General features: G+C 64.4%; 54 protein-coding genes and 1 tRNA gene (2 of these 55 cut by a window edge). 27 read left to right on the top strand and 28 right to left on the bottom strand.

Going from position 1 to position 57671, the window contains the following annotated elements:
• The 3 genes in view from J1M86_RS16055 to J1M86_RS16065 are tightly spaced (at most 23 nt apart) and all read left to right on the top strand, a layout consistent with a single transcriptional unit that may run on beyond the window.
• Positions 1–168, top strand: the final stretch of a protein-coding gene (locus J1M86_RS16055; RefSeq protein ID WP_241260230.1) for a hemin ABC transporter substrate-binding protein. The gene continues 795 nt to the left of window position 1, outside the view; only the last 168 of its 963 coding nucleotides appear in the window; its start codon lies off the left edge, out of view; it ends in the stop codon at positions 166–168.
• 23 nt (positions 169–191) lie between these two features.
• Positions 192–1208: an iron ABC transporter permease gene (locus tag J1M86_RS16060; protein WP_241260231.1), complete on the top strand. Its 1017-nt coding sequence runs from the start codon at positions 192–194 to the stop codon at positions 1206–1208.
• On the top strand, positions 1199–2044 hold the full coding sequence (locus J1M86_RS16065) for a heme ABC transporter ATP-binding protein (protein ID WP_206510635.1): 846 nt from the start codon (positions 1199–1201) through the stop codon (positions 2042–2044). Before J1M86_RS16060 ends, J1M86_RS16065 begins: the two co-directional genes overlap by 10 nt.
• Here the strand turns inward: J1M86_RS16065 and J1M86_RS16070 are convergent.
• The gene (locus J1M86_RS16070) at positions 2037–2438 is read right to left on the bottom strand and encodes a hypothetical protein (protein WP_230556318.1); all 402 of its coding nucleotides are present in this window, start codon (positions 2436–2438) and stop codon (positions 2037–2039) included. The two genes, J1M86_RS16065 and J1M86_RS16070, sit on opposite strands and share 8 nt — an antisense overlap.
• A gap of 149 nt (positions 2439–2587) precedes the next feature.
• On the opposite strand from J1M86_RS16070, the gene J1M86_RS16075 reads away from it, so the two are divergent.
• From J1M86_RS16075 to J1M86_RS16085, 3 genes are all read left to right on the top strand, one after another.
• Complete coding sequence (locus J1M86_RS16075; RefSeq protein ID WP_241260171.1) at positions 2588–3637, top strand: hypothetical protein; 1050 nt, start codon at positions 2588–2590, stop codon at positions 3635–3637.
• A 76-nt stretch (positions 3638–3713) separates the two neighbouring features.
• Positions 3714–3932, top strand: a complete 219-nt coding sequence (locus J1M86_RS16080) for a DUF5703 family protein (RefSeq protein ID WP_075839766.1) — start codon at positions 3714–3716, stop codon at positions 3930–3932.
• Positions 3933–3960: 28 nt separating this feature from the next.
• A complete protein-coding gene (locus J1M86_RS16085; protein WP_075839765.1) occupies positions 3961–5028 on the top strand; it encodes a quinone-dependent dihydroorotate dehydrogenase in 1068 nt (355 codons plus the stop codon).
• Positions 5029–5083: 55 nt separating this feature from the next.
• Here J1M86_RS16085 and J1M86_RS16090 read toward each other — a convergent pair whose 3' ends face one another.
• Entirely contained in the window at positions 5084–5611 is a 528-nt protein-coding gene (locus J1M86_RS16090; RefSeq protein ID WP_206510636.1) for a YbhB/YbcL family Raf kinase inhibitor-like protein, read from the bottom strand.
• A 52-nt stretch (positions 5612–5663) separates the two neighbouring features.
• Positions 5664–7034: a M20/M25/M40 family metallo-hydrolase gene (locus J1M86_RS16095; RefSeq protein ID WP_075839730.1), complete on the bottom strand. Its 1371-nt coding sequence runs from the start codon at positions 7032–7034 to the stop codon at positions 5664–5666.
• Between the two features lie 122 nt (positions 7035–7156).
• Between J1M86_RS16095 and J1M86_RS16100 the strand changes: the two genes are divergently transcribed.
• The 6 genes from J1M86_RS16100 to J1M86_RS16125 all read left to right on the top strand — a co-directional run bounded on the left by J1M86_RS16100 (position 7157) and on the right by J1M86_RS16125 (position 14298).
• Positions 7157–7245, top strand: a tRNA-Leu gene (locus J1M86_RS16100).
• Between the two features lie 130 nt (positions 7246–7375).
• Positions 7376–8860: an SDR family oxidoreductase gene (locus tag J1M86_RS16105; RefSeq protein ID WP_206510637.1), complete on the top strand. Its 1485-nt coding sequence runs from the start codon at positions 7376–7378 to the stop codon at positions 8858–8860.
• Positions 8861–8961: 101 nt separating this feature from the next.
• Complete coding sequence (locus J1M86_RS16110) at positions 8962–10458, top strand: glutamate-cysteine ligase family protein (protein ID WP_206510638.1); 1497 nt, start codon at positions 8962–8964, stop codon at positions 10456–10458.
• Between the two features lie 48 nt (positions 10459–10506).
• The gene (locus J1M86_RS16115) at positions 10507–11790 is read left to right on the top strand and encodes a trans-acting enoyl reductase family protein (RefSeq protein WP_206510639.1); all 1284 of its coding nucleotides are present in this window, start codon (positions 10507–10509) and stop codon (positions 11788–11790) included.
• Positions 11772–13193: a CoA transferase gene (locus tag J1M86_RS16120; RefSeq protein ID WP_206510640.1), complete on the top strand. Its 1422-nt coding sequence runs from the start codon at positions 11772–11774 to the stop codon at positions 13191–13193. Before J1M86_RS16115 ends, J1M86_RS16120 begins: the two co-directional genes overlap by 19 nt.
• An 88-nt stretch (positions 13194–13281) precedes the next feature.
• Positions 13282–14298 (top strand): nucleoside hydrolase, encoded by a 1017-nt coding sequence (locus J1M86_RS16125; RefSeq protein WP_206511079.1) that lies wholly within the window; start codon positions 13282–13284, stop codon positions 14296–14298.
• Here the strand turns inward: J1M86_RS16125 and meaB are convergent.
• From meaB to mutA, 3 genes are read right to left on the bottom strand one after another with little or no spacing between them, the layout of a single operon-like run.
• Positions 14292–15308, bottom strand: coding sequence for a methylmalonyl Co-A mutase-associated GTPase MeaB (gene meaB, locus J1M86_RS16130; protein WP_075839728.1), 1017 nt, complete (start codon positions 15306–15308; stop codon positions 14292–14294). The two genes, J1M86_RS16125 and meaB, sit on opposite strands and share 7 nt — an antisense overlap.
• 2 nt (positions 15309–15310) lie before the next feature.
• A complete protein-coding gene (gene scpA / locus J1M86_RS16135; protein ID WP_206510641.1) occupies positions 15311–17623 on the bottom strand; it encodes a methylmalonyl-CoA mutase in 2313 nt (770 codons plus the stop codon).
• A gap of 2 nt (positions 17624–17625) precedes the next feature.
• Positions 17626–19494 carry a methylmalonyl-CoA mutase small subunit gene (mutA, locus tag J1M86_RS16140; RefSeq protein WP_075839727.1) on the bottom strand — a complete coding sequence of 623 codons (1869 nt, stop codon included), beginning with the start codon at positions 19492–19494 and terminating at the stop codon, positions 17626–17628.
• A gap of 170 nt (positions 19495–19664) precedes the next feature.
• Between mutA and J1M86_RS16145 the strand changes: the two genes are divergently transcribed.
• The 3 genes from J1M86_RS16145 to J1M86_RS16155 are packed head-to-tail and all read left to right on the top strand — an operon-like array spanning position 19665 to position 21596.
• Complete coding sequence (locus J1M86_RS16145; protein ID WP_307786659.1) at positions 19665–20378, top strand: TVP38/TMEM64 family protein; 714 nt, start codon at positions 19665–19667, stop codon at positions 20376–20378.
• A 31-nt stretch (positions 20379–20409) separates the two neighbouring features.
• Complete coding sequence (locus J1M86_RS16150) at positions 20410–21039, top strand: hypothetical protein (RefSeq protein WP_075839726.1); 630 nt, start codon at positions 20410–20412, stop codon at positions 21037–21039.
• Positions 21036–21596 (top strand): hypothetical protein, encoded by a 561-nt coding sequence (locus J1M86_RS16155; RefSeq protein WP_075839725.1) that lies wholly within the window; start codon positions 21036–21038, stop codon positions 21594–21596. The genes J1M86_RS16150 and J1M86_RS16155 overlap by 4 nt, the downstream gene beginning before the upstream one ends.
• Positions 21597–21603: 7 nt before the next feature.
• On the opposite strand, the gene J1M86_RS16160 is transcribed toward J1M86_RS16155, so the two are convergent.
• Genes J1M86_RS16160 through J1M86_RS16170 form a run of 3 tightly spaced genes read right to left on the bottom strand, consistent with a single transcriptional unit; the run spans position 21604 to position 24110 of the window.
• A complete protein-coding gene (locus J1M86_RS16160; protein WP_206510642.1) occupies positions 21604–22803 on the bottom strand; it encodes an SPFH domain-containing protein in 1200 nt (399 codons plus the stop codon).
• A 4-nt stretch (positions 22804–22807) separates the two neighbouring features.
• Positions 22808–23239, bottom strand: coding sequence for an NfeD family protein (locus J1M86_RS16165; protein WP_075839762.1), 432 nt, complete (start codon positions 23237–23239; stop codon positions 22808–22810).
• A 58-nt stretch (positions 23240–23297) separates the two neighbouring features.
• Complete coding sequence (locus J1M86_RS16170; protein WP_075839761.1) at positions 23298–24110, bottom strand: DUF3097 domain-containing protein; 813 nt, start codon at positions 24108–24110, stop codon at positions 23298–23300.
• A 74-nt stretch (positions 24111–24184) separates the two neighbouring features.
• On the opposite strand from J1M86_RS16170, the gene J1M86_RS16175 reads away from it, so the two are divergent.
• On the top strand, positions 24185–25006 hold the full coding sequence (locus J1M86_RS16175) for a hypothetical protein (protein ID WP_187346771.1): 822 nt from the start codon (positions 24185–24187) through the stop codon (positions 25004–25006).
• Between the two features lie 15 nt (positions 25007–25021).
• Here the strand turns inward: J1M86_RS16175 and J1M86_RS16180 are convergent, their stop codons facing one another.
• From J1M86_RS16180 to J1M86_RS16215, 8 genes are all read right to left on the bottom strand, one after another.
• A complete protein-coding gene (locus J1M86_RS16180) occupies positions 25022–26092 on the bottom strand; it encodes a ferrochelatase (protein WP_206510643.1) in 1071 nt (356 codons plus the stop codon).
• Positions 26093–26193: 101 nt separating this feature from the next.
• On the bottom strand, positions 26194–27018 hold the full coding sequence (gene inhA, locus J1M86_RS16185; protein ID WP_075837181.1) for an NADH-dependent enoyl-ACP reductase InhA: 825 nt from the start codon (positions 27016–27018) through the stop codon (positions 26194–26196).
• A 39-nt stretch (positions 27019–27057) separates the two neighbouring features.
• A complete protein-coding gene (gene fabG1 / locus J1M86_RS16190) occupies positions 27058–27780 on the bottom strand; it encodes a 3-oxoacyl-ACP reductase FabG1 (protein ID WP_075837182.1) in 723 nt (240 codons plus the stop codon).
• A gap of 86 nt (positions 27781–27866) precedes the next feature.
• Positions 27867–28859: a VWA domain-containing protein gene (locus J1M86_RS16195; protein WP_206510644.1), complete on the bottom strand. Its 993-nt coding sequence runs from the start codon at positions 28857–28859 to the stop codon at positions 27867–27869.
• Positions 28856–29848: a DUF58 domain-containing protein gene (locus J1M86_RS16200; protein ID WP_206511080.1), complete on the bottom strand. Its 993-nt coding sequence runs from the start codon at positions 29846–29848 to the stop codon at positions 28856–28858. The genes J1M86_RS16195 and J1M86_RS16200 overlap by 4 nt, the downstream gene beginning before the upstream one ends.
• Positions 29849–29880: 32 nt before the next feature.
• Entirely contained in the window at positions 29881–31083 is a 1203-nt protein-coding gene (locus J1M86_RS16205) for a MoxR family ATPase (RefSeq protein ID WP_075837183.1), read from the bottom strand.
• Positions 31084–31353: 270 nt separating this feature from the next.
• Positions 31354–32835: an NlpC/P60 family protein gene (locus tag J1M86_RS16210; RefSeq protein WP_206511081.1), complete on the bottom strand. Its 1482-nt coding sequence runs from the start codon at positions 32833–32835 to the stop codon at positions 31354–31356.
• A 542-nt stretch (positions 32836–33377) separates the two neighbouring features.
• Entirely contained in the window at positions 33378–33929 is a 552-nt protein-coding gene (locus J1M86_RS16215; RefSeq protein WP_075838686.1) for a DUF6676 family protein, read from the bottom strand.
• Between the two features lie 356 nt (positions 33930–34285).
• Here J1M86_RS16215 and acnA point away from each other — a divergent pair, with 356 nt between their 5' ends.
• Both acnA and J1M86_RS16225 read left to right on the top strand, forming a co-directional pair.
• Positions 34286–37090, top strand: a complete 2805-nt coding sequence (gene acnA, locus J1M86_RS16220) for an aconitate hydratase AcnA (RefSeq protein WP_206510645.1) — start codon at positions 34286–34288, stop codon at positions 37088–37090.
• A 130-nt stretch (positions 37091–37220) separates the two neighbouring features.
• Positions 37221–37799, top strand: coding sequence for a TetR/AcrR family transcriptional regulator (locus J1M86_RS16225; protein WP_075838702.1), 579 nt, complete (start codon positions 37221–37223; stop codon positions 37797–37799).
• A gap of 13 nt (positions 37800–37812) precedes the next feature.
• Here J1M86_RS16225 and J1M86_RS26440 read toward each other — a convergent pair whose 3' ends face one another.
• Positions 37813–38073, bottom strand: a complete 261-nt coding sequence (locus J1M86_RS26440) for a helix-turn-helix domain-containing protein (RefSeq protein WP_274611713.1) — start codon at positions 38071–38073, stop codon at positions 37813–37815.
• 103 nt (positions 38074–38176) lie between these two features.
• On the bottom strand, positions 38177–39808 hold the full coding sequence (locus J1M86_RS16230) for an ABC-F family ATP-binding cassette domain-containing protein (RefSeq protein ID WP_206510646.1): 1632 nt from the start codon (positions 39806–39808) through the stop codon (positions 38177–38179).
• 166 nt (positions 39809–39974) lie between these two features.
• Between J1M86_RS16230 and J1M86_RS16235 the strand changes: the two genes are divergently transcribed.
• Genes J1M86_RS16235 through J1M86_RS16245 form a run of 3 tightly spaced genes read left to right on the top strand, consistent with a single transcriptional unit; the run spans position 39975 to position 42939 of the window.
• Positions 39975–40763: an SDR family oxidoreductase gene (locus tag J1M86_RS16235; protein ID WP_206510647.1), complete on the top strand. Its 789-nt coding sequence runs from the start codon at positions 39975–39977 to the stop codon at positions 40761–40763.
• Complete coding sequence (locus tag J1M86_RS16240; RefSeq protein WP_307786660.1) at positions 40760–41938, top strand: lycopene cyclase family protein; 1179 nt, start codon at positions 40760–40762, stop codon at positions 41936–41938. The genes J1M86_RS16235 and J1M86_RS16240 overlap by 4 nt, the downstream gene beginning before the upstream one ends.
• 5 nt (positions 41939–41943) lie before the next feature.
• The gene (locus J1M86_RS16245) at positions 41944–42939 is read left to right on the top strand and encodes a Ku protein (RefSeq protein WP_206510648.1); all 996 of its coding nucleotides are present in this window, start codon (positions 41944–41946) and stop codon (positions 42937–42939) included.
• A 27-nt stretch (positions 42940–42966) separates the two neighbouring features.
• Here the strand turns inward: J1M86_RS16245 and J1M86_RS16250 are convergent, their stop codons facing one another.
• The 7 genes from J1M86_RS16250 to J1M86_RS16280 are packed head-to-tail and all read right to left on the bottom strand — an operon-like array spanning position 42967 to position 49419.
• A complete protein-coding gene (locus tag J1M86_RS16250; protein WP_241260173.1) occupies positions 42967–43404 on the bottom strand; it encodes a metal-sulfur cluster assembly factor in 438 nt (145 codons plus the stop codon).
• A gap of 2 nt (positions 43405–43406) precedes the next feature.
• The gene (gene sufU, locus J1M86_RS16255; protein ID WP_075838684.1) at positions 43407–43904 is read right to left on the bottom strand and encodes a Fe-S cluster assembly sulfur transfer protein SufU; all 498 of its coding nucleotides are present in this window, start codon (positions 43902–43904) and stop codon (positions 43407–43409) included.
• Entirely contained in the window at positions 43904–45196 is a 1293-nt protein-coding gene (locus J1M86_RS16260) for a cysteine desulfurase (protein ID WP_206510649.1), read from the bottom strand. Before J1M86_RS16260 ends, sufU begins: the two co-directional genes overlap by 1 nt.
• A 2-nt stretch (positions 45197–45198) precedes the next feature.
• The gene (gene sufC, locus J1M86_RS16265; RefSeq protein WP_075838683.1) at positions 45199–45975 is read right to left on the bottom strand and encodes a Fe-S cluster assembly ATPase SufC; all 777 of its coding nucleotides are present in this window, start codon (positions 45973–45975) and stop codon (positions 45199–45201) included.
• Positions 45976–46004: 29 nt separating this feature from the next.
• Positions 46005–47228, bottom strand: a complete 1224-nt coding sequence (sufD, locus tag J1M86_RS16270; protein ID WP_206510650.1) for a Fe-S cluster assembly protein SufD — start codon at positions 47226–47228, stop codon at positions 46005–46007.
• Positions 47225–48670: a Fe-S cluster assembly protein SufB gene (gene sufB / locus J1M86_RS16275; RefSeq protein ID WP_206510651.1), complete on the bottom strand. Its 1446-nt coding sequence runs from the start codon at positions 48668–48670 to the stop codon at positions 47225–47227. Before sufB ends, sufD begins: the two co-directional genes overlap by 4 nt.
• Entirely contained in the window at positions 48667–49419 is a 753-nt protein-coding gene (locus J1M86_RS16280; protein WP_075838699.1) for a metalloregulator ArsR/SmtB family transcription factor, read from the bottom strand. Before J1M86_RS16280 ends, sufB begins: the two co-directional genes overlap by 4 nt.
• A 303-nt stretch (positions 49420–49722) precedes the next feature.
• On the opposite strand from J1M86_RS16280, the gene mptB reads away from it, so the two are divergent.
• The 4 genes from mptB to J1M86_RS16300 are packed head-to-tail and all read left to right on the top strand — an operon-like array spanning position 49723 to position 54164.
• Positions 49723–51351 (top strand): polyprenol phosphomannose-dependent alpha 1,6 mannosyltransferase MptB, encoded by a 1629-nt coding sequence (gene mptB / locus J1M86_RS16285; protein ID WP_307786688.1) that lies wholly within the window; start codon positions 49723–49725, stop codon positions 51349–51351.
• Positions 51348–52292, top strand: coding sequence for an ABC transporter ATP-binding protein (locus tag J1M86_RS16290; protein WP_206510652.1), 945 nt, complete (start codon positions 51348–51350; stop codon positions 52290–52292). Before mptB ends, J1M86_RS16290 begins: the two co-directional genes overlap by 4 nt.
• Entirely contained in the window at positions 52289–53089 is an 801-nt protein-coding gene (locus J1M86_RS16295) for an ABC transporter permease (RefSeq protein ID WP_206510653.1), read from the top strand. The genes J1M86_RS16290 and J1M86_RS16295 overlap by 4 nt, the downstream gene beginning before the upstream one ends.
• 55 nt (positions 53090–53144) lie before the next feature.
• Positions 53145–54164, top strand: a complete 1020-nt coding sequence (locus J1M86_RS16300; protein WP_206510654.1) for a heme A synthase — start codon at positions 53145–53147, stop codon at positions 54162–54164.
• 114 nt (positions 54165–54278) lie between these two features.
• Here J1M86_RS16300 and J1M86_RS16305 read toward each other — a convergent pair whose 3' ends face one another.
• A complete protein-coding gene (locus tag J1M86_RS16305; protein WP_206510655.1) occupies positions 54279–54656 on the bottom strand; it encodes a hypothetical protein in 378 nt (125 codons plus the stop codon).
• Positions 54657–54727: 71 nt separating this feature from the next.
• Here J1M86_RS16305 and J1M86_RS16310 point away from each other — a divergent pair, with 71 nt between their 5' ends.
• Positions 54728–55693: a quinone oxidoreductase gene (locus tag J1M86_RS16310; RefSeq protein ID WP_206510656.1), complete on the top strand. Its 966-nt coding sequence runs from the start codon at positions 54728–54730 to the stop codon at positions 55691–55693.
• Positions 55694–55758: 65 nt separating this feature from the next.
• On the opposite strand, the gene J1M86_RS16315 is transcribed toward J1M86_RS16310, so the two are convergent.
• Entirely contained in the window at positions 55759–56793 is a 1035-nt protein-coding gene (locus tag J1M86_RS16315) for a heme o synthase (protein WP_206510657.1), read from the bottom strand.
• A gap of 317 nt (positions 56794–57110) precedes the next feature.
• Here J1M86_RS16315 and tkt point away from each other — a divergent pair, with 317 nt between their 5' ends.
• A protein-coding gene (gene tkt / locus J1M86_RS16320) for a transketolase (protein ID WP_206510658.1) crosses the window boundary here: on the top strand, positions 57111–57671 show its beginning. It continues 1539 nt past the right edge of the window; only the first 561 of its 2100 coding nucleotides appear in the window; the start codon lies at positions 57111–57113; the stop codon falls past the right edge of the window.

A 57671-nucleotide genomic window follows, 5' to 3' on the forward strand; every position in this document is an offset into this window, starting at 1 on the left:
ATCGGCGGTGTCGAAGGGCTCGAGCAGATCCCCGGCATTGCCCAGACACCAGCAGGTCGGTCTCAGCGGATCGTCGACATGGCCGACGGAGTGATACTGAGCTTCGGACCCAACACGGGCAAAGTGTTGGATGCCCTGGCCAGAGCCGTTTACGAACCGGCGACGTGAGTCGACACCGCGCACGGACGACGCTGGTATTCGGTGCTCTCGTCCTACTGTGTGTCGCGCTGGCCGTGTTCTCTGCATGCATCGGACAGGTTCCGACGACGCCTGCCGAGGTGCTGGGCAGTGTTTTTCACCGACTCGGACTGGACATCGGTCCGATGCCTGCCCATCCCAGCGGGGACGTGACGCTGTGGCAGGTCCGTTTCCCGAGAGTCGTGCTCGGCGCGGTCGTCGGAGCAAGTCTCGGCTGCGCTGGAGCGCTCTTGCAGGGCGTGTTCGCGAACCCGTTGGCCGAGCCCGGAGTCATCGGAGTCTCCTCCGGTGCGGCAGTGGGGGCCTCGTCGGTGTTCGTGCTGGGAAGCGCGTTCTCCGGCGTGTGGACGGTAGCGGCAGCAGCATTCGCAGGCGGGCTCGTGACGACTATTCTCGTGTACTCCCTCGCACGCGGTGGGGGCCGCACCGAGGTGGTCACACTGATCCTCACCGGCGTCGCGATCAACGCATTCGCTGGAGGACTCATCGCGTTCTTCACCTTCGTCGCCTCGCCCGCCGCACGCGAACAGATCGTGTTCTGGCAACTCGGCTCGCTGGCCGGTGCCACCTGGCAAGCAGTGTCCGTGGTCGCCCCGCTCGCCGCCGTGGGCATCGGCGCGTCGATCGCCATCTCTCACCGACTCGATCTGCTCGCACTCGGCGAGAGCGTGGCCCGCCATCTCGGAGTGAACGTGGAACGACTTCGACAGTTCGCCATCGTCGTCGTTGCCGTGCTCGTGGCATCGGGTGTCGCGTTCACCGGCATCATCTTGTTCGTCGGTCTGGTAGTCCCTCATCTGATGCGCATGATCCTCGGACCGGCTCATCGCATTCTGGTGCCCGCCAGTGCGCTCTGTGGGGCCGCCGTCCTGCTCGCCTCCGACCTGCTCGCCCGTACCCTCGTCGACAACGTCGACATGCCACTCGGCATGATCACGTCACTGATCGGCGCGCCGTTCTTCTTCTGGATGTTGCGGCGCACCCGCGCACAGCAAGGTGGATGGGCATGAACCTGTTCACCCGCTGCCCCGACGAGATCGCGTCGGTCACCCCCGGTTTCGTGACGATGCAGGCGCGCAGTGTCGGCGCGGAACGATCCGGACGTGCTGTTCTCGATTCCGTCGACCTGACCGTCGTCGCCGGTGAAGTGCTCGCGCTCGTGGGCCCCAACGGCGCAGGAAAGTCGACTCTGCTCGCGGTACTGGCCGGTGAACTCGCACCCAGCTCGGGCAGCGTCGAGATTCACGGTTGCCAAGTGCGCACGTGGTCGGATCTTCGACTCGCGAGGCGTCGCGCCGTCCTGCCGCAGCAACACACCGTCGGATTCTCGTTCACGGCCGAGCAAGTCGTCCGAATGGGCCGGTCACCGTGGCAACGGACGCCGCAAGCGGTGGACGACGACGCTGCAGTCGTGCGCGCGATGGCCGACTGCGATGTGGAACGGTTCGCGGACCGACCCTTCGCTGCACTCTCCGGCGGTGAACGTGCCCGGGTGTCACTGGCGCGGGTACTGGCCCAGCGAACATCGACCATCCTTCTCGACGAACCGACCGCGGCGCTCGATCTCGGACATCAGGAAACAGTGATGGCTGTGGCACGCGCGCGGGCGGCGAACGCCGATGCCGTCGTCGTGGTCTTGCACGATCTGGCACTCGCGGCGGCGTACGCGGACCGGATTGCGGTTCTGCACAACGGGCGGATCGACGCGGTCGGAACGCCGCGAGAAGTCTTCGATGCACGGCGCCTGACACGTGTCTACGGCTATCCCGTAGAGGTGTTCGACCACCCGGTCACTGGTGAGCTTCTCGTGCTTCCTGTGCGCACCCGGCCTGCGAGAACTAGATGATCTTGATGAGCGAATCCACGCGATCGAGCAGGGTTCGCACGGCCGAAGAGTCTCGCGAGCCGGTGCCGAGTTCCTCGGCGGTGCCGACGGCGTCGCGAACCGCCGCGACGATGCTGCGTTCGTCGGTCAGATCGATCTCGGTCACCGACTGCTCCGACACAGCGGTGACATCGGAACTGTCGGGCATCGCAGTGTTCAGATCAGCGCGATACAGCTCCAGGTACAGAGTGCTCTTGCGGACGCGAAACGAGAAGGGGCGACAATCGTCGGTGGACCCGAACCCGCTCGCGTGCGGGCCGGTGGTGATCTGCTCGACGGTGAATCGTGCATCCTTGGACGGTCGTCCAGGTCTGAACCCGGCCTCGACGCCGCTAGTAATCTCCTCGGTATCCAACTGGACTCCTCGTGTTTCCCCGTATGACACGGTACGCCGCCGGTGCACCCCGACCGTTTCGGTGGTCCGGGAGTGTCGCCCGGGACCCGATCAGGCAGTCTGAACCGACGACCCATTCTCGTACCGAGCGCACCATTGGAGCTGGATTGATGGAAGACAGACCCACGTCACGGCGAATGCTCGTCGTGGTCGCATCCGTATCGGCGTGTCTGTTGGCTGTCGGATGTTCCGGCGACAACGGTGCGGACGGATTCGATCCTGCCAGCCTGCAACCGCTCGACGGCATCGATTCGCCCGAGATTTCCGCTCCCCCGAGCGGTTCGATCACTTCGTCCCCCTCCGGTCTGCATTCCACCACATTCGACGCCTCGACGCGCAGTGTCGTTGCGCTGACGGACGATTCGAGGTCGATGCAAGTGTTCGACGCCGACCGGGCCGACGCGGCGCCGAGAGTGATCACGCTGCCCGCGGCGGCATCCGACATCGTGACCGTCGGCGACGGCTCTGTTCTGTTGCCGATGCAGGACCAACTCGCGCGGGTGGATCTCCGCAGCTCGAGCGCCGATATCGGCGACGGCTCCATCGACATTCTGAGTGTCGACGGAAATCTGCTCAGCGCCGCGATGCTGAACGACGGGCGCATCGCTGCCGGGGACGATCGTGGTTCGATTCACATGATCGACCCGGCCACGAACGAGTCACAGGTTGTCGACGGCTTGACGTCCGTGGACGCCTTGGCCGTGACCGAATTCGGAATGGCGGCACTGGACCGACGACAGACTTCGCTGACCCAGATCGACATCGAAGCCGAGTCACTCTCGATCGCCCTGCGCGCCGGTACCGGCGCGGCGAAACTCGACACCGACAACTTCGGGCGCATTCTGGTCACCGACGCCGCAGGGAGCGAGCTTCTCGTATTCTCGTCCGACGACCTTCTGCTCCGACAGCGTTTCCCAGTCGGCGCACAGCCGTGGGCGGTCACCTACGATGACGTCACGAACGTGGTCTGGGTGAGCACCCCGGGAGACAACCAGGTGGTCGGATACACGTTGGACACGGGAATTCCCGTCGAAGTGGGCAGGTTCGCCACGGTGAGGCAGCCGGATTCCATCGCCGTGGACAGTGAAACGGGCACATTGTTCGTCGGGTCGGCATCGGGAAGCGGACTGCAACGCATTTCGGTCGAGGGCGTGGTCTGAGCCTTCTCGTCCCCGACCACGCGAGCGAAAAGAGGCAGCAGCCACGGTGTCGAAGAACAAGAGCGTGCGCAGCCGGATGCCGGCGGAATGGGAGTCGGCTTCGGACGACTGGGAGTACGTCCCGCTGAAGTTGCCACCCGACGTGACCCGGGTGACCGCATCGATGCGGCTCGCCATCCAGGCCGAGTTCGGCGGCTGGGAGCTCTCCCGTGTGCGCCTGTACACCGATGGCAGCCGCAAGGTCCTCCTCAAACGCAAAAAGACCGCGCATCATGTCCCGGATCCGGGCCTCTGAAGAAGAAAGTAGGACTGTGGGTCAAACCGTGTATCGCGCTGTTCTCCGATTGATGTTTCTGCTCCCGCCCGAACGCGTTCACCATCTCGCGTTCTCGGCAATGCGGGCAGCCACCTCACTCGGCCCGTTGCGCTCACTCGTTGCGCGAATCCTGGCGGTGAAAGACCCGGTACTGAGAAACACCGTGTTCGGAGTCGATTTTCCCGCGCCCCTCGGGCTCGCCGCTGGCTTCGACAAGAACGCCGACGGTGTCGATGTCTGGGGACCCATGGGTTTCGGATTCGCCGAGATCGGCACTGTGACGGCTCAGGCGCAACCGGGGAATCCCGCTCCCAGACTGTTTCGGTTGCCCGCCGACCGGGCTCTGGTGAACCGCATGGGCTTCAACAATCACGGCGCAGGGAGTGCAGCGAACACTCTGCGCACTCGGCGCGGCGGAATCCCGATCGGCGCCAACATCGGCAAGACCAAGGTGACGCCTGCGGCGCAGGCCGCGGACGACTACACCGTCAGCGCTACTCTGCTGGGTCCTCTCGCGGACTTCCTCGTCGTCAACGTCAGCTCACCCAACACCCCTGGTCTACGTGACCTACAAGCGGTCGAATCGCTGCGGCCGATTCTCATCGCCGTACAGCAGGTAGCGACCGTGCCCGTTCTGGTCAAGATCGCACCCGATCTTTCCGAGGACGACATCGACGCGGTCGCAGATCTCGCCGTCGAACTCGGGCTCGACGGCATCGTCGCCACCAACACCACGATCGGTCGAACCGGCCTCCACACCGACGCCGACACCATCGAAAGCATCGGAGCGGGTGGACTGTCGGGCGCACCGCTCGCCGACCGGTCGCTGGCGGTTCTGCGCAGACTCTACGGCCGGGTCGGTTCGCAGATCGCAATCGTCTCGGTCGGCGGAATCGAGACTGCGGATCAGGCCTGGGAACGCATTCTGAGTGGCGCATCGCTGGTCCAGGGGTACACAGGATTCATCTACGGCGGGCCGTTCTGGATGCGGTCCATCAATCGAGGCATCGCAGCACGGGTTCGGGCCGCGGGCTTCGCATCGGTCGGCGAGGCAGTGGGCGCGGGAGTGCGCTGACCGGCGAACCCGCACCGGCAGCGACATCCAGGCCATCGCCGCCGGTCGAAGCCTGTCAGGCCTCGTACACACCGGTCAGCAGGGCACGGCCGATGGCGTGCGAGAACAGGTTGAACCCGAGATACGCAGGCGTCGCCGTCTCGTCGACCTCCAAGCGGTCCACATCGACAGCGTGCACCGCGAAGATGTATCGATGCGGTCCGTGCCCGGCCGGCGGGGCCGCACCGATGTACCGGAACAGACCCGCGTCGTTCTTCAACGTAACCGCAGTGGCAGGGACCCCGGTTCCGGTGTCGTCCCCGGCACCCGAGACGAGTGATGTTGTGGTGACCGGGATGTTCGCAACGGCCCAGTGCCAGAAGCCGGACCCCGTCGGCGCGTCCGGATCGAAGACGGTAACCGCGAAGCTCTTGGTCCCGTCCGGGAACCCGGACCAAGAAAGCTGCGGCGACGCGTCGTGTCCTCCGGCGCCCATGATTCCGCTGACCTGCTGACCGGCGAGCGTCGCGCCTTCCGTGAGGTCCTCCGAAGTGAGTTCGAACGAGGGTAGGACAGGTAGCGCTTCGTAGGGGTCGTAAGTCATCGACATTCCTTTCGGTACTTTCTTCATGGTCGTTCCGCAGCGTGAGTCATTCTCAGCTGTGGAGCAGGAAGTGTTCCAACACCTGTGTACCGAACTCGAGTGACTCCACCGGCACACGCTCGTCGACACCGTGGAACAGGGCAGCGAAATCTAGCTCGGGAGGCAGCTTGAGCGGTGCGAACCCGAAGCACCGAATACCCAGCTTCGCGAAAGCCTTTGCATCGGTCCCGCCCGACAGCATGTACGGAACAGTCCGACCGTTCTCGTCGTGTGCGAGCACTGCAGCGTTCATGGCGTCGACGAGATGGCCGTCGAAGGTGGTCTCGTACGAGTCGAGGGCGGTGATCCACTCCCGCTCGACGTTGGGACCGATCAGTTCGTCGACCTCGCGCTCGAACTCCGCCTGCCTACCGGGAACGACGCGGCAGTCGATCACTGCCTCGGCCGTCTGCGGAATCACGTTTGCCTTGTAGCCGGCCTTCAACATCGTCGGATTGGCGGTATCGCGCAGCGTCGCACCCACGATGCGTGCGATGCTTCCGAGCTTGCGCAGCGTTCCGTCCAGATCCGGGGACGCCGGGTCGAAGTCCAGACCGGTTTCCTCGGCCACCGCGGACAGGAATTCCGCCACCGAATCGGAGATCACCAACGGAAAAGTGTGATTGCCGAGTTTCGCGACGGCTTCGGCGAGATAGGTGACCGCGTTCTCATCGTGCAGGAACGAGCCGTGCCCGGCCCGCGCCTTCGCGGTCAGCTTCATCCAACCGAGGCCCTTCTCGGCTGTCTCGACCATGTAGAGGCGTTTCTCGGTACCGTCGGGCCGAGCGACGGTCAGCGAGAAACCACCGACCTCCCCCACTGCCTCGGTGACACCCTCGAAGAGATCCGGACGGTTCTCCACCAACCAATGGGATCCCCACCGCCCACCGTTCTCTTCGTCGGCGAGGAAGGCGAACATGATGGGACGCGGCGGCACCGTCCCGTTCGACTTGAACTGGCGCGCCAACGCGAGGGCCATCCCGACCATGTCCTTCATGTCCACCGCACCCCGGCCCCAGACGTAGCCGTCCTCGACCGCGCCGGAGAACGGATGCACGCTCCAGTCAGCCGGTTCTGCGGGCACCACATCGAGGTGGCCGTGGATCAGCAGCGTTCCGCGAGCAGGATCGGCGCCCGCGAGCGTCGCGAACACGTTGCCGCGTCCCGGCGCTCCGGATTCGACGTACTCGGTCTCGTAGCCGACCTCGGCCAGCTTGTGCGCCACCCACTCGGCGCACTCCTTCTCACCCTTGGTGGTCTCGAGTTCACCGGTGTTCGAGGTGTCGAATCGAATAAGGGCACTGACGAGGTCGACAACCTCGTCGAGCGCGGAGGTACGTGCGAATTTCTCGGGGGTTCTATCGGCTTCATCGGCAGGAGACACACCTTGTTCCTACCACCCACCGACGTTCCACGTACGAACTGACGTGCGGATTTGGGCGTTCGGCATCGTGTCGTATATCTTTGTCCAGCACGCAGCGAGCAGCTGCGGCAGAGCATGAACTGGTCCGAGTGGCGGAATGGCAGACGCGCTAGCTTGAGGTGCTAGTGTCCTATTAACGGACGTGGGGGTTCAAGTCCCCCCTCGGACACCAGCGATCGAATCACGATCCGCAAGTTCTGTGTTGAGACAGACGAGACAAGCCCCGATTCTTCGCGAATCGGGGCTTGTCTCGTCTGTCGGTCCAACCCGAGCTGCAGAGCCCGCCCGAAAGGACAGCTTTCATGACCGCACCCGCGCACGATGATGCTTCGGACGGTCGGTCGGTGGATCCGGCAGACCTGGCGACGTGCCTGCGCGTGCTGCAGCAGGTCGGAGAACTCGACAGCAGCCATCCCGATTCGATTGCGGTGCAACGAGCATCGGGCCGGATGTTCAAGAACTTGAAGAAGTCGCGCCGAGTTGCGGCTCGGACCGCCATTTCGGAAGCGGACCGGGCCGTGGTGGCTGCCACCGCGACAGGCTCGCCGGAACGGATCGACGACGAGACAGCAGGGTTGTCGCTGACCGCGCGAGCATCCGGTGAATACGCCGGAACGCTGGTTCGCCCGCGACCGTGCTACATCTGCAAGCAGCGATACACCCTCGTCGACGCGTTCTATCACCAACTGTGCCCCGACTGCGCGGAGCTCAATCGAAGCAAGCGTGACGCGAGGACGGATCTGTCGGGGCGGCGAGCACTGCTGACAGGCGGACGGGCGAAGATCGGCATGTACATCGCGCTGCGCCTTCTGCGCGACGGCGCCCACACCACCATCACCACACGTTTCCCCAAAGATGCGATTCGGCGCTTCTCGGCTATGGACGACAGTGACCGGTGGATGCATCGACTCAGAGTCGTCGGAATCGACCTGCGGGACCCGGCTCAGGTGGTCGCGCTCGCCGACTCGGTGGCGGCCGAAGGTCCACTCGACATACTGATCAACAACGCGGCACAGACGGTCAAGCGCTCCGCCGGGTCGTACAGCGCACTGATCGATGCGGAGGCTCTCGCGTTGCCCGAGGGCGTCGGCGCCGAGGTCATCACCTTCGGTAAGACCAGCGAGGCTCATCCCAGCTCGCTTGCGACTTCTCTTCCGCAAACCCCGGTCGAGATCGGCGGCGCCGTCGACGCGAGTATGGCGGAGTCGGTGAGTTCACTTGCTCTGCTTGCCGGTTCGGCGACCGCCGAACGCATCGAACAGGGTATTGCCATCGATGCCGGCGGCCTGGTCCCCGACCTGGCGGAGACGAACAGTTGGATCCACACCGTGGATCAGGTGGATCCGGTCGAACTCCTCGAAGTCCAACTGTGCAATTCGGTCGCCCCGTTCATTCTGGTATCGCGCCTGCGAGCTGCGATGGAAGCATCACCGTCTCGGCGGAAGTACATCGTCAACGTTTCCGCGATGGAAGGCCAGTTCAGCCGGGCGTACAAAGGCCCGGGGCACCCCCACACGAACATGGCCAAGGCCGCGTTGAACATGCTGACCAGGACGAGCGCGAAGGAAATGCGTGAGAACGGAATCCTGATGAGCGCCGTGGACACCGGCTGGATCACCGACGAGCGCCCACACCACACCAAGATGCGACTCGCGGACGAAGGGTTCCACGCACCACTCGACCTCGTCGACGGTGCTGCGCGCGTCTACGACCCCATCGTTCAGGGCGAACTCGGTGTGGATCTGTACGGCCAGTTTCTGAAGGACTTCTCGCCGTCCCCCTGGTGACTCGCGCACCCCTTCGTGACCTGCGACGTTTGCGCTGCAATACTCGCGGTTATACGGACCTTTCGGGTGCTCGGACGGTGTGGAAGGCAAGGTGATCGTCGATGGGCCAAGAGGTCGAACAGCGAAAATTCACCCGGCAGGATCGACACAGGTTCCGGCAGAAGGTTCAGGACTGTCTCGATGCATTGGCGGAGATGCTCGCAGAGCGGACCTTCGACGTGGGCGAACCGCAGATCGGGATGGAAGTCGAACTGAACCTGATCGACGCCGAGATGGCGCCGTCGATGGCGAACGCCGCCGTTCTCGATGCCATCGCCGATCCCGACTATCAAACCGAACTCGGTCAGTTCAATATCGAGATCAACGTCGCGCCGCGCCCACTGCACGGTCGCAGCATGGCCGATCTCGAACACGATCTGCGTCGTTCACTCAACGCCGCCAACGAGCGAGCACGGACCTCCGGTAGCCGAATCGTCATGATCGGCATGTTGCCTACCTTGGCGGAGAAGCACTTCGAACATCGTTGGTTGTCCGCGAGTCCCCGCTACGATCTGTTGAACCAACAGATCTTTGCAGCGCGCGGCGAGGACATCGAACTGCAGATCTCCGGCGTGCGGCTTCCCGGGGCCGCTGCCGCGGAGGAACTCTCGACCGTCACCGACACCATTCTCCCCGAGGCGGCGTGCACGTCCGTTCAACTCCACCTGCAGGTCGACCCCGACGAGTTCGCCTCCTATTGGAATGCAGCCCAGGCAATTGCGGGAGTGCAGGTGGCCCTCGCCGCGAACTCACCGTTCTTCGCCGGCAAGGCACTGTGGCACGAAACGCGGCTGCCGCTGTTCGAACAGGCGACCGACACCCGACCACTCGAGCTGAAGAATCAGGGCGTGCGGCCACGCGTGTGGTTCGGTGAACGGTGGATCACCTCCATCTTCGACCTCTTCGAGGAGAACTCTCGCTACTTCCCTGCATTGTTGCCGGTGTGCAGTGCCGAGGATCCCAAGGAAGTACTCGCCGCGGGAGGTACCCCCGAACTATCGGAACTCCGAATGCACAACGGCACCGTGTATCGGTGGAACCGTCCCATCTACGACAGCACCGGCGGCGGTCACCACCTTCGCCTCGAAAACCGCGTCCTACCTGCTGGACCGTCGGTGATCGACACCCTTGCCGATGCGGCGTTCTACTACGGCACGGTCAAATCGCTCGCCGAAGCCGACCGGCCCCTGTGGACGCAGATGTCTTACGACGCCGCGATCGAGAACCTGCATTCGGCGGCGCGGAGCGGCTTCGATTCGCGCCTGTACTGGCCGGAGGTCGGCTGGGTGACTCCACAGGAACTGGTGCTCCGACGATTGCTTCCGATGGCGGACGCGGGACTGTCCGCCTACGGCGTCGACACAGCCGTGCGGGAGCGGTATCTGGGAGTTATCGAGGCCCGCTGCCTGAGCAAACGCTCAGGGTCGGTATGGCAGCGCGAATCCGTGGCGGCCCGCGAACGCGCGGGCGACAGCCGTGAGACCGCGCTCGCCGGAATGCTCGCCGACTACGTGGAATTGATGGACGAGGGGAAGCCGGTTCATACCTGGCCGCTCTGAAGATCAGCGTCTTCGACTCCGTCGGTGATCCGCGTTAGTGTCGGTTGCATGACATCCAGTGACACGAACAGCGGCGCCGAGCCGACCGACAAGGCAGCAGGATCACGCCAGTACGACATCGTCGTCTACGGCGCTACCGGCTTCGTCGGGCGCCTCACCGCGGCGTACCTCGCCGAGCATGCGCCGGCGGGCACCGCGATCGCGCTGGCCGGGCGTTCGCGCTCGAAGCTCGTCGCTGCACGCCGATCGCTTCCGGGTACCGCCGCCGAGTGGCCCCTCGTCGAAGCCGATGCCACCGACATCGACTCGCTGCGAAGCATGGCCGAGTCCACTCGCGTGGTGATCACCACGGTCGGACCGTACGCCAAGTACGGTCTGTCGCTCACCACGGTGTGCGCAGAATCCGGTACCGACTACGTCGACCTCACCGGAGAGGTGCTGTTCGCTCGCAAGAGCATCGACACCAACCACGAGATCGCAAAGCGTACCGGCGCCCGAATCGTGCACTCGTGCGGATTCGATTCCATACCGTCCGATATCGGAGTCCATGTGCTCCACGCTGCTGCCGTCGCCGACGCTGCCGGCGAACTGACGGACACCACCCTGGTCGTCAGTTCGATGCGCGGCGGTGTGAGCGGCGGCACCATCGATTCGCTTCGAACACAGATCCAGGAAGTCAAGAAGGACAGCGCCCTCCGCAAGCTCGCAGCAAGTCCGTACTCACTGAGCCCCGACCGGTCCCTGGAACCGGATCTCGGCCGTCAATCCGATGTGACATTGATCAACGGCACCGAGATCGCCCCCAACCTGCGCGGCTGGAAGGCACCCTTCGTCATGGCGTCCTACAACACTCGGATCGTGCGACGTAGCAACGCATTACGCGATTACGCCTACGGCCGAAAGTTCCGCTACCGGGAAGTGATGTCGGTCGGCTCGTCGATCGCGTCCCCGGTCATCGCCGGAGTGGTCTCGGCTGGCCTGGGGGCAGTGGTCCTGGGGATGACATTCCTACCCGGCAAGATCCTCGATCGCGTTCTGCCGAAGCCGGGCGACGGTCCCAGCCCCGAGGCGCAGGAAAGCGGGCACTTCACCGTCGATCTTTACACCACAGCGACGAACGGTGCGAAGTACCAGTCCCGGGTCAAGGCCGCAGGAGACCCGGGTTACAAGGCCACATCGGTGATGCTCGGCGAATCCGCGCTCGCCCTTGTGCACAATCGGGACGAGTTGCCCGACGCCAGCGGCGTGCTCACGCCTGCAACTGGTATCGGAGATGCACTCGTAACCCGTTTGCGCGGAGCCGGACTCGAAATATGGGCGAAGAAGATCTGATCCACGCGGGCCTTCTCCGCGATTACGACCGAGCCCTCGGCACCGACTCCACCGGGAGTCGAATCGACGAACTCCCCTGGGGTACCGGGTTGTCCGCGCGACTACCCGTGCGCGAACTGGCCGCGGGCTCGGTCGCGTGCCTCGCTGCCGCCATCGACCGCTTTCGCGCGAGCCGAAACCTGCCCAGTTCCAGGTGGCTGCTCGATCCGAACCGGATTACGGCGTCGTTCTCGGGCGAAAAGATGCTTCGAATCGAAGGCGAGCCCGTGCAGGCGTTTTCGGAGCTATCAGGGTTCTTCGAAAGCGCCGACGGATGGGTGCGCACGCATGCGAACTATCCACACCACAAGCGCGCGCTCACCGAGGCACTCGGCCTCGCTCCCGATGTCGAGTGCGAAAGATTGTCGGCGCGGCTGGCAGAACTGCCGGGGTCGGAGATCGAACACCGTTGCGCGCGTGGCAACGCCATCGCTGTGCGGGTGCGTACCGAGAACGAATGGCGCTGCGCCGAAGGCGCCGAGGCAAGTCGCGGCCCGCTGGTGCGCCGTACCACGCGCCTCGTCCCAGCGAACACCGAGCAAGCGAACACCGAGCAAGCGGATCTCGAGCAAGTAGCGCAGGTGCAACGCGCACGCGTGCGCGCGGAGCGACCGCTGGACGGGCTTCGAGTACTCGACTTGACGCGGGTCATCGCCGGCCCCGTTGCTACGCGGGCCTTGGCTCTGCTCGGTGCGTCGGTGCTGCGCATCGACGCACCTAGGTTGCCGGAGATCGAGTGGCAGCATCTGGAGAACGGTCAAGGAAAGCGTTCCGCGACGGTCGATGCGACCTCCGCCCGCGGCGCCCGGATCCTGACCGAGCTCCTCTCTCAGGCCGACGTCCTCGTCACCGGATACCGGCCGGGATCGATCGAGTCCGTGCTGCCCCGCGTCCCCGCTCGGATCGTGCACGCGACGGTGTCCGCCTGGAGTCCGGGGCCATGGCACCAGCGGCGGGGATTCGACAGCATCGTGCAGGCCGCATCGGGGATCGCGCTGATCGAACACACCGACGGGCGTCCCGGCGCGTTGCCAGCGCAGGCACTCGACCACGCGAGCGGATACCTGCTCGCGGCGGGGGTGGTCGACTCACTCGCCGACATCGAAACGGGTGCACCCGAAAACCATGTGGCGGTCTCGCTCGAGCGAACAGCGGCATGGCTGCTGTCCGCTCCCGGGCAACGCACGGACCCACCCTCGCCGACTCTCCCCCCGGCAACCATTACCACCACCGTTCACGGCGCTATCAGGTCCGCCAAACCTGCTCTGGCAGAGTATGCGGACTACAGCTCACCAGCGCATGCATGGGGCAGCGACGCGCCTGTGTTCGACGTACCTGACGGTCCGAGCCCGATGAGCAGTTGATCATTGCGCAGTGCACGATGGACAAGTGCGCACTACTCCCCCATCGTTCGAGAGGTCGGCCTCGGCAAGCCAGCAGAGTGTGGTGCCGATGATCGTCGATGTCGACACCGGCATCGACGATTCCCTCGCCCTGCTCTACCTGCTGGCGCACCCGCGGGCAGAGATCTTGTCGATCGCCTCGACCGCCGGGAACGTACCCGTCGATCAGGTCGCCGCCAACAACCTCGCTTGGCTCGATCTGTGCAAAGCCGGCGATATCGAGGTCACCCTCGGCGCACAGACGCCGCTGCTCGCGCCCCTGATGACAACCGAGGACACGCACGGACCCCAGGGCATCGGATACGCCGAACTACCGGTTTCGCAGCGGAAGCTCTCCAACCGCAACGCGACAAACGCGTGGGTGGAACTCGTTCGCGAGCGACCTGGACAGATCACCGGCCTCGTGACCGGGCCGCTGACGAACCTGGCGATGGCCATTCGGATCGAGCCGGCCCTACCTCGTCTGTTGCAAAGGCTCGTCGTGATGGGTGGCGCTTTTCATCATCCCGGCAACACGACCCCGACCAGCGAATGGAACATCGCCGTCGACCCCGAAGCCGCTGCCGAGGTCTTCGCGGCGTTCGCAGGACTACCGGCGGACCGCCTACCGATAATCTGCCCGCTCGACATCACGGAGACGATGGAGATGCGCCCCGATCACATCGCTCGACTGGCCGAGCGCGCAGGCAGTTCCCCAGCGGAGGTCATCGCCGACCACCACGCACCCACCACACGCTCAGCGGCCTCCAACCCCGTCATTCGTCATTTCTCCGACGCCGTCCGGTTCTACATGGAGTTTCACCGAGACCACGACCAGGGATTCCTGGCACACATGCATGATCCGTTCGCCGCGGCCGTCGCACTCGACCCCTCCATCGTGACGTGCCGCGTCGCCACCGTGGACGTCGAACTGGCCGGGACACTCACGCGCGGAACCACGGTCGCGGACTGGCGGGGAATGTGGGGCCGCGAGCCCAACGCGGCGATCGCCACGACGACGGATCCAGTGCGGTTCTTCGACGATCTGATCGACCGCGTCGGCGGGATGGCCGAAAGGCTCTACTGAGCGGGCGAGCGACCGTCGAACGCGTCGAGCAGCTCCTGTGCGGCCAGCGCAGCGGTCAACGAGCCGGCACGCACACGCTGTTCGACATCGGATCGGATCGCTTTGACCGCCGAGTTCTGCGCCAGGCGCCGCAGCAACTGATCGTCGACCATCGTCCAGGTCCAATCGACCTGCTGTTTGCGACGCTTCTCTGCGAACTCGCCCGCATCGGTGAGCACCTGACGGTGTCTTTCGACGGTGTCCCAGTACTCCGCGATGCCCGTCCCCTCGAGAGCGCTCATCGTCAGAACCGGCGGCTGCCAAATGGCATCGTGTGGATAGATCATCCGCAGTGCGCCGGCCAGTTCGCGGGCCGCGCTTTTCGCCTCGACGGCATGCTTGCCGTCGGCCTTGTTCACGGCGACCAGATCGGCCAACTCGAGAACACCCTTCTTGATGCCCTGCAGCTGGTCACCCGTACGCGCGAGAGTGAGAAAAGTGAAGCAGTCGACCATGTTCGCCACGGTCACCTCGGACTGCCCGACACCGACTGTCTCGACGAGAATCACATCGAAGCCTGCGGCCTCGAGCAGCACGATGGTCTCGCGCGTTGCCCGAGCGACGCCGCCGAGTGTGCCCGATGTCGGCGACGGCCTGATGTAGGCGTCCTTCTCGACCGCCAACCGGGCCATGCGGGTCTTGTCTCCCAGTATCGACCCGCCTGTCCGGGTCGACGACGGATCGACGGCGAGCACCGCAACCCGATGCCCACGCTCGATCAGGTACATGCCCAGGGCGTCGATGAACGTCGATTTCCCCACCCCTGGAACGCCTGTGATGCCGACGCGATGAGACGCGCCGGCATGCGGCAGAAGCTGCAGCAGTAGCTGCTGGGCCAAATCACGATGGTCGGCACGGGTGGACTCGACGAGTGTGATGGCGCGAGCGAGACCGGACCGCTCGTTTGCCAGTACCGACGCTGCGACGACGTCGATGTCCACCGTGCGTGCCGGGCGTTTCGGAGCGCTCATACTCAGGCGCTGGCCTCACGCTCGGCCGGATGCGGTGCGTGACCGAGCTGGACGGAGAGCTTTTCCACCAGACCGATCGCGGCGTCGGCGATCACCGTCCCCGGCGGGAAGATCGCAGCAGCGCCCGCGGCATGAAGCTCCTCGAAGTCACCGGGTGGGATGACACCGCCGACGACGATCATGATGTCCGGGCGGTCGACTGCGGCCAGAGCCTCCCGCAGGGCCGGAACCAGCGTCAGGTGACCGGCGGCAAGAGAGGACACACCGACGACGTGAACGTCGTTGTCGGCCGCCTGACGCGCCACCTCCTCCGGCGTCTGGAACAGCGGGCCGACGTCGACGTCGAACCCGATGTCCGCGAACGCCGTTGCGATGACCTTTTGCCCTCGGTCGTGGCCGTCTTGGCCCATCTTGCATACGAGCACACGTGGGCGTCGCCCCTCGTCCTCGGCGAACTGTTCGACCAGCTCGGTCGCCCGGGCGAGGTTCTTGGATTTGCCTGCTTCGTCGCGGTACACACCACTGATTGTCCGGATCTCTGCCTGATGGCGCCCGTAGACCTTCTCGAGCGCCTCGGAGATCTCGCCGACGGTGGCCATCTTGCGGGCCGCATCGATCGCCAGATTCAGCAGATTGTTCTCCATACCGGGCTGATCCGACGCTGCGGCCCGGGTCAGGTTTGCCAGCGCCGCCTCGACCTCGCCGGAGTCGCGCTCGGCGCGCAGCCGGGCGAGCTTGTCGATTTGTTCCTTGCGCACCTTCGAATTCTCGACCTTGAGAACCTCGATCGTGTCCGGCTCGTCGGGCACGTACTTGTTGACGCCGACGAGTGGCTGGCGACCCGAGTCGATGCGGGCCTGCGTACGTGCGGCGGCCTCTTCGATACGCAGTTTGGGGATGCCTTCACCGATCGCCTGCGCCATGCCCCCCGCCGCTTCGACCTCGGCGATGTGAGCTCGAGCCCGATTGGCAAGCTGGTGGGTGAGCCACTCGACGTAGTGCGAACCACCCCATGGATCGATCGGACGCGTGGTGTTGGACTCCTGCTGGATCAGCAGCTGAGTGTTTCGTGCGATGCGCGCAGAGAAGTCCGTCGGTAGTGCGAGTGCCTCGTCGAGCGCGTTGGTGTGCAGCGACTGAGTGTGGCCCTGTGTCGCCGCCATGGCTTCGACGCAGGTCCGGGCGACGTTGTTGAATACATCCTGCGCCGTGAGCGACCATCCCGAAGTCTGCGAATGGGTGCGGAGCGAGCGTGACTTGGCACTCTTCGGCTCGAACTTCTGCACCAGTTCCGACCAGAGGAGACGCCCAGCGCGAAGTTTGGCGACCTCCATGAAGAAGTTCATTCCGATCGCCCAGAAGAACGACAGGCGCGGCGCGAAGGTATCGATGTCCATACCCGCATCCAAGCCGGCGCGAATGTACTCGACGCCGTCCGCGAGCGTGTATGCCAGCTCCAGATCTGCTGTCGCACCGGCCTCTTGGATGTGATACCCGGAGATGGAGATGGAGTTGTACTTGGGCATCTCGGCGCTCGTGTACGCGAAGATGTCCGAGATGATCCGCATCGACGGCTTCGGCGGATAGATGTAGGTGTTGCGAACCATGAACTCTTTGAGAATGTCGTTCTGGATCGTGCCCGCGAGTTTGTCCGGCCCGACGCCCTGCTCCTCGGCCGCAGCAACGTACAAGGCAAGAATCGGCAGCACTGCCCCGTTCATCGTCATCGATACCGACACGCTGCCGAGATCGATGCCGTCGAAGAGCTGACGCATGTCGTAGATCGAATCGATCGCGACCCCTGCCATGCCCACGTCACCTTGTACACGGGGATGGTCCGAGTCGTAGCCTCGGTGCGTCGCGAGATCGAACGCGACCGATAGGCCCTTCTGGCCGGCTGCGAGATTTCGGCGGTAGAAGGCGTTCGATTCGGCTGCGGTCGAGAATCCCGCGTACTGACGAATGGTCCACGGCTGGTTCACATACATCGTCGGGTACGGCCCGCGTACGAATGGTGGTGCACCGGGATAGGAGTCGAGTGGATAGCCCTCCGCCTCGGCGGCGTCGCGGTCGGCCTTGGTGTAGACGGGCTTGACGTCGATACCTTCGGGGGTCGACCAAACCACCTGCTCGGCGGCGTAGTTGTTCGCCCTCGCACCCGCCTCGATGTGCGCGGCAACATCATCGCTGGATGGAGCGGCCGCTGGAGTCGCCTGCTGGTCTTTCAGGGGTACGTCGGCGAAGCTGCCGATCACCGGCTTGTTCGGTTCGGACTGCTGCGGCGCGGCCACTTCGGCGGTCTCGTCGGTGGTCATGATCATGCTCCCAGGTGGTCGAGGAGATCGGTGAGGACAGCGACAGCATCGACTTTCGCCGTGAGGAAATCATCGGGTCGCTCGGGGCCGGAGATATCGGTGAAGCTCGCGCCGGAACCGGCGAGCAATACGCGGTCGATGCCGGCCTCGCGTAGCGCTTGCACGGCTGCGCGTGCCTCCTCCGCGTAACGCTTGTCGGTCCCACACAGAACTGCGATCCGTGCCCCCGAACTGTGCACGGCATCGGCTATGGTCTCGGCGGTCAACGGGCCGGGGTTCTGCGCTTCGATGCCGCCGGAGGCAAGGAGATTCGCCGCAAAGGTGGTACGCACGTTGTGCTCTGCCACCGATCCCAACGGAGCCAGCAACACGAGAGGCCGAGCATCGCGGCGGAGCAGATACGCATCCGACCGGTCTCGCAGTCTTTCGAACGCAGCGCCGTACCGAGCGACAGAGGAGGACGACTTTCCCGGGGCCGAAAGGGGGGCTTCGGCAAGGTTGGGGAACTCGTTGACACCGGTGAGCGGCAATCGTCGGTGGGCGATGTCCGCGTCGCGCGTGGATTCGACCTCGTCGATCGCTGCTGCAATGGCGCCCGATTTCAGTGCCGAGGTGTATCCGCCGTCCGCCTCGATGAGCTGGACGAATTCCCAGGCTTTGCCGGCGATGTCCTCGGTGAGTTGTTCGATGTACCAGGACCCTGAACCTGGGTCGAGTACGCGACCCAGGTGGGACTCCTCGAGCAGCAACAGCTGTGTGTTCCTGGCTATTCGACCCGCGAATGTCTTCGACACACCCGCCGCGCCGCCCTCGAGCGCTGCATCGAACGGCAGCACGGTCACCGCGTCCGCGCCACCGATCCCTGCGGCGAACGCGGCGAGCGTCGTACGAAGCATGTTCACCCACGGGTCACGTTGAGCCATCATTGCTTCCGATGTCACCGCGTGTTGCGGAGCACCGCCGCGGTCTGGCTCGCCGCACACATCGGCGACCCGAGCCCAGGCCGCGCGAGCGGCCCGGAACTTCGCGATCGTCTGGAACTGATCGTCGGTGGCTGCATACCGGAACTCGATCTGCCCGAGCGCCTCGCCCACGGTCAAACCCGACTCGGTCAGCGTGCGCAGGTACTCGAGCCCTGCGGCGACAGCCGCCCCCACTTCCTGAGCATCGCTCGCACCGGCGTTGTGAAAAGCGGTGCCGTCGACGGTGATCGCGCGTATGCCCTCCTCGCGGTCGATCGAGCGTCGCGCCAGGGTGGCCACCGCGGCGAGATCCGGAACGTCGCCTTCTGGATCGACGAAACGAGACGTCAGCGGCGTGGCACCCAACCTGATGTCGACGGCGCTACGATCGGCGATTGTCGCCGCGTCCAGTACCGCGAACAGAGCGTGTGCGGCGGCTACGGTATCGGACCCGGCGTCGAGCACCAGTGGCGCCAGATCGAACAGAACTCCGTCGAGCGTGCGACCGATGTCATCGACGGAAATGCCGCCCGAAGCCACCTGCAACCACAGCGCGCTGACACCGTTGTCGAGTCCGTCCAGGACCGAGCGGTTGACGCTTTCGGCGTCCGAGGACCCGGCGCCGAAGCGAACGCTGACCTTCCACCCGGCGTTGACGTCGCGCGTCGCGTCGCGTCCACGCACGAACGGGAATGCGCCCGGGAGAGGATTCTCCGGTAGCTCGTCGCGCACGCCGTACAACGGAGACACCGTCACCCCGTCGTACGTCGTGAAATCCAGCAGATGCTCGGGATCCTCGGGCAGGTCGGCAATATCGACCTTCCGCGATTTCGCGAGTACACCTGCAACAGCCTTCTGCCACGCCGTATACGCGTTGCGTGAGGCGTCTTCTTGTGTAGCAACGGACACGATGAATGCTCCCTCGACTCGACCGACTCGCTGCCGATCGACACAGTGCGATTCTTCTGTGATGCCGACCGCGATCGCTTCGACAGTATCGTGAGGATCACCTCACGTTTGCACGGGAGGTGGTTTTGTTAACGGCGAGGTGCACATCCGCGCCGGTAGAGTTGGCGAACGTGGTGAACAGTTCACGAGGTCTTCGGGTGTTCGGCCTCGTCGCGCTGTTCGTCGCGCTCGGAGCGGTCGCTTCGATTGCACCGCACCCGTCGATCGAGCAGATCCGCGAGTGGGCCCATGCGGTCGGACCCACCTTTCCCCTGGTGTTCTTCGCGGTCCACACCATCGTGACGGTGGCACCGGTGCCCCGGACGTTGTTCACCCTCTCCGCAGGTGTGTTGTTCGGCCCCCTCACCGGGCTGGCCCTGACCGTGGGCGCATCGACTCTGAGCGCTGTGCTCGCGCTTCTGTTGGTTCGCGCGGTCGGTCGCGATTGGTTTTCGGCGCGCATGACGCACCCGGCGGTTCGCAGGATCGACGACTCCCTCGTTCGTCGTGGCTGGCTGGCGGTGGGGTCGCTGAGGTTGATCGCCCCGGTCCCCTTCTCGGTGGTCAACTACTGCTGCGGGGTGTCCTCGATCCGCACTGTTCCGTTCGCTGCCGCGACCGCGGTCGGTGTGATTCCGGGCACTGTTGGAATTGTGCTCCTCGGCGATGCGCTCGGAGGTGACGCCGATCCACTGATGCTCGCCCTGTCCGGGGCCTTCATCGCGGTCGGTCTGGCCGGCTTGTTCGTCGACTGGAGGCTGACAATGTCGAGTTCAGGGTCGAGTTCAGGCGCGGCACGTCAAGCCAAGGCACTGGATTTTAAGAAGTCAAGCCCAGATAGTTGACTCTTCGTATTCAAGCCTCTAGCCTTGACTAATGTTCGTGTTGACGATCGACCAGCGACGGAGTCGACGTGAGGTCGACCGCGTCGAGGACCTGCTCGCAGACATGCACCACCTTCAGCTCCGCCGGCCGTTCGAGCGAACCGCAGGTGACGAGGTACAGGCTGTAGTCGACGGCACACAGGTAGGCGCACGCACCGTGGTGGACATCACACTGACTCTGGTTCGCACAGGTAACTGGAGCGTGGGAATCGGAGTCGGTTCGGTCGAGCGCCCGCTACCGACCAGCACGCGTGCCGGACGCGGCCCGGCATTCGAGGCAGCCCGCGACGCCGTCACTCGGGCAAAGAATGCGCCGGCCAGGCTCGCGATCACCGCTGCGGATTCATGCCACACAGGTCGTGCTCTCGACGCCGAGACTGCACTGACGCTGTTGGCGCTGCTCATCCTGGACCGCACCGAACAGGGACACCAGGCCTGCGAATTGATGGATGCGGGGCACACCCAGACCGCCGCGGCCGAACTACTCGGGATCTCCAAGCAGGCGATGTCGCAACGATTGTCGGTGGCGAGGTGGAGTATCGAAGCCAACGGCCGCACGTTGGTCGAACACCTTCTCACCGACACCAGCGATGCTTCGAACGAACAGCCGGGAGACACATGACCTTCATAACGCTGCTGCTACTTGTACTCTCCGCAGCCGCAGCCGTCGTTCCCTCACGCCAGTCGATACCGCACTGGGTAAACGCCGCCGTGTCTGCAGCCCTGTTGGCACTGGCCGCGATCACCGGCGCCATGACCGACCCGGCACAGGGTTTCGCACTGGCCGCCACATATGTCGTCACCGTCTCAGCTGCCGTCGTCGGCGGATCCGCGATCGTCACGGCTGTTTTCCGGATAGCTCGAAGAGACGGCGCACCAGAACCAGGCGGACCCGCTGGACCAGCATCGGCTGGACCGTTGCACGGCGGGAAGACGATCGGGGCCCTCGAACGAACCGCAGTGGCGGTGTCGATTCTGGCGGGATGGCCGGAGGGAATAGCGATCGTCCTGGCCGTCAAGGGCCTTGCGCGTTATCCGGAACTGCGTGGAACAGATCCGCCGACCGAAACACCGACGACACAGGTGTCGTCGGCGTCCGAACAATTCATCATCGGGACTTTCGCCAGCGTCATGTGGGCCGTCGCGGTCTGCGGAATCGGCCTCGGCCTGGTGAGCTGAGCTGTGCCTACTGCTGTTCAGGTAGAGGTGACTGCTCGGGCAGACCCGGCTCCAGTTCACCGAGACCGAGACCCAGGCCCTTGGCCAGGCTCGGATCGGGCTTGAGCGAGGTATCGACAGGCGTTCTGGCCACAGCCTCGGCGGCCGCGACGGCCTCTGCCACGGCCGGATCGCTCTTCGTCTCGAACCACTCGGCAACTTCTTCGGAGTCGTCGACGGGCTTCGTCTCGTCACCGGAGGTTTCACTCGGCTCATAGCGGAAAACGCCGTCCTCGCCAGGTGTACCCAACGTCTTCGCAAACCCCTTCAACGCATCGCCGAAGTCGCTGGGAATCATCCACACCTTGTTCGAATCGCCCTGCGCCATCTGCGGAAGTGTCTGCATGTACTGGTAGGCAAGGAGCTCGGGCGTGGGCTTGCCGGACTTGATCGCGGCGAATACTTTCTCGATGGCCTTGGCCTGCCCCTGGGCCTGCAGGTACTTCGCAGCGCGATCACCCTGTGCACGAAGAATTCTGGACTGGCGCTCACCTTCGGCAGTCAGAATCGACGCCTGCTTGGCACCCTCCGCCGCGAGGATGCGGCTCTGCTTGTCGCCCTCCGCCGTCTTGATCGAAGACTCCCGATGACCCTCGGCGGTAAGGATGGTCGCACGCTTCTCACGGTCGGCCTTCATCTGCTTCTCCATCGATTCCTGAATCGACGGCGGCGGGTCGATGCTCTTGAGCTCGACACGTGCCACTCGCAGTCCCCATCGACCCGTGGCTTCGTCGAGTACGCCGCGCAGCTGGCCATTGATCGAATCACGCGAGGTGAGCGTCTCCTCCAGCGTCATTCCGCCGACGACGTTACGAAGCGTGGTGGTGGTCAATTGCTCGACACCGACGATGTAGTTGTTGATCTCGTAGACCGCAGCCTGCGGGTTGGTCACCTGAAAGTAGACGACCGTGTCGATGGACACCGTGAGGTTGTCCTTGGTGATCACGGGCTGGGGAGGGAACGAGACGACACGTTCGCGGAGATCGACCTTGGCACGAATGCGGTCGACGAACGGAATGAGAAACGTGAGCTGACCGGAGACGGTCTTGGAGTAGCGGCCGAGCCGTTCGATGACGGCTGCATCTGCCTGTGGGACGAGTGCAACGGACTTGGCGAGCAGGACGACTACGAGAAAGACGATGACGCCCAGAACTATCAGTGCTTCCATGAAACTAGATTCCCCTCCATACGACAGCGGTTGCGCCGTCAATTTCCATTACGGTCACGGTCGTCCCCGGCGCGTACACCTCGGTGTCGTCGAGCGGGCGAGCAGTCCACACGTCACCATCGATCTTGACCTGACCTTCGGTTGCCGACACCTGGGCCAGAACCAGCGCCGATTTGCCGGACAGCGCGGCGACGCCGGTCGTCAGGATTGGGGGCGACGCGAACTTGCGAAGCAGTATCGGACGCACACCGAGCACGAGGGCCAACGACACGAGCGCGAAGATCACTGCATCTGCCCACACCGGGAAGTCCGTCACCGCGGAGATACCGGCGGTCGCCAGCGCACCGCCGGCAATCATGAGCAGGAAAAAGTCTCCCGTCAGCGCCTCGGCCGCTGCAAGGAGACCTCCTGCGATGAGCCAGATAATCGCCGCCACAGAGTCCATACAACCACAAATCGGACAGCTGGCGGGGGACCAGGCTACGACCTGGAAACTACGGCTCTGTCACAAAATCCACGAGACGCTCGACCGCGCCGATCAGGGGTGCCTCGAGGTCGCGGAACGACGACACGGACGAGTAGACGCGTCGCCAACCATCCCTCGGCGACCCCCACCCGAGCTCCCGGCAGATACCGGTCTTCCAGTCCTGCCCGCGCGGGATTTTCGGCCATGCGGAAATACCAACCGCTTTGGGCCGCACTGCTTCCCAGACATCGATGTACGGATGACCGGTAACGAGCACATGCGGTCCGAGCGAGGTGGTCAGCTTCGACTCCTTCGACCCGTCCACCAGGTGATCGACCAACACGCCGACACGACGTCCCGGCCCGGGCCCGAAATCGGCGAGCCGCTCCCCCAGGTTGTCCAAGCCCTCCAAGTGCTCCACCACAACACCCTCGACGCGCAGATCGTGCCCCCACACCCGTTCGACGAGGGCGGCGTCGTGCACCCCTTCCACCCAGATTCGGCTTGCCCGAGCAGTCCGCGCCCGGACGCCCTCGACTTTCGTCGAACCGGACGCCGACCGGGTGTCCGCTGGTTTCTTCGCTGCAGCGCGGACGCGCACGAGCGTCACTCGTCGGCCGTCGATCAGGAACGCCGCCTCACGCAACGCGAACAGACGCGTCGTACGCGCAGCGTCCTCGAGCCTGACGAAGTCACCGTCGTACGTTCTCTCGAACCCGACAACCGCACCGCAGAACCCACTGGCTGCGTCCTCGACAACCAGACCTCGTTCCGCAGGCACCTCGGGCGCTGGAACCTTGCGCATGCGGCTGTGCCCCGAAAGAATGTCGCCGCCATAGATGTCTGCCACGGCAGACACCGTAGCGACCCCGTCTAGGAAGCGCCGCGCGCCACGCCGACCTATGCTTGGCAGTCGTGAGTTCTCCAAGCGCAAGCCTCACCCTGTGGGCCAGCTCGTGGCTGGCCGGTGTCAGCGCGTCCGACGATGTCATCGACGCCTTGTCCGAGTGGGCGCCGATGCACCTGATCGCGGCGGCCGACGATCGGACCGCGGGCGCTACGGGCCTGTCGTGGCCGAGTCCCCGCGCGGACGGCGTCGCCGCGCTCCTGACAGCTGTCCGCAAACACGTCCCCCGCACCAGTGCCGACGCTGTGATCGAGTTACTTCTGCCGGCACCGGGAGCGGTGGAGAACCTGCCCCCGAACAGCGACTTCGCTCGCGCAGCCCTTGTTGCTGGGCAGGCTGTGGTGGTCGGGCACTCGGATACGACGGGACTCGGCTTCGTACCGACGGTCGAAGGTCCGGATGTTCTTCGTTGGACGGTCTTCTCGGTCCCCATCACCTCTCATTACGTGCGCGAGTACTCGCTCGGCCAAGCCGAGTACTCCATGCGTGACGCTGTCCGCGGCGCCGCGGACGCCCTCGGATCCATGCAGGTACTACCGACGAGATCCGCGGACGGCAACCCGCGCTCTCGGATCGAGAGTGCGATGTCGGAGATGGCTCGCCACCGCTATCCGGACGGCACACCCGAGCGAGTTCTTCGAGTGATGGAGTCCGCGGACCGCGTCGCAGCGATTCTGTCGGTCGCCCAGCAGCATGCCCCCACCGAGGCGCCCACCGCCGGCGCGGCAGCGGCCCGAGAAGACTTGCTGCGACCGTTGTGGGGTGCCGTCCGATCTGCCAGACTCAGCGCCGTCGCAGCGACGGTGCAGACGTGTGTGCAGCGCACATGATCGGCTGAGATCAGGTCAGGCCGGCGGTCGTGTCGGTCGTGTCGGCTGCTCACAACACCCAACGGCGCACCGCGCCCCATTGGTGGTCGAACCGTAGCCCGGCACTGCGCCGATACCGCGCGCGTCGGCGCCGTCGGTGTACTCACGGACCAGTTCCACAACCATTTTCGCGAAACGGACGTCTGTGCCTGGGGTGGCCGCTCGGACGTAGTCCATCGATAGTTCTTTCGCCTTCGCTTCCGCTTCGGTGTCGAGGTCCCACACCACCTCGAGATGGTCGGACACGAAGCCGATCGGGCAGACAACCACCGCCTCGACGCCGGTGCCGGCAAGCTTTTCCAGATGGTCGCAGATATCGGGTTCGAGCCATGGAACCTGCGGCGGGCCGGAACGGGACTGCCAGACCACGTCGTAGTCGTCGATCCCGGCTGCAGCCGCGGCGAGCCTCGACGCGTCGGCGACCTGACGACTGTAGAGGTGACCGCCGTCGACTGGAGGACCTGCGTTGGCATCGGCGGCACTGGGAATCGAATGTGCGGTGAACACCAGCCTGGCCCCTGCTCGTGCCGCCGGGTTCAGCGCGGCGAGCGCGGCCTCGATGGCATCGGCAAACGACGCGATCATCACCGGGTGATCGAAATACTGCCGGATCTTCACCATGTCAGGGGCACCGTCACCCACCGAGGCTCGAGCGCGCGCTATGTCCTCGTGATACTGCCGACATCCCGAGTAGCCGCCCCACGCGGATGTGGGAAACACGAGCGCTCGCTCGACCCCGTCCGCCTTCATCTGCGCAACGGTGTCCTCCGCCATCGGATGCCAGTTGCGGTTCCCGAAGTACACCGGCAGTTCGATTCCCGCGGCAGCCAATTCAGCTTCGATGCGGCCGATGATGTCGCGGTTGAGCGCATTGATGGGTGAGACACCACCGAAATGCATGTAATGCTCGACGACTGCGTCGAGCCGTTCGGGGGGCACGCCGCGGCCACGAGTGACGTTCTCGAGGAACGGGCGAACATGGGCGGGCTCTTCGGGGCCACCGAACGACAGTAGAAGAAGGGCGTCGTATACCGAGGACGTCGTCATCTCTCCATTGTGCGCCAAACCCGCAAGTGACCGGAAAACGCGCTGCGCTCGAGGGTGAAAGCCCATGGTCAGCCAGGGATCTCACCCTCGAGCGCGCGGGCTCACATACCTTCGGGCAGGTACGTGTTGTGGCTGGCGCCGCCATCGACGTAGATGATCGAACCGGTGGTTCCGGGCAACCAGTCGGACAACAATGCCACGATGGACTTGGCCACTACGGTCGGATCGTCGTAGTTCCAACCGATCGGTGACGCGCCGTCCCAGTACTCGTTGAGCTGCTGCATCTTCTTCGCATCATCGGTGGCGGTTCCGGCAATGGCCTTCGCTGCGAGAGTGCGGATGGGACCGGCCGCGACGAGGTTCGACCGAATCCGCTTGGCCTGCCCCACCTCTCGGGCTACATAGCGGTTGACCGATTCCAGAGCGGCCTTCGCCACTCCCATCCAGTTGTAGTACGGCATCGCCGTGCGCGGATCGAAGTCCATGCCGACGATGGAACCGCCCTCGTTCATGACCGGAAGGACGGCGCGGGCAAGCGAGGCGTAGCTCCACGCCGAGATTTCGAACGCCTTCGACGCGTCCGGGCCGGGGCCGTCCAGGAACGGCTTGGCGTCGGGTCCCATGAGTGTGCGCGGTGCGAACGCGATGGAGTGCAGCACACCGTCGATACCCTCGGGTGCCAACTCGCGTACCCGGTCGGCCAGCGCAGCGAGATGCTCCTCGTTGGTGGCATCGAGTTCGATGGCCGGCGGCACCGGCTGGGGAAGGCGCTGCGCGATTCGGTCGATCAGCCGCAGCCGATCGAATCCGGTGATGATCACCTTCGCGCCCTGATTTTGCGCCATAGCAGCGGCGTGGAACGCGATCGAAGCATCGGTGATGATGCCCGTCACGAGAATGGTCTTGCCTTCGAGCAGTCCGCCCATGTGTGTTCCTAACAGATCGAATGAAATGAGAAAAGCAGGTCAGTGACCCATGCCCATACCGCCGTCGACCGGGATGACAGCGCCCGAGACGTACCCGGAGTCAGGTCCTGCGAGGAAGCTCACCACTGCAGCCACGTCCTCGGGCTGGCCCAAACGCTGAAGCGGGATGAATTCCTTGGCCTTGCTACGCAGATCGTCGGGCAACTCGGCAGTCATGTCGGTTTCGATGAAGCCTGGAGAAACGACGTTGGCGGTAATCGAACGCGAACCGAGTTCACGCGTGATAGAGCGGGCCATACCGATGACACCGGCCTTGGACGCCGCGTAGTTGATCTGACCGGGTCCACCGCCCAGTGCGACGACGGAGCTCAGGAAGATCATTCGGCCCCAACGGCCACGCAGCATCGCACGGTTCGCACGCTTCGCGACCCGGAAAGCGCCGGTCAGATTCGCATCGATGACCCGCTGGAACTGATCTTCCGTCATACGCATCAGCAACGTGTCGTCGGTGATGCCGGCGTTTGCCACGAGGACCTCTACCGGACCCTGCTTCTCCTCGACCTCCTTGAACGCGGAGTCGACGGACTCGGAATCGGTGACATCGCAGATCACACCGAACAAGCCTTCCGGGACACCTGAACCGCGGTGTGTGACAGCAACTTTGTGGCCGTCTGCAGCGAGACGCTGCGCGATGGCGAGGCCGATGCCTCGATTACCTCCGGTGACGAGTACCGAACGGGGGGTGAAGTCGGGTGAAGACATGCCTGCAACCTATCTGTTGGTGCGTCGGAGACAAAGTAGGACTACTGGTGATTACTAACAGCAAATCAGGCAAAACTTCTCAAAAGTCAGGGCAGTCTTTGGCGGAGAACCAAAGCCGTACCCAAGCCCGCGGCGGTGAACAGAACTCCCAGGATCAACCACGGACGGCTCGCATCGCCACGGGTGATCTCGAACCCGATCTGCTCCTCGAGGGTGTCGTACACCGCGCGCAACTCCTCGAGTGAGGATGCAGTGAAGAAGCTACCGCCCGACAGATCGGCGATCTCACGCAGCGAGGGGTCGTCCACCGGGACGGGCACTCTGTCCGAGCCCGCTTCGGTCTCGATGTCGACAGTTCCATAGCTGGTCCCGAACGAGATGGTGGAGATCGGCACGTCCCTCTCGGCGGCCGCGCGCGCCGCGGTGTAGGCGCCGCGGGGATCGTCGGGTTCCTCCGGCACAGTCTGTTTGCCATCCGACAACAGAACGATGCGAGCGGGCGGAGCTGCTTCGCCGCCACCCAGCACCGCACCGAGCGTGTCGATGGATTGCAGAGAGGTGAAGATGGCCTCGCCCGTAGCCGTACGTTCGCTCAGCTGCAATTTGTCGATGGCCGCTTTGGTCGCTTCGCGGTTGGTTGTCGGCGACACCAGTACCGAGGCCGTTCCAGCAAACGCAACGAGACCGAGGTTGATGCCGGGTGTCAAACCGTCGGCGAACGATTTTCCGGCTTCCTGAGCCGCCGCCAGCCGCGACGGTTCCACGTCGGTGGCTTCCATCGACAACGACACATCGATGACGAGCATGACTGTGGCGCGGTTGCGCGGGACACGCTGATCCGAGGTCGGCCCGGCGAGCGCCACCGTCAACAGCATCAGGCCCACCAGGACGAGGGCGGTGGGGACGTGACGCTCGTACCCGCGGCGGGTGGGCGCGACGGTCTCGAGCAATTCCATGTTGGAGAACAGCAGCGTGTGCTTCTGACGTCGACGCTGCATGAGGACGTACCCGACGACGAGGCCGATGACGACGATCAGGAACAGAAGCCACCACGGTGAGGAGAACTGCGACAGACTCACCGGCGACCTGCCCGAGCAGTATTGACGGCACTGGCTCCCATGGTGTGCCGACGAGCGGATACGAACTTCACGACATCGGCGATCCAGTCACCGTCGGTACGAAGGGTCAGTCGAGGTGCGCCGCACCGACGCAGTGCGCGCTCCACGTCCGAGCGGTGCGCCGCCGCAGCCGCCGCGAAATCCGCACGCAGGCGCGGGGTGGTGCTGAACTCGCGGGTGCGCCCGGTCTCGGGATCGTGCAGCACGACATCTCCTACGTCGGGGAGTTCGAGGTCGCGAGGGTCGAGCGCCTCCACTGCCAGCACGTCGTGTCGCGCGGAGATGGCGCGCAGTGAACGTTCCCAGTCGATCGGGCCGAGGAAGTCACTGATGATGACAGCCATCCCCCGCCGGCGCTGCGGTCGCCGAAGCGATTCGATGGCCTCCCGAAGATTCCCCCGAACGCCGTCTGCCGCACTGGGCGTCGTCGCGATGGTCCGCAACATCGCCTGAGCATGGGTTCGGCCACCTCGCGCAGGGATCCGGGTGGTTCGGGCACCCGTCGCGACCACTGCGCCGACTCGATTGCCGCCACCGCCGGTGAGGTGAGTGATGGCGGCAGCTGCGGCAACTGCGAGATCTCGCTTCTCGCAACCTGTGGTGCCGAAATCGAGGCTGGCGGACAGGTCCACCACCATCCAGGTTTCGAGCTCTCGATCGGCGACGGACTGGCGCACGTGCGGATGCGTCGTGCGCGCCGTCACCGACCAGTCCATCTGACGAACATCGTCACCGGGTTGATATTCACGCGCATCACCGGGTTCGGATCCCGGTCCGGGAATCAGCCCGAGGTGATCACCGTGCAGCACCCCGTCGAGTCGGCGGCGAACCGTCAACTCGAGGGTACGGAGCGCGGCAGCGAGGGTCGGATCGTGTAGCTCACCACATCGAAAGGAGGGTGGACGACCCTCGTGTCGGGGAGCGTCGGTGTACTCGGCCGACTGGCCCACATCGCGGCCGGCACTCCCGCCCAATGCCCCGGTCACTGCTGCTGGCTACCCGGGGCGGGACTGTTTCCGGGAGACTTGTCCAGCATGGGTCCACCTGCCTGAGACGGCTGCATCGGCTGCTGCTGCATGGGTTGCGGCTGCATGGGTTGCGGTTGCATCGGCTGGGGCTGCATGGGCGACTGTTGCATCGGTTGAGGCTGCATGGGCGACTGTTGCATCGGTTGAGGCTGCTGGGGGGCACTCTGCGCGCCACCGACAGCCTGCGGCGCCACCTGCGGAAGCCCGACGGTTTGCAGCACCTTGGTGATGACATCCTCGGGCGTCACTTCGTCCGCGAGCGCGTCGTAGGACAGCACCAGACGATGCCGCAGAACGTCTGGAATGACTTCGAGCACGTCTTGGGGAACGACATAGTCCCGGCCGCGAAGCAGCGCGAGGGCGCGCGAGGCGGCAATGATGCCCAGCGTTGCGCGGGGAGAGGCGCCGTATGCGATCCAGCTCGCGACATCGTGCAGGCCGAGATCCTCGGGCTTTCGGGTCGCGGCAATGACACGGACAACGTAATCGACCAGGGCGTGATGGACGAATACCGAACTCGCAACCTTCTGTAGCCGCACCAGCTCTTCCGGGTCGAGAATCTGTCTGGGCGTTGGAACCTCCGTTCCCATGCGGTAGACGATCTCGCGTTCCTCTTCGACCGTCGGGTAATCGACGACGATCTTGAACAGGAACCGATCGCGCTGCGCTTCCGGGAGCGGGTAGACCCCTTCGTTCTCGATCGGGTTCTGAGTTGCCATCACCAGGAACGGATCCGGCATCGGGAACGTCCTACCGCCGATGGTGACGTGGCGTTCGGCCATGACCTCGAGGAGCGCCGACTGAACCTTCGCGGGTGCACGGTTGATCTCGTCCGCGAGCACGAAGTTGGCGACTACAGGACCGAGCTCGGTGTCGAATTCCTCACGCCCCTGCCGATAGATGCGGGTGCCGATGAGGTCGGTGGGCACCAGGTCGGGGGTGAACTGCACGCGGGAGAACGAACCGCCGACGACCTTCGCGAACGTCTCCACAGCAAGCGTCTTCGCGACGCCCGGAACGCCTTCCAGCAGGACGTGGCCGCGTGCGAGCAACCCCACCAGGATCCTCTCGACAAGACGATCCTGGCCGACGATCACCCGCTTGACTTCGTACACGGCCTTTTCGAGGATTCGGACGTCCTGCTCCAGTCCGGCCACTTCGGCGCGGCTCGAGCCCTGCGCGTTCGACTCGGGCCCCGACGAGTTGCCGCTCGCAGAGTTGCCGCTCGCCGAACTGCTGCTCGCCGAACTGCCGCCCTCACGTGATGCCACCAAGAATCCACCGCTTTCGCTCGTACCGAGTCGCGGGCACGTACTGCGCTCCCCCGTCGACTATCCCAGGTGATGACGCCCTGCGGCGTCGGTCACTGCCCACGGTACCGGCGCACGTCTCGGAGCATTGCGTTGCAGTGCGTCCTCACCCGTGTATCAGGAGACCATCCGCACGGCGTACGGGGTCATCCCCCCGTATCGCACGGGGGAAATCTTGACGATGCTGCCGGATTGAGGAGCCTCGAGCATCTTTCCGTCACCGAGGTAGAGCGCAACGTGCTGACTCGCGTTCGGACCGTAGAACAACATGTCGCCGCGCTTCATGTCGGATGAGGGAACCTGCTTGCCCGCCGTGTACTGATAGCCGGTGTAGTGCGGCAACGAGATTCCGAGACCGGCGAATGCGTAGATCATCAGTCCGGAACAATCGAAACCGACGATGTTGTAATCGCCGAAGGAATCGGCGACCCCGCCATCGCGGATGCCCTTCGTTGGACCGTTCTCGTCACCGCCACCCCATGAATAGGGCACACCCAGCTGCGACATGCCCCGATCGATGACCAACTCGATGGCCGCACTGCCCACGAGTGAGGAATCGGACCGCCCGGAGTCACGTGAAGTCCCGGGTGTCGACGGAGTCACGCTCCGCTGGGTGGACGGCTGACTGGTCGACGGCTGGGTGGTGGACGGCTGGGTGGTCGACGGCTGGGTGGTCGACGAGGGTGAGCTGGCGTCGGTGTCGTCGATATCGGTGTGCGAACGTTGCCCCGCGGCAGCCGCTGCGGCTGCCGCTGCTGCGGCGGCAGCCTGGTTGGCCGCCACCCGAGCTGCGGCCTCGACGGCGGCTTCCCGCGCCGCGGCAGCTGCGGCAGCGATCGCCGCATCCTCGGCGGCCTTCTGTTGCTCCCAGGCCGTGTATGCCACCCGTTGACCTTGGAGACCTGCGACGTCCGAGCGCGCTGCGGCGAGTTGGCTCTGCGCCGAATCGCGCTCGGTTTCGATCGCGGCCTTCTGCTCGGCCTGGGCTTGCAGCGCGGCACGTGCGGTCGCGATGGCTTGCTCTGCCTCGCCCTTCTTGGCCTCGGCCTCGGCGGCGGCGGCGTCAGCCTGCTGTTGGGATTCTCGGGCTGCCGAGTCGCGGTTGGCCTGCTCGGTTCGCGCGCGTTGCAGCCCGTCGAGGACGGCGTTCTGACTGCTGGACAACATTGCCAGCACCTGAGCGCGATCGAGCACGTCGTCCGGGCCAGTCGAACCCAGGAACGACGAGACCGATGCAACACCGGTTCCCTGGGTGTAGCTCGACACCGCGAAGTCGTTGAACTTCTTCTGGGCCGCCTGGATCTGCACGCCTGCATCGGTGAGCGCCTGTTGCGCGGTGACTACTAGTTGCGCCGCTACGTCGGCAGCACTGCGGGCGTTCTGGAGGTCGACGAGTGCCTTGTTGACGTCCTCACGCTTGATCGCGACGTCCGCGTCGAGTTGTGCCAGTTGCTGATTGGCTGAGGCGACCTGGTCGATGAGGGCGCCGACGGTACCGAGCTGTTGTTCGACGCGGGTTCCGGCAGCGACGATGGCGGTGTCGGACGGATTGGGGGGTGGTGGTGGTACGGCAGCGGCGGTACCGGACACGGCGCACATCAGCGCGACGACGACGCCGGCACCGACAATCACGCGCGCAGATCTCGAGAACTGGCTGCGGCGGGTGCCGCCGAAAGCTCGTGGTCTCACAAATGTCTCCCTCGGTCCCGGCGCTCGCGACGGTTCCACAGGAAACGTCGACGCCGGACCACGGAGAGTTCGAGACGCTAGTCGGATGACTCTCAGCGCGCCGGGCAGGGAGAGAGCACGCAGCAATACGACAGGTGCCACCGTCGGCAACACCCGAAGCATCGGCCCCCCGAGTCAACTCGAGTGGACCTCAGCCCTTCTGCGACACTCCTTCCCCAGCAGTGCCAATGGCACCGTACGACACTTTGCACCCTAATGAAACTCCAGTCACAAAGTACACATATGTAATTCGACGTGCGGAAATGCGCTGAACTCGGCGTTTATCGGAAACAATTTTTGCGACTTTTTCCTAGGGGATGCTCATGAACGCGACAATGCCCCGACCGTCCGGCCGGGGCATTGTCGAAATTGGCGCCTGTTCAGCGCGCGCGAGACCATTCGTGCCGCGTGGCTCAGCGATCGCCGACGCTGACACTGTCCTCGCTCGGCGCCTGCGGGTGCGAGATCCCCACAGACCTTCGGCGCACCTTCACTGCGGCCGTCGCCGCTGCGCATCCGGCGACGAACAGGATCAGTACACCCGTGATCAACGCCCACGGCTCCTGCGGCCCGACGAGCGTGTCGACGAAGTTGTCGGCTGCAACCGCCGGATCACCGGTATACGTGCGATCCTGTCCTGCCTCGAGGACCACTCGACTGATGGAGTCACTGAAGCTGCCGACCTGGCCTGGGCCCAGCACCAGGACGGTACCGCCGTCCTCTGCTCCGACGGCCGTTGCGAGATCCCGCAGCTGCGAGTCGTGCCCCACACTGTTCTCCACGACGACTATTGCGAGGTCGATGCCATTGTCCTCGGCTCTGGCAACGGCGGCCTGCAACTCGCCTTCGATCGACGCCGGCGCGCTGACACCTGTCGCGGCGACGTCCGCCACGATGGCGTCGACGTCGACGTCCGGTGGAACGTCGGCCGCCAGCGGAACAATGGTAAGGATCGGTTCAGGCATTCATTTCGTCCAGACGGGTGTAGCGGAGTCGGCGGGGCAACGAGGCACTTCGCGGTGAGCGATGGCTCACCGGCAGAACATTACGTCACCGCCACACTCGGCCCGCGACTCCCGTTGCACCGCCCGGTACGAGTGAGGCTCCCCTGCATTGCGAACAGGGTGGAACTGCACGAAGATCGTCATCGCGAGGACATTCGTGCAGCAATGCGGGTATGCCCTCCAGTTCAACAGGACAAGCGTACTGTTAGACTCGAAAATCGAGACGTCAACCCGCGCCCAACGGTAGCGAGGTACGCCTCGCTTCAACCGTCGACACAGCCCTGTCGGCGGTGTGCCTCAAGACGAGTGGAGCTGAAGTGACCGCCAGTAATGATTCGTTCGGTGCAAAGGGCACCCTCGAAGTCGGAGAGAACTCCTACGAGATCTTCCGCCTCTCCGCCCTGCCCGGCGCCGAGAAGCTGCCCTACGCACTGAAGGTCCTCGCGGAGAACCTCCTTCGCACCGAGGACGGTGCCAACATCACCGCCGACCATATTCGCTCGATTGCGTCGTGGGACCCTTCCGCCGACCCGAGTATCGAAATCCAGTTCACCCCGGCCCGCGTCATCATGCAGGACTTCACCGGAGTGCCCTGCATCGTCGACCTGGCGACCATGCGCGAGGCAGTGACCACCCTCGGCGGTGACCCGAACAAGGTCAACCCGCTCTCCCCGGCCGACATGGTCATCGACCACTCGGTCATCCTCGACGTCTTCGGCCAGTCCGATGCGCTCGAGCGCAACGTCGACCTCGAGTACGAGCGCAACGGTGAGCGCTACCAGTTCCTGCGTTGGGGCCAGGGCGCGTTCGACGACTTCAAGGTCGTCCCCCCGGGCATGGGAATCGTGCACCAGGTCAACATCGAGTACCTCGCGCCGACCATCATGACGCGCCGAGGCCAGGCATACCCCGACACCTGCGTCGGCACGGACTCGCACACCACCATGGTCAACGGTCTCGGCGTCCTCGGTTGGGGAGTCGGCGGCATCGAGGCAGAGGCAGCCATGCTCGGCCAGCCGGTCTCCATGCTCATTCCCCGTGTCGTCGGATTCAAGCTCTCCGGTGAAATTCAGCCGGGCGTCACCGCAACCGATGTGGTGCTCACCGCCACTCAGATGCTCCGCAAGCACGGCGTAGTCGGAAAGTTCGTCGAGTTCTACGGCAAGGGCGTATCCGAGGTACCCCTCGCGAACCGCGCAACCCTGGGCAACATGAGCCCCGAATTCGGTTCCACCGCAGCAATCTTCCCGATCGACGAAGAGACCATCAACTACCTGCGCCTCACCGGCCGCAGCGACGAGCAACTCGCACTCGTCGAGGCGTACGCCAAGGAACAGGGCATGTGGCACGACCCGGAGAACGAACCGGTGTACTCCGAGTACATCGAACTCGATCTCGGTGACGTGGTGCCGTCCATCGCGGGACCGAAGCGTCCACAGGACCGCATCCTCCTCTCCGAATCGAAGGTGGCGTTCCGCAAGGACATCCACAACTACGTCGAGGAGAACTACCCCACCGAGCACACCCAGCTCGACGAGGCAGTGGAGGAGTCCTTCCCCGCGTCCGACCCCGCCACGCTCACCTTCGCAGACGATGGCGCCGTCGACGTTCAGTCGGCCGCCAACGGCGCCGAAGGACGTCCGTCGAAGCCCATCCAGGTGGTCTCCGACGAACTCGGCGAGTTCGTTCTCGACCACGGCGCAGTCGTCGTGGCGGGCATCACCTCCTGCACCAACACCTCGAATCCATCGGTCATGCTCGGCGCGGCGCTGCTTGCACGCAATGCCGTGGAAAAGGGTCTGTCGACCAAGCCGTGGGTCAAGACCAACATGGCTCCGGGTTCGCAGGTCGTCACCGACTACTACGAGAAGGCCGGCCTCTGGCCGTACCTCGAAAAGCTCGGCTACTACCTCGGCGGCTACGGATGCACGACGTGCATCGGCAACACCGGGCCGCTCCCCGAGTCCGTCTCGAAGGCCATCAACGACAACGACCTCACGGTCGCCGCGGTACTGTCCGGCAACCGAAACTTCGAAGGCCGCATCTCCCCCGACGTCAAGATGAACTACCTGGCGTCGCCGCCACTCGTCATCGCGTACGGGCTCGCAGGCACCATGGACTTCGATTTCGAGACCGACCCGCTGGGCAAGGACCACGAGGGCAATCCCGTGTACCTGAAGGACATCTGGCCATCTGCACAGGAGATCGACGACACGATCAAGTCGTCGATCAGCCAGGACATGTTCCGCAAGTCGTACGAGACGATCTTCGCCGGAGACAGCCGTTGGCAGAATCTTTCCACCCCCGAGGGCGACACATTCGAGTGGGACGAAAACTCCACTTACGTTCGGAAGCCTCCGTACTTCGACGGCATGACGATGGAGCCGGCACCCGTATCGGACATTCAGGGTGCACGCGTGCTGGCGTTGCTCGGCGACTCGGTCACCACCGACCACATCAGCCCGGCAGGTCCCATCAAGGCCGGAACGCCCGCCGCTCAGTATCTCGACTCGCATGGTGTCGAGCGCAAGGACTACAACTCCTTGGGTTCGCGTCGTGGAAACCACGAGGTCATGATCCGCGGTACGTTCGCCAACATCCGGCTCAAGAACGAGCTGCTCGACGACGTGTCGGGTGGTTACACGCGTGACTTCACCCAGGACGGTGGCCCGCAGGCGTTCATCTACGACGCCTCGCAGAACTACCAGGCGGCCGGCATCCCTCTCGTCGTCATCGGCGGCAAGGAATACGGCTCCGGGTCCTCGCGCGACTGGGCCGCCAAGGGCACCTCGCTGCTCGGCGTCAAGGCCGTCATCACCGAGTCGTTCGAGCGCATTCACCGCTCCAACCTCATCGGAATGGGCGTCGTTCCCCTGCAGTTCCCCGAGGGCGAGAGTGCGAAGACGCTCGAGCTGGATGGCACGGAGACCTTCGACATCGTCGGCATCGAGAAGCTGAACGACGGAACCACACCGAAGACGGTCACCGTGACTGCCACGAAGACCGATGGCACCAAGGTGGAGTTCGAGGCAGTCGTTCGAATCGACACCCCCGGCGAAGCCGATTACTACCGCAACGGTGGCATCCTGCAGTACGTGCTGCGCAACATGGTTGCGGGCTGACCGGTCAGGTAACCGAACCGCCGACACTGTGATGGGCCCGGAAGTGCTGCTTCCGGGCCCATCGTCCTTCGTGCACGTCCGCGAGAGCGCTCCGACCAAGAGCGCCTGTACCGAGAGTAGGAACGAACAGGTGCCCAAGGTCAGTGAAGACCAGTTGGCTGCGCGGCGGAGCGAAATCCTCGACGGTGCGCGAACATGCTTTGCCGAGTACGGCTACGAGGGCGCGACAGTTCGGCGCCTCGAGGACGCCACCGGTCTGTCACGGGGCGCGATCTTCCACCATTTCAAGGACAAAGACGGGCTGTTTCTCGCTCTCGCGCAGGAAGATGCTCGTCGAATGGCCGAGGTGGCAGCGACCCAGGGTCTGGTGCAGGTGATGCGGGACATTCTCGAGCAACCCGATCGCTTCGAGTGGCTCGGAACGCGGCTCGAGATCGCGCGAAGGCTACGAACCGATCAGGACTTCAGAAGGAGCTGGGCGGAGAAGTCGGCCGAGTTGACCGACGCCACTCACGCACGCCTCGAGCGGCAGAAGACTGCAGGTCGTCTGCGGGACGACATCCCCCAGGACGTCATGGTCGACTACCTCGATCTGGTACTCGACGGCTTGGTCGCGCGTATCGCATCCGGTCAAGGTGGCCACAACCTATCGGCGGTGCTCGACCTCGTCGAGGAATCGGTGCGCAAGAACGACACATCGGCGTCGTAGCAGCGACGTTTCGCTACAGCGCGCGCTTTCGGTTCGGTCCGCCGCGCGAGCGAAGTACGGTGCCTGATTCTTCCAACACTCTGTGCACGAATCCGTAGGATCGCCCGGTACTTTCGGCCAATGACCGAATGCTGGCGCCGGCCTCGTATTGCGTCTTCAGCGTCGACTGAAGACGGTCGCGCGAATCACCGGTGATACGAGTACCTTTGGCGTACAACCGAGACGAATCGCGGCCTTCGCCGGATCCGGCTTTTCGCGCTCGCGTTACCGCCATGGTCCCTCCAGTCAGCGACACACCACTTACTGAGACCCCCGTGTAACAAGGGTAGAGGACGAGCTCGTCGGCCAGGGACGAACAGCCGAATCCGTTGCGAGGATCAGGCGAGCTGAATGAGCTCGAGGTATTCCTGTGACCAATGGTCCTCGGTGCCGTCCGGCAACAAGATGACTCGTTCGGGTGAGAGAGCCTCCGCGGCACCGGGATCGTGTGTGACCAGAACGACGGCGCCCTTGTAGCTGCGCAGTGCATCGAGGACCTGCTCACGCGAGATGGGGTCGAGGTTGTTGGTCGGCTCGTCGAGGAGCAGGACGTTGGCGGCTGAGGAGACCAATCCGGCGAGCGCCAGACGAGTCTTCTCACCTCCGGACAGGGTGCCGGCCGGCTGCTCGAGCTGGGGCCCGGTGAACATGAACGCACCCAACAACGAGCGAAGCTCCTGTTCGCCGGTATCGGGGGCCGCGTGACGAATGTTCTCCCACACCGAGGCGCGATCGTCGAGAGTGTCGTGTTCCTGCGCGAAATATCCGATCCGCAGACCGTGGCCCGGTTCGATCTGCCCTGAATCCGAACGCTCGGTGCCGGCCAGAATACGCAGCAGCGTCGTCTTGCCTGCACCGTTGAGCCCCAGAACCACCACCCGGCTACCGCGGTCGATTGCGAGATCGACGCCTGCGAAGATCTCGAGCGAGCCGTACATCTTCGTCAGGTTCTTGGCCATGAGCGGCGTCTTCCCGCATGGGGCAGGCTCCGGGAACCGAATGTGCGCCACCTTGTCGGACACGCGTTCCGCATCGAGATTGGCCATCAGCTTGTCGGCGCGCTTGGCCATGTTTTGTGCGGCAACAGCCTTGGTGGCCTTGGCGCCCATTTTCGCAGCCTGGACGCGAAGTGCACCAGCTTTCTTCTCCGCATTCGCGCGCTCGCGTCGACGCCGCTGCTCATCGGTGGCGCGGGCGTCGATGTACTTCTTCCAGTTCATGTTGTAAATATCGGCTTCACCGCGAACGGCGTCCAAGAACCACACGCGGTTCACGACATCACCGAGAAGCTCGACATCGTGACTGATGACGATGAGACCACCCTCGTGATTCTGGAGAAATCCACGCAGCCAGGTGATCGAGTCGGCGTCGAGGTGGTTTGTCGGTTCGTCGAGCAGCAGTGTGGTGTCCGACCGACCGCCACTACCATCGGAGGCGGAGAACAGGATGCGCGCAAGCTCGACGCGTCGGCGCTGACCACCGGAAAGAGTGCGCAGCGGCTGGCCGAGGATGCGATCGGGCAAACCGAGACTGTTCGAAATTCTCGCTGCTTCACTTTCGGCCGCGTACCCACCGAGCGAGGAGAAGGTGTCCTCGAGTTCGCCGTATTTGCGTACTGCTTTGTCCAGCCGAGCCTCGTCGGCAACCTCGGCCATCAGGGCCTGTTGCTTCTCCATCTTGTGCAACAGAGTGTCGAGTCCGCGAGCAGAGAGCACTCGGTCACGCGCAAGAACGTCCAGATCGCCTTCCTTGGGGTCCTGCGGCAGATAGCCCAGGTCGCTCGTACGGACGACCGATCCGGCGTACGGCTCACCCTCACCGGCCAGGATGCGCAAGGTGGTGGTTTTGCCTGCCCCGTTCCGTCCGACCAGACCGATTCGATCGCCCGACTGGATTCGAAGGGCGGGTCCGGGAGCAGTGAGCAACGTGCGGACACCGGCACGAACTTCCAAGTCGGTGGCGGTAATCACGCGTGAACTCCTAGCGATTGTCGATCATGTGCAGAACTGTTGCCGACCGTACCGGCTGCGATCCGAATCGATGATGGCCTGCAGCGGCCCGAGCAACCACTCATTTTAACCCCCTGCGCAGCGTGCTTCGACCATCTCGGAGGGTGACCCCGGTAACGTCTGGCGCATGAGCGACGCGAGGACACATCACGGCATGGATCTGACCGGCAGAACGGCGCTCGTCACCGGAGCCAGCCGAGGTATCGGAAAGGCCGTCGCCGCCGAGCTGCTGCGCCGCGGCGCCAATGTGACGATCACCGCCCGCAAGCCCGAACCGCTCGCCGAAGCCGCACGCGAACTGCAGACCGCCGCCGCCGGGGACGCCGAGGTGCTCGCACTACCGGGCAACGCGGGCGACAGCGATTCGAGAGGCCGTGCCGTGGCCGACACCATCGACAAGTTCGGCTCGCTCGACATTCTCATCAACAACACCGGCATCAATCCGGTGTACGGCGCGCTGATGGACGCCGACCTCGATGCCGTGAAGAAGCTGTTCGACACGAACGTCGTGGCTACCCTCGGATTCGTGCAGGAAGCATATCGAGGTTGGATGGGCGAACATGGCGGCGCCATCGTCAATGTGGCCAGCGTGGCAGGCCTTCGCTCCACGGGCGTCATCGCCGCGTACGGCGCATCGAAGGCTGCTCTCATTCGGCTCACCGAGGAACTCGCGTGGCAGCTCGGCCCAGCCATTCGGGTGAACGCAGTCGCGCCGGGAGTGGTCAAGACCAAGTTCGCGGAGGCGCTGGTCGCCGCCGGCGAGAATGCGGCCGCCTCGGTGTATCCGATGAAACGGCTGGGCACTCCGGAGGACGTTGCGAGCCTCATCGGGTTCCTCGTCTCCGAAGAGGCGTCGTGGATCACCGGCGAGACGATCCGGGTGGACGGCGGGTTGCTCGCAACCGGCGGACTGTGAGCGCTCCGTTGCCAGGCTCGCACAGCGCCGAAGTGGTCGTCCTAGGTCTGGGACCGGCCGGTCGTGCCCTGACTCATCGTGCCGCCGCTGCGGGCTTGGACGTCATCGCGATCGATACGCACCCGGCGAGGCGCTGGACTCCGACGTACTCCGCGTGGTTGGACGAGCTGCCCGAGTGGCTGCCGCGTGCCGTGATCGCGTCGGTAACCGATACACCGGCGGCTTGGACCACCAAACGTCACGCCATCGACCGCACCTACTGCGTGCTCGACACTTCTGCCCTGCAAGATGCGCTCACGGCCCCGACGGCACGGACCCTGACCGGCACGGCCGCCGCCGTCACTCCGACATCGGTGATTCTCACCGACGGGACACTCATCCGGGCTCGGACGGTTGTCGACGCGCGCGGGTCCACCGGTGTGGCCGGCCTCGCCGAGCAGACCGCGTTCGGGGTGATCGTCGATCGCGAAATCGGTGAACCGGTGCTGGAGGGGTCGGGCGCCTGGTTCATGGATTGGCGCCCGGACAACGGCACCGATTCCGCCGACGTGCCCAGCTTTCTCTATGCGGTCTCGCTCGGACCAGACTCGATTCTCCTCGAGGAGACCTGCCTCGTGGGTAGGCCTCCGCTCGACCCGAGAGAACTGCACGCGAGACTGCAGACGCGATTGGCCAATCGAGGTGTCACCTTGGCAGGCACCGAGGACATCGAGCGTGTTCGGTTTCCGGTACAGGCGCCGCCCCGCGAGCCTGGCGAGCGCGGAGTGCTGCGGATCGGTGCCAGGTCCTCGGCGATGCATCCCGCGACCGGCTACAGCGTCGCCGCTGCACTCGGCGCCACTGACGGCGTCGTCGATGCGTTGCGCACGCAGCGTCGGACCAGATCGGTGTCGACCTGGGCGGTGGGACGTCTGCGTGATCTGGGGCTCAGGACCACCCTGGGTCTCGCCCCCGAGTTGGTGCCAGAATTCTTCGCGAGCTTCTTCGACCTACCGACCTCGCTGCAGAGGGCTTATTTGTCCGGACGTTCCGATGCCGTCGGCACGGCTCACGCAATGACGAGAATGTTCCCGTCATTGCCCACTGCGGCACGCCTGGCGATTGCGCGCACCCTCATCGGAAAGGGAAATCGCGGCACAAAGGTCGACATCCCGGTCGTTTCTCGGGAATCATGAGTCCCATGCGTTCCATTTGGAAGGGTTCGATCGCCTTCGGGCTCGTCAACGTCCCCGTCAAGGTCTATTCGGCGACGGAAACGCACGACATCCGATTCCACCAGGTGCATGCCAAGGACGGCGGACGGATCAAGTACGACCGAATCTGTTCCGAATGCGGCAATTCCGTGCAATTCGCGGACATCGACAAGGCCTACGACTCCCCCGACGGCGACCGAGTCGTGCTCACCGACGAGGATTTCGACAAGCTGCCTGCAGCGGAAAAGCACGAAATTCCGGTGCTCGAGTTCGTTCCGACCGAACAAATCGATCCGATCATCTACGACAAGAGCTATTTCCTGGAGCCGGATTCGTCCTCGCCCAAGGCGTACGTCCTCCTTCGTCAGACCCTGCTCGAGACCGAACGCACTGCACTGGTGCACTTCACCCTGCGCCAGAAGACGCGTCTGGCCGCACTGCGCGTGCGCGGAGAGACACTGGTGATCCAGACCCTGCTGTGGCCCGACGAGGTGAGAGCAGCAGAGTTCCCCTCGCTCGACGATGCCCCGAAACCGCGTCCGCAAGAAGTGAAGATGGCGACCACCCTGGTCGAGAGCATGTCCGCCGATTTCGATCCCACCGAATACACCGACGACTACCAGATCGAACTGCGCAAGCTTATCGACGACACCATCGCCAACGGCGGCGAAAAGGTCTTCCACACCGAACAGCAGTCCTCCGACGACGGCGAGGATGCCGAGGTCGTCGACCTGGTCGCCGCGCTTCAACGCAGCGTGGAGGCAGCCGGCAGGAATTCCAAGACCGAGCCGGAGCATGCCACGGCGAAGAAGACTGCCCCGAAGAAGACCACCGCGAAAGAGACGCCTTCGAGCAAGACCGCCGCAAAGAAAGCACCAGCCAAGAAGGCAGCGGCAAAGAAGACCACGGCCAAGAAGCCTGCCGAGAAGAGCGCGGACGAAGGCACCGACACGAAAACGACCCAGGCTCGCAAAGGCGCGTAAGCCTGGGTCGTATCGGCGGAGACTGCGTCAGACGGTGAAACCGAGCGCCCTGAGCTGCTCACGCCCGTCGTCGGTGATCTTGTCCGGCCCCCATGGCGGCATCCAGACCCAGTTGATCTTGAGGTCGGCGGCAAGGCCACTTCGAACCAACGCACCTCGCGCCTGATCCTCGATGACATCGGTCAGCGGACAGGCCGCCGAGGTCAGGGTCATGTCCACGGTCACGATGTCCTCGGCGTCGATCTTGATGTCGTAGACGAGTCCGAGATCGACGACATTGATGCCCAGTTCGGGGTCGACGACGTCGCGCATCGCCTCCTCGAGATCTTCGAGGACCTTGATCTCCTCCAGAGACAATTCGGCTGGAGTCGATTCGGCTGGGCTGGATTCGGCTGGGTTGGATTCGGCTGGGTTGGATTCGGCTGGGGTCGATTCCGTCGGCTGTGTTTGCTGCGTTTCGGTCATGTTCACTGTCCTCCGGATCGTGCGGATTCCTCGTCGTTTTTGCGCCCTGTAGATCCTGCAGGGGCCTCCACTATGCGAACAACCGCATCCTTGAAAGCCATCCATCCCAGAAGTGCACACTTCACACGAGCCGGATACTTCGATACTCCGGCGAATGCAATTCCGTCTCCGATGACATCGACGTCACCGTCGACGCTACCCCTGCTACCCACCATCGCACTGAACGCGTCGACGACTGTCAACGCCCGCTCGACTGGTAGGCCCACCACCTGGTCGGTGAGGACCGACGTCGCTGCCTGACTGATCGAACAGCCCTGACCGTCGTAGGAGACGTCGGCAACGATTCCGGCGTCGTCGATGTGGACCCGTAGGGTCACTTCGTCGCCGCAGGTGGGGTTGACGTGGTGAACCTCGGCACCGAACGGTTCGCGCAGACCGCGCCCGTGGGGATGCTTGTAGTGATCGAGGATCACCTCTTGATACATCTGCTCCATACGCATCAGACGGACGCTCCGCTCAGGAAGAACTGTTGCGCCCGCTCGATGGCCGCGACGAGCACATCCACCTCGTCGAGTGTGTTGTACAGCGCGAAGGACGCCCGTGCCGTGGCTGCGACATCGAAACGCCGATGCAGTGGCCAAGCACAATGGTGTCCGACACGAATGGCAACCCCTTCGTCGTCGAGGATCTGGCCGAGATCGTGTGCGTGGACGCCGTCCACGACGAACGACACCGCGGATCCTCGCTGGACGTTGTCGGTCGGCCCGATCACCCGCACGCCGTCCAGCGAGGCGAGCTTCTCCAGTGTTTTCGCCACCAGCGCGTGCTCGTGTGCGGCGATGGCATCCATACCCACCCGCTCGAGGTATCGCACTGCCGCGCCCAACCCGACCACCTGGCTCGTCATCGGCACGCCGGCCTCGAACCGCTGGGGAGGCGGAGCGTACGTGGACTTCTCCATCGTGACGGTTTCGATCATCGAACCACCCGTGATGAACGGCGGCATCGACGCGAGCAGCGCGGCTTTCGCGTAGAGCACGCCGACCCCGGACGGCCCGAGCATCTTGTGCCCCGAGAACGCGGCGTAATCGACGTCCAATTCGTGGAAGTCGACGCTCATGTGCGGAACCGATTGACATGCGTCGAGCACCACGAGCGCCCCGACAGCGCGTGCCCTCCGGACCAATTCCTGCACCGGTGCGACTGCGCCGGTGACGTTCGACTGGTGGGTGAACGCAACAACCTTCACCGCGTCGGTCAGCTCGAGTGAATCGAGGTCGATGCGGCCTTCGTCGGTGACGCCGTACCAGCGCAGCGTCGCTCCCGTTCGCCGCGCCAGCTCCTGCCACGGCACCAAGTTCGCGTGGTGTTCGAGTTCGGTGATCACGATCTCGTCACCCGGGCCTACGTGACGGTCGAACCTGTCGTCACCGAGAACGTGAGTGACGAGATTCAACGCTTCCGTAGCGTTCTTGGTGAAGACGATCTCGTCGACGTGCGCACCGACGAATGACGCAATCGCAGCGCGGGCGTCCTCGTAGGCGTCCGTGGCCTCCTCGGCGAGCTGATGCGCCCCGCGATGCACCGCCGCGTTGCACGTGAGCAGGAAATCACGTTCGGCATCGAGCACCTGAACAGGACGCTGCGATGTCGCTCCGGAGTCCAGATAAACGAGGGGCTTGCCGTCCCGGACCGTTCGGCCCAGGATCGGGAAGTCCTTCCGTATCGATGCGACATCCAATCTCGCTGCAACATCAGATGCAGCGCCCGAAGAAGCTGCAAGTGCAGCCATGATCACGCTCCCGTTGTCGCGGCCTCGGTGAACGCGGTGTAGCCGTTCGACTCCAGCTCGTCAGCGAGTTCCGCGCCACCGGACTGGACGATCTTGCCGCCGACGAACACGTGCACGAAGTCGGGCTTGATGTAGCGCAGGATCCGCGTGTAGTGCGTGATCAGCAAGACGCCGCCGTCTTCGCGCTCTTTGTACGAGTTGACGCCCTCGGAGACGACCCGCAGAGCATCGACGTCGAGACCGGAGTCCGTCTCGTCGAGAATTGCGATCTTCGGCTTGAGCAATCCGAGCTGAAGGATCTCGTGGCGCTTCTTCTCGCCGCCGGAGAAGCCCTCGTTGACGCTGCGCTCAGCGAACTCGTCCTTGATGTCGAGCTCAGCCATGGCCGCCTTGACCTCTTTGACCCAGAGCCGCAGCTTCGGTGCATCGCCGCGAACAGCGGTGGCCGCGGTGCGCAAGAAGTTGGACATCGACACCCCCGGCACCTCGACCGGGTACTGCATCGCGAGGAACAGGCCGGCCCGCGCGCGCTCGTCGACGCTCATCTCGAGCACGTTTTCACCGTCGAGGGTGATGGTGCCCGAGGTGACCTTGTACTTGGGGTGACCCGCGATCGCGTACGACAGCGTCGACTTCCCGGATCCGTTGGGTCCCATGATGGCGTGTGTTTCGCCGGACTTCACCGTCAGATCGACACCGTTGAGGATGTTGATCGACTCGGCGGTGACATCGGTGTTGGCGACGCTGACGTGCAGGTCGCGGATTTCGAGCGTGGACATGAAATTCCTTAGCAGTCTCGTGTGATGACTCAGGCGCCGGTGATGGCGAGTTCGGCCTCGATCGCGGCGTCGAGGCGCTCGCGGACCGCGGCAACGGGGATGCGGTCGATGATCTCGTGGAAGAAGCCGCGCACGATCAACCGGCGCGCCGCCGACTCGGAGATCCCGCGTGCCCGCAGGTAGAAGAGCTGCTCGTCGTCGAATCGTCCGGTCGCGCTGGCGTGACCGGCACCGAGGATCTCCCCGGTCTCGATCTCGAGGTTCGGTACCGAGTCGGCGCGCGCCCCATCGGTGAGCACGAGGTTTCGGTTGAACTCGAAGGTGCTGGTGTCCTCCGCCTCGGCTCGGATGAGCACGTCGCCGATCCAGACGGTGTGAGCATCGACTTTGCCGGGGCCCGTTTCGCCCTGCAACGCACCCTTGTAGAGCACGTTGGACTTGCACTTGGGCGCAGTGTGGTCGACGAGGAGCCGCTGTTCGAGGTGCTGCCCGGCGTCCGCGAAATAGACACCGAGCAGTTCGGCGTCACCACCCGGGGCGTCGTAATGCACGGTGGGGCTCACGCGAACCAGATCGCCGCCGAGGCTGACGTTGTAGTGACGCAGCACCGCATCGCGGCCGAGCCGCAGATGATGCGCTCCGACGTGCACGGCGTCGGACTCCCAGTCCTGGATCAGCACGACCGACAAGTTCGCGTTGTCACCGAGGACGAACTCGATGTTCTCCGCGTATGTCCCGCTACCGACCTGGTCGATGACGACGGTGGCCTTCGCGAACGCACCGAGGCGCACCTGGAGGTGCCCGAAGGCGACGCCGTCGACGCCCGGTCCGGTGACCGTGATCTGCACCGGCTCCTCGACCTCGGTCTCCGTTCCCACGGACACGACCGTTGCCTGGCTGAAGAACGAGTACGCCTGCGCGGAAATACGATCCGCCGGGACACCGGCAACGCCGAGGCGTGCGTCGTCACGACCGACCGTTTCGACCGTCACACCGTCGGTGGCAGCAACAGCGATGTCGGCTTCACCGGTGGCAACCGCCGAGCCGTCGTGCAAGCCGCGGAGTCGACGCAACGGAGTGAAGCGCCAGAGCTCGTCACGTCCCGACGGAATCTCGAAGGCATCGACGTCGTAGGAGGTGAACTGCGCGCCCTTGTTCGCAACCAGCTTCGACTTGTCTTCTTTCGCGCCGACGACCGTGCTCGGGTTCTCCGAGGCAACAGCGCCCTGGACTCCTGTAAGTGGGTTGCTCAACCGACCGATCCTTCCATCTGGAGCTCGATGAGCCGGTTGAGTTCGAGCGCGTATTCCATGGGGAGTTCACGCGCGATCGGCTCTACGAACCCGCGCACAACCATGGCCATCGCCTCGTCCTCGGTCAGACCGCGACTCATCAGGTAGAACAGCTGATCGTCGCTCACCTTGGACACGGTCGCCTCGTGACCCATCGAGACGTCGTCCTCACGGATGTCGACGTAGGGGTAGGTGTCCGAACGCGAGATCGTGTCGACGAGCAGGGCATCGCACTTGACCGTCGAACGGGAGCCGTATGCGCCCTTGTTGATCTGAATGAGACCGCGGTAGGAGGTACGACCGCCACCTCGGGCGACCGACTTGCTGACGATGTTCGAGGACGTGTGCGGCGCCAGGTGCAGCATCTTCGAACCCGTGTCCTGGTGCTGGTCCGGGCCGGCGAACGCGACCGAGAGAACCTCACCCTTGGCGTATTCCCCCGTCATCCACACCGCCGGGTACTTCATGGTGACCTTGGAGCCGATGTTGCCGTCGACCCACTCCATCGTCGCGCCTGCCTCAGCCTTCGCGCGCTTGGTAACCAGGTTGTAGACGTTGTTCGACCAGTTCTGAATGGTCGTGTAGCGGCAACGGCCGCCCTTCTTGACGATGATTTCCACCACGGCGGAGTGCAACGAATCCGACTTGTAGATCGGCGCGGTGCAGCCCTCGACGTAGTGCACGTAAGCGCCCTCGTCGACGATGATCAGCGTGCGCTCGAACTGACCCATGTTCTCGGTGTTGATCCGGAAGTAGGCCTGCAGCGGGATGTCCACGTGGACGCCCGGCGGGATGTAGATGAACGATCCACCGGACCACACCGCGGTGTTCAGTGCGGAGAACTTGTTGTCGCCTGCGGGGATGACGGTGCCGAAGTACTCGCGGAACAGCTCCGGCTGCTCCTTGAGTGCGGTGTCGGTGTCGAGGAACAACACACCCTGCGCCTCGAGATCCTCACGGATCGAGTGGTAGACCACCTCGGACTCGTACTGAGCGGCGACACCGGAGACCAGGCGCTGCTTCTCCGCCTCGGGGATGCCGAGCTTGTCGTACGTGTTCTTGATGTCCTCCGGCAGGTCCTCCCACGTCGCAGCCTGCTTCTCGCTGGAACGCACGAAGTACTTGATGTTGTCGAAGTCGATTCCGTCGAGGTTGGAACCCCAGTTCGGCATGGGCTTGCGATCGAAGGTCTTGAGCGCCTTCAGGCGCGCCTCGAGCATCCACTCGGGCTCGCTCTTCTTGTCTGAGATGTCTCGAACCACTGCCTCGGAAAGGCCACGCTTCGCGCTCGATCCAGCAACGTCGGAATCGGACCAGCCGTAGCCGTACGTGCCCAGGGACGCGATGGTCTCGTCCTGAGTCATCGGCGATGCGGGCGCCACCTGATCGGGTGTGACAGTCATGCGAGCTCCTTCCGGAGGCTTGTGCGCGTGCCGGTGCGAGGCTGTGCACCGGGAGTTGCTGAGTTGGAAGTGGTGTTCAGCGGTACGTGCGTCGTGCAAGCACAGTCGCCGTTCGCGATGGTCGCGAGACGTTGCACGTGTGTTCCCAGCAGATCGGAGAATGCCTTACGTTCCGCGTCGCACAGTTCGGGGAACTCCGATGCGACATGCGAAACGGGGCAATGATGCTGGCAGATCTGGACGCCGTTGCCGACGACGCGTGTGGAGGCAGCAAACCCGGCGGCCGTGAAGGCGTCGGCGATTCGCTCGGCGGTCTGCTCGACATCGGCCGGACGATCACCGCCTGCAGGCTCCACGTCGGCGACGATGGCGTCGACGCGCTCTCTTGCGAACGTCTCGATCGCGGCGTCACCGCCGATGATGCGCAATTGCCGCATTGCGGCACCCGCCAGATCGTCGTAGGTATGCCCGAGCCTGCTGCGGCCGATGGCGGTGAGTTGAAAGTGCTTGGCCGGGCGACCGCGTCCGCGACGACGAAGTGCTGCCGACGGGGCTATGCGCGCCTCCCCGTTGTCGATCAGTGCGTCGAGGTGACGTCGAACACCGGCTGCGCTGAGACCGAGCCGTGTTCCGATGTCGGATGCGGTGATCGGACCCTCTTCGAGCAGCAGCGCGACCACTGCACCTCGTGTCTGGCCGTCGTGGGCGTTGGACCCTGTGTGACCTGCGACAGCCCGCGTCTGCCGCAAGGCGTCTGCACCCACACGACGCTGAACGTCGGCATCGACGTCCCCGCGCGTGGAACTGGCTGATGTTTTCACAACACCAGTGTGACGGAATTACGCAGAGCGGTCCAGCAAGGGTGCCCTTCGTCGTCGGCGCTGCCAGGGACCGGAGTCCGCACCGCTACGCTGCCAAGCGTGCCACCGACCGCAGACGATCAGAACGCCGGGACATCGCCGACGCCGTCTGCGGTTCGACCGGAGGCGAGCGCCGCTCCCGTTGGCACCGCGTCGCGCCTGCAACAGCTGACTCGACCGGTCAGTCGCCTCATCGGCCTCGATCCCGACCAGCGGCAATCGAAAGTGTCGATCCTGCACGGTGACGAGCACGAATCACCCGGCCTGAACGAAACCGAGACGGTGCAGCTGCGCAGAGTCCGGCAGTTCGGTGCGGCCGGAGCAATCCTCATGGCTGTCGGGGCGCTCGGGGCGGGCGCCCAGCCCGTGCTGCAAAACCCCGTGGTGGGCATCCGGATACTCAGCCTTCCCTCACGTATGGCGAGCACGGCGCTGACGGTGACAATGACCGGCACCGTCATGGTGGTTCTCGCATGGCTTCTACTCGGCAGATTTGCGGTCGGGCGCCTTCGTCACGGCCCACCACGAAGACTGACCCGGTCGCAGCTGGACCGCACTCTGCTGCTGTGGATCCTGCCGCTGTGCGTTGCGCCGCCGATGTTCAGCAAGGATGTCTATTCCTATCTCGCGCAGAGCGAGATCACCGCGCGCGGACTCGACCCGTACCAAGTCGGTCCCGCCGGCGCACTCGGGGTCGACAACGTGCTGACCCGGACGGTGCCCAACATCTGGCGCGACACACCGGCGCCCTACGGTCCGCTGTTTCTGTGGATCGGCCGCGGCATCACCTGGTTGACCGGCGAGAACATCGTGTCCGGGATCTTTCTCCATCGCATTCTCGCGCTTGCGGGGATCGCCCTGATCGTCTGGGCGCTACCCCGGCTCGCGCGTCGATGCGGCGTCGCGGCAGTCAGCGCGCTCTGGCTGGGAGCAGCCAACCCCCTGCTGCTCTTTCACCTCGTCGCCGGCATCCACAACGAAGCCATGATGATCGGGTTGATGCTCGCCGGAACGGAATTGGCTCTGCGGGCGATCGAATCCTCCGCGCCGATTCGCCGCACTTCCCTGTGGTTGCTCTTGTCCGGGGTGGCGGTTATCGCACTGGCGGCCACGATCAAGATTCCAGCGTTGCTGGCACTGGGATTCATCGGCATGGCACTCGCGCGTCGATGGGGTGGATCACTTCGGGCGGTACTGACATCGGCGGCACTGCTGGCCGCGATCGCTGTCGTCGTCATCGGCGGAGTAAGTGTCGTCAGCGGCCTCGGTTTCGGGTGGATCAATACCTTGAACACCGCCAGTGCGGTCCGAAGCTGGATGTCGCTACCCACGATTCTGGGACTCGGCACCGGTTTCGTCGGAGTTCTCCTCGGCCTCGGCGATCACACGACCGCTGTGTTGAGTCTCACGCGCCCGATCGCCGCCGTGGTCGCCGGGTTCATCGCACTGCGGATGTTGGTCGCAGTGCTGAAAGGACGCGTGCACCCCGTCGGGGCACTCGGCGTCTCGCTCGGCGCACTCGTATTGCTCTTTCCCGTCGTGCAGCCCTGGTACCTGCTCTGGGCCGTCATCCCGCTCGCGGCGTGGGCGACGACCCGGGCGTTCCGCGGGCCGGCAATCGTCGTCTCCTCGATCGTGAGCGTCATCCTGATGCCCAACGGCAGTGAGTACTTGCCGTTCCAGATCGTTCAGGCTGCGGTGATGACGATTCTGACCATCGGAATTCTGTACCTGGCAACACGGTCGTCTCTTCCGTGGCGCCCGCACACCGGACCGTCGACACCGGACCGGGTCGGTGGGGAATACGCTGGTTCCTCGTGATCGCCCAGGCGCCGAAGTCGGCGCAGCCCGCAGTCCAGGTAACCGATGTCCGCAAGTCGTACGACGGAGTGCCCGCGGTCGACGGGCTCGGGTTCATCGTGGAACAGGCTCAGGTGCTTGCGCTCCTCGGTCCGAACGGCGCGGGAAAGACCACCACCGTGGAGATGTGCGAGGGGTTCGTCACGCCGGACTCGGGTTCGGTGCGGGTGCTCGGCCTCGACCCGATCACGCAGTCTTCCCAGCTCAGGCCACGTATCGGCGTGATGCTGCAGGGCGGCGGGGCCTACCCAGGCTCGAAGACCGGGGAAATGCTGCGACTCGTGGCCTCGTACTCGGCAAACCCGCTCGATGCCGATTGGCTGCTCGACTGCCTGGGACTCGAGCAGGCAGTGCACGTTCCGTACCGGCGACTGTCCGGTGGTCAGCAGCAGCGCCTCGCCCTCGCGTGCGCAATCGTCGGCCGCCCCGAACTCGTCTTTCTCGACGAACCGACCGCCGGCCTCGACGCCCAAGCGCGACTGCTCGTCTGGGAATTGATCGATGCCCTTCGTCGAGACGGTGTCAGCGTCCTGCTGACCACGCACCTGATGGACGAAGCCGAGCAACTGGCCGACGAACTCGTCATCATCGATCACGGGAAGATCGTCGCCTCTGGCACCGCATCGGAGTTGACCAAACAGGGCGCGGAAGGTCGGCTGCGATTCACCGCGCCACCCGGACTCGAACTCTCGCTACTCGATGCAGCGCTTCCCCCCGGCTATCGCCCGGTCGAGGAAACCCAGGGCTCGTACGTCATCGAGGGTGTCATCGAGCCACACGTTCTCGTCACCGTCACCACCTGGTGCGCCGAGCAGAATGTCCTGGCCACCGAATTGCAGGTCGATCAACGACGATTGGAAGACGTGTTCCTCGAGCTGACCGGCAGGGAGTTGCGGAGATGACCTCGCGCAAGGATGTCCGTCTCGCCGACAACCGGTTCGCGGCCGGACAGTTCACACCCGCGCCGCGGGCGAGTTCGCCCGTGGCCATGCTGTCGGCGCAGTCGACCCTCGAACTGAAGTTGCTGCTGCGCAACGGTGAGCAACTTCTCCTCACCTTGTTCATCCCGATCACCCTCCTGATCGGACTGACTCTGCTGCCACTGGGGGCGATGGGCGATCACCCCGTCGACCAGGTCGTTCCCGCTGTCATGATGGTCGCGGTGATGTCGACGGCATTTACCGGCCAAGCGATCGCGGTGGGGTTCGACCGTCGTTACGGTGCACTGAAAAGGCTCGGCGCCACCGCGCTCCCCAAATGGGGCATCATCGCGGGCAAATCGACAGCTGTACTGTCCGTCGTCATTCTGCAATCGGTGGTGCTGGGCGCGATCGGTGTCGGCCTCGGCTGGCGGCCTGCCCTGGAGGGGCTACTCCTCGGCGCGATCGTCATCGCCCTGGGAACAGTCACCTTCGCGACCATGGGTCTGTTGCTCGGCGGCACACTACGCGCAGAAATCGTGCTGGCTCTGGCGAACATCCTCTGGTTCATCATGTTGGGCATCGGCTCGCTCGTCGTTCTTGCGGACGATCTCCCGATGGCCCTGCACACCGTAGCGAGACTGGTTCCGTCCGGTGCTCTCGCCGAGGCACTCGGTCAGGCCGTCGACGGGTCCTGGGACTGGTTCGGCGTCGCTGTTCTCACCGGCTGGGCAGTGCTGTGCGGATCGATGGCAGTGCGAACCTTCCGATTCGTCTGATCGAGCATACGGGGTCAACGACGCCGTGTAGTTGTGCGGCGATTACCATCGCTAGGTGCTGTATCGAGCGTTCTTGAGCCTTGTCGACCGGTTGCCGTTGCCATCGTTGCGGACCCAGAAAATACTGGCGATCATCGTCATCCTCACCCAGGGCGGTATCGCGGTGACGGGCGCGATCGTGCGAGTCACGGCGTCGGGCCTCGGCTGTCCGACCTGGCCACAGTGCTTTCCTGGCAGCTTCACCCCGGTCGGAGTGGCCGAGGTCCCATTCCTGCACCAGGCAGTCGAGTTCGGCAACAGACTGCTCACCTTCGTCGTCGTGCTCGCGGCCGCAGCTGTCGTGTTGGCGGTGACTCGGGCACGCCGACGGCGCGGGGTCCTGCGGTTCGCCTGGTTCATGCCGCTCGGTACCGTCCTACAGGCGATCATCGGCGGATTCACCGTGCTGACAGGTCTGCTGTGGTGGACCGTCGCCATCCACCTCGTCGTCTCGATGGGAATGGTGTGGCTGGCGACCCTGCTTTACTTCAAGGTGTGTGAACCAGACGACGCGACGGTTGTCGTAGGCACAGTTCCCGAGCCGCTGCGCTTGCTCACTGGGCTGTCGGCCATCCTGCTCGCGGGCGTTCTCGTGGCCGGCACGATGTTGACCGGAGCCGGGCCACATGCGGGCGACAAGAGCATCGAGGAACCGGTCCCCCGCCTCGAGGTGGAAATCGTCACCCTCGTGCACCTTCATTCCCAGCTGCTCGTGGGCTACCTGGCACTACTGGTCGGACTCGCTTTCGCCCTCTACGCGGTGCGGGCACCCGAACCGATCACCAAGCGCCTGAAGATTCTGATCGGAGTCGTCCTCGCACAGTCACTGGTCGGGGTCGTGCAGTACTGGACTGACGTGCCGGCTGCGCTCGTGGCGATCCACGTCGCCGGTGCTGGGATATGCACCGCCGCAACGGCCGCAGTGTGGGCCGCCAGCCGTACTCGGACCTACGGACAGGACGCCGAGGCCGCACAGAAGCCACCGGCATCGGTCGGTCCGGCAGCGGGCGGTCCTGCAACGACAGAGGAGAGGTAGCCGGTCTCCCCCTCAGATGACCGACTACCTCTCCACTTGATTCGACGCGCCGAACCGCCCAGCGGTTCCATCGATCGCCGTATTTCTTGACGAGAATGCTGCCCGGTACGACTCTTATTCAGCGAACGATGCGTTTCGTGCCGCAGGGAAGCGCTTCTGATTGGCGACCCATCCCGCCATCTTGCGGTAGTGCCCGGGCGCCGGATTGACGGAACTGACGAGCTCGCGATCCCACTCGGCTTCGGTCAGCGAGTCGACCGAAGCGAGGACAGCGCGCGCGATGGCCTCGCTCTTGACAACCTGATCGCCCAGGACGCCGTCCGCACCGACCAGGGTGATCCGGTACCCGGCTCGGCCGATCGGTGCGATCACGACGCTGGCAGAGCCTCCGTGCTCTCCGACGAAGGTCTTCACTGCGGACAACACGCCGCCGGGTACCTTCACTTCTGCCGTCGCATCTTCTGCTGTGGTGTTCTTCGCTTCGGTCGCCATGAATCGACAATACCGCTCGGTAACAATGACGGCCGCACTACCCGCCGGAGTGCCGGTGTAGAAACGACACCATGCGTGCCATCGAAATTCGTGAGACCGGCGGTCCCGACGTTCTGCTCGTCGTCGATGTTCCCGATCCTGTCCCGGGGCCGGGTGAGCTCCTCGTGCGCGTGGAGGCTGCCGGGATCAATTTCATCGACACCTACTTCCGCAGTGGCCTGTACCCGCGCGAGCTTCCCTACGTTGCCGGAGCCGAGGGTGCCGGAGTGATCGAGCAGGTGGGCCCGTCGGTGACCGAATTCTGCGCCGGGCAGCGCGTGGCCTGGGCGACCGGCACCGGGACATACGCCGAAAAGGCTGTTGTGCCCTCGCATGTTGCCGTTGCAGTACCGGACGGAGTCCCCGCCGACAAGGCCGCCTCCACTCTGTTGCAGGGCATGACAGCGCACTATCTGCTGGAGTCGACGTATCCAGCAGCCGAGGGCGACTCGATCCTCGTCCACGCGGGCGCGGGGGGCGTCGGACTGATCCTGACGCAACTGGCCGCCGCCAAAGGCGTGCGAGTGATCACGACGGTGTCCACCGACGAGAAGGAGGCGATCTCGCGAGCCGCGGGCGCCGCCGAGGTGCTGCGCTACGACGACGATCTCGCGACGCAGGTGCGCTCCCTCACCGGCGGTGAGGGTGTCCATGCCGTATACGACGGCGTGGGCGCAGACACGTTCGAGCGCAGTCTCGCTTCGCTGCGCATCCGGGGAACACTTGCCCTGTTCGGCGCGGCCAGCGGCCCGGTGCCCCCGTTCGATCCGCAGCGTCTCAACGCGGCAGGCTCGCTCTATCTCACCCGTCCGTCACTGGCGCACTACATTCGCGACCGCAGCGAGCTCGAATGGCGTGCAGGTGAGGTGTTCAAAGCAGTCTCGGACGCGGTGCTCGACATCCGAGTGGGCGCGCGATATCCACTGTCCGACGCAGCCTCGGCGCACAGAGACCTGGAAGCGCGGCGGACCACCGGGTCGATCGTGCTCGTCCCGTAGACGCTCACCCGCGACACGCGCGGGGCCGAAATCGTATTCAGCCGGACCGATCAGTCGAACAGCTCTCAGCCGAGCAACTGTGCGAGGGTGTCCCACCCGATCACGGAGTCGACAGCCAAACCGCAGAAGACCAAGGCCAGATACTCGTTGGAGAGAATGAAGAGCTTCAGCGGCCGGACCGGAGTCCCGGCGCGAACTCCGGCGTACAAACGGTGCGCAACTACGAGGAACCAGATGCCGGAGGCGACGGCCACGACGGCGTAGATGATGCCCGACCCGGGCGTCAGTGCGAGCGTCGCTGCGACTGTGGCCCAGGCGTACAGAACGATGTGTTTGGTTACCTTCGTCTCGGAGGCCACAGCGGGCAGCATGGGCACGTTGGCGGCCTGGTAATCCTCCTTGTACCGGAGCATCAGGGCCCAGGTGTGCGGGGGCGTCCACAGGAAGATCACCATGAACATCACCACGGCCTGCCAGCCGATCGTCCCGGTCACAGCCGACCAACCGATCATCACGGGCATGCACCCGGCCGCGCCGCCCCACACGACGTTCTGTGAAGTCCTGCGCTTGAGCACCAGCGTGTAGACGAAAATGTAGAAGCAGATGGTCACGACCGCCAGCACGCCGGACAGCAGGTTCGTGGTGAGCCAGAGCCAGAAGAACGAGATGACACCCAGGGTCACACCGAACACGAAGGCGTGCGATACCGGCATCGCGCCGCGGGCCAGCGGCCGTTTGGCGGTGCGGGCCATGACTTTGTCGATATCCGCATCGGCCACCATGTTCAGGGAGTTCGCGCTGGCCGCAGCCAACATTCCACCGAACAGGGTGGTCAAGATCAGCATCGGCTGCACCTGACCACGATCGGCCAGGAGCATCGCCGGGATCGTGGTGACAAGGAGTAGTTCGATGACGCGCGGCTTGGTCAGCGCCACATACGCCATGAACAGCGCCAATGCGCGCCGAGGGGCAGACTCGGCCGGTGCTGATGCCGTCGTATCGCTGACAGCATCTCCTGACTGTGTGTCACCCGCTCGGGAGGCGCCTGCCCGAGAGCTGCCTGCGAATCCGTGGCCGCCCGGCTGCTGCCCAATTCGCACTACGTCTCCTTGCACGGGCTCGACACATGAACTTTCGGGTGCGCCCTCGATATCGACCCCAACGGCCGAAAGGGCGCACTACTACAAGCGATGGTAGACGTCGCCCAGCTCCTCACCAATTCGCAGGGCACCCAAAGCCACCGCACGGGCGATGCCAGGCGGCCAGTCGCCCGGTCCTTCGGCGTCCTTCGACGACGGGGGGGAAGGCACGACAGCAGGCACTAACGGAACTAGGCTGGTAGCAGGCGTGTTTTTCGATCCACCCCGATCGGGCACGCATTGACCTCAACCGCACCAATGTCAGGAGATCTCTGCTCGTGTCGATCACAGACGATATTGACGTCCTCACCACGGCGCACCACCCCAGCGACTGGACGGACCTGGATACCAGGGCGGTCGATACCGTCAGAGTCCTCGCTGCGGACGCGGTACAAAAAGTCGGCAACGGTCACCCCGGTACGGCGATGAGCCTCGCTCCACTCGCCTACACACTCTTCCAACGCACGATGCGCCACGACCCGACGGATACGCACTGGATCGGACGCGATCGCTTCGTCCTCTCGTGCGGGCACTCGAGCTTGACGCTCTACATTCAGCTGTACCTCGGCGGTTTCGGTCTCGAGCTCGCCGACATCGAAGCGCTGCGTACCTTCAAATCGAAGACGCCCGGCCACCCCGAGTTCCGGCACACCGACGGTGTCGAGATCACAACCGGCCCGCTCGGCCAGGGTCTCGCCTCGGCAGTCGGTATGGCCATGGCCTCTCGTCGCGAGCGCGGGCTGTTCGACCCGGAACCCGCACTCGGCGAAAGCCCGTTCGACCACTTCATCTACGTCATCGCATCCGACGGAGACATCGAGGAGGGCATCACCTCCGAG

The sequence above is a fragment of the Rhodococcus sp. KRD197 genome (assembly GCF_017168235.1).
Lineage (GTDB): Bacteria > Actinomycetota > Actinomycetes > Mycobacteriales > Mycobacteriaceae > Rhodococcoides.

Coding starts and splice junctions, on each gene's coding strand:
- J1M86_RS16065 (WP_206510635.1), top strand. CDS start 1,199: ATGGGCATGAACCTGTTCACCCGCTGCCCCGACGAGATCGCGTCGGTC.
- J1M86_RS16075 (WP_241260171.1), top strand. CDS start 2,588: ATGGAAGACAGACCCACGTCACGGCGAATGCTCGTCGTGGTCGCATCC.
- J1M86_RS16080 (WP_075839766.1), top strand. CDS start 3,714: ATGCCGGCGGAATGGGAGTCGGCTTCGGACGACTGGGAGTACGTCCCG.
- J1M86_RS16090 (WP_206510636.1), bottom strand. CDS start 5,611: ATGACTTACGACCCCTACGAAGCGCTACCTGTCCTACCCTCGTTCGAA.
- J1M86_RS16105 (WP_206510637.1), top strand. CDS start 7,376: ATGACCGCACCCGCGCACGATGATGCTTCGGACGGTCGGTCGGTGGAT.
- J1M86_RS16110 (WP_206510638.1), top strand. CDS start 8,962: ATGGGCCAAGAGGTCGAACAGCGAAAATTCACCCGGCAGGATCGACAC.
- J1M86_RS16115 (WP_206510639.1), top strand. CDS start 10,507: ATGACATCCAGTGACACGAACAGCGGCGCCGAGCCGACCGACAAGGCA.
- J1M86_RS16120 (WP_206510640.1), top strand. CDS start 11,772: ATGGGCGAAGAAGATCTGATCCACGCGGGCCTTCTCCGCGATTACGAC.
- J1M86_RS16125 (WP_206511079.1), top strand. CDS start 13,282: ATGATCGTCGATGTCGACACCGGCATCGACGATTCCCTCGCCCTGCTC.
- meaB (WP_075839728.1), bottom strand. CDS start 15,308: ATGAGCGCTCCGAAACGCCCGGCACGCACGGTGGACATCGACGTCGTC.
- scpA (WP_206510641.1), bottom strand. CDS start 17,623: ATGACCACCGACGAGACCGCCGAAGTGGCCGCGCCGCAGCAGTCCGAA.
- J1M86_RS16150 (WP_075839726.1), top strand. CDS start 20,410: ATGTTCGTGTTGACGATCGACCAGCGACGGAGTCGACGTGAGGTCGAC.
- J1M86_RS16155 (WP_075839725.1), top strand. CDS start 21,036: ATGACCTTCATAACGCTGCTGCTACTTGTACTCTCCGCAGCCGCAGCC.
- J1M86_RS16160 (WP_206510642.1), bottom strand. CDS start 22,803: ATGGAAGCACTGATAGTTCTGGGCGTCATCGTCTTTCTCGTAGTCGTC.
- J1M86_RS16180 (WP_206510643.1), bottom strand. CDS start 26,092: ATGACGACGTCCTCGGTATACGACGCCCTTCTTCTACTGTCGTTCGGT.
- inhA (WP_075837181.1), bottom strand. CDS start 27,018: ATGGGCGGACTGCTCGAAGGCAAGACCATTCTCGTGACGGGCATCATC.
- fabG1 (WP_075837182.1), bottom strand. CDS start 27,780: ATGTCTTCACCCGACTTCACCCCCCGTTCGGTACTCGTCACCGGAGGT.
- J1M86_RS16210 (WP_206511081.1), bottom strand. CDS start 32,835: ATGTGCGCCGTGTCCGGTACCGCCGCTGCCGTACCACCACCACCCCCC.
- J1M86_RS16215 (WP_075838686.1), bottom strand. CDS start 33,929: ATGCCTGAACCGATCCTTACCATTGTTCCGCTGGCGGCCGACGTTCCA.
- J1M86_RS26440 (WP_274611713.1), bottom strand. CDS start 38,073: ATGGCGGTAACGCGAGCGCGAAAAGCCGGATCCGGCGAAGGCCGCGAT.
- J1M86_RS16235 (WP_206510647.1), top strand. CDS start 39,975: ATGAGCGACGCGAGGACACATCACGGCATGGATCTGACCGGCAGAACG.
- J1M86_RS16245 (WP_206510648.1), top strand. CDS start 41,944: ATGCGTTCCATTTGGAAGGGTTCGATCGCCTTCGGGCTCGTCAACGTC.
- J1M86_RS16250 (WP_241260173.1), bottom strand. CDS start 43,404: ATGACCGAAACGCAGCAAACACAGCCGACGGAATCGACCCCAGCCGAA.
- sufU (WP_075838684.1), bottom strand. CDS start 43,904: ATGCGTATGGAGCAGATGTATCAAGAGGTGATCCTCGATCACTACAAG.
- J1M86_RS16260 (WP_206510649.1), bottom strand. CDS start 45,196: ATGGCTGCACTTGCAGCTTCTTCGGGCGCTGCATCTGATGTTGCAGCG.
- sufC (WP_075838683.1), bottom strand. CDS start 45,975: ATGTCCACGCTCGAAATCCGCGACCTGCACGTCAGCGTCGCCAACACC.
- sufB (WP_206510651.1), bottom strand. CDS start 48,670: ATGACTGTCACACCCGATCAGGTGGCGCCCGCATCGCCGATGACTCAG.
- J1M86_RS16295 (WP_206510653.1), top strand. CDS start 52,289: ATGACCTCGCGCAAGGATGTCCGTCTCGCCGACAACCGGTTCGCGGCC.
- J1M86_RS16305 (WP_206510655.1), bottom strand. CDS start 54,656: ATGGCGACCGAAGCGAAGAACACCACAGCAGAAGATGCGACGGCAGAA.
- J1M86_RS16310 (WP_206510656.1), top strand. CDS start 54,728: ATGCGTGCCATCGAAATTCGTGAGACCGGCGGTCCCGACGTTCTGCTC.